Source organism: Streptomyces sp. NPDC058525, assembly GCF_042719495.1.
In the GTDB taxonomy this organism is placed as follows: domain Bacteria; phylum Actinomycetota; class Actinomycetes; order Streptomycetales; family Streptomycetaceae; genus Streptomyces.
The window spans coordinates 1-54,751 of the sequence record NZ_JBHXNP010000051.1 but is presented as its reverse complement, the minus strand read 5'-3'; the positions used below and the strand labels follow the sequence as shown (position 1 = coordinate 54,751).

The following is a 54,751-nucleotide window of genomic DNA, read 5'->3' as shown; positions in this document are numbered from 1 at the left end:
CCAGGGGCGCGGGCAGCCAGCCCGGGGTGAGCAGGGCCCCGTCCAGGGCCTGCGCGATCTCCTGCGGGGTGGGCCGGTCGGCGGCCGTCTTGGCCAGGCAGGCCTCGATCAGCTCGCGCAGCGGCCCGGCCGGGACCGCGCCGAGCTCGGGCGGCTCGTGGACGACCTTGTAGAGGAGGGTCGCCGAGTTGTCCCCGGTGAAGGGCGGCCGGCCGGTCGCCGCGAAGGCCAGCACCGCGCCCAGCGAGAACACGTCGGAGGCGCCGGTGACGCCCTTGCCGAGGATCTGCTCGGGCGACATGTAGCCCGGCGAGCCGACGGACACCCCGGTGGAGGTGAGCGAGGCGGTCCCGTCCGTGGCCCGGGCGATCCCGAAGTCGATCAGCCGCGGCCCGTCGAGCGTCAGCATCACGTTGGACGGCTTCACGTCCCGGTGTACGAGGCCCAGCCCGTGCACGGCCACCAGGGCGCGGGCCAGCCCGGCGCCGATGGCGCGCACCGAGGTCTCGGGCAGGGGGCCGTGCGCGGCCAGCGCCCGGTCCAGGGAGGGGCCGGCCACGTAGCCGGTGGCCACCCAGGGCACCGGGGCGTCGGGATCGGCGTCGAGCACGGGCGCGGTCCACTCGCCGCCCACCCGCCGGGCGGCCTCGACCTCGCGGCGGAACCGGGCCCGGAACTCCTCGTCGGCGGCGAAGTGCGGGTGCACGATCTTGACGGCCACGGTCCGGCCGCCCGCGCTGCGCCCCAGGTAGACCCGGCCCATGCCGCCCGCGCCGAGCCGGCCCAGCAGCCGGTACGCGCCGATGGTCCGCGGCTCACCGGCTTCCAGCGGCTGCATCGTGTCCCCCCATCCCCCGTGTGCCGGGGCCCTCGTGTCGCCCGGCCAGGCAGCACATTAGGGGGTGCGGGCCCGGGGCGGGTCGGCTTTCCATTCCCGGCGGGTGACGGGAATGGAAAGGGGAACCGAATTCACCGGAAACGGCATATCCGTCATTCCCGGACCTCAAACCCGATCAGTGTTCGGCGACGGCCGCCGTCAGGAGCTCCATGGTCACTTCCGCGGGATACCCCGTCGTCGGTCCGGTACGCCGTGCGAATTCCCTTACGCCGGCGATCTGTTCCGGGCCGAAGCGGAAGTCGAGCGTGGTGAAGTACCGCTCCAGCAGCTCCGCGTCGAAGGCCTCCCAGCGGGCCGCCTGCTCGGCGACCTTGGCGACCTCCTCCAGGGAGACGTCGCGGGAGGCGAGGAAGGCCTCGTGGACCTTCCGCACGACGACGGGCTCGCGGGCGAGGTAGTCCTTGCGGGCGGCCCAGACGGCGAAGACGAACGGCAGCCCGGTCCACTCCTTCCACATCTGCCCCAGGTCGTACACGGTGAGGCCGAGCCGGGGGGCGTCGTGCAGCGAGGCGCGCAGCGCGGCGTCGCCGATCAGCACGGCCGCGTCGGCCTCCTGCATCATCACCCCCAGGTCGGGCGGGCAGGTGTAGTAGTCGGGCCGGACCCCGTACTGCTCGGAAAGCAGCAGCTGGGCGAGGCGTACGGAGGTGCGGGAGGTCGAGCCGAGGGCGACGCGGGCTCCGTCGAGCCGCTCCAGCGGGACCTGCGAAACGATCACGCAGGACATCACGGGACCGTCGCAGCCGACCGCGAGGTCGGGGAAGGCGACGAGCTGGTCGGCGTTGCGGAGGAACTCCACGAGGGTGATCGGGGCGATGTCGAGCTCGCCCGCCACGAGGCGCTCGCTGAGCTTTTCGGGGGTGTCCTTGGTCAGCTCCAGGTCCAGCAGCGTGCCGGTTCTGGCCAGGCCCCAGTAGAGGGGAAGGCAGTTCAGGAACTGGATGTGGCCGACGCGGGGCCGGCTGCGATAGACGTCCACATCGCGAGACTAGCCCCCGGGGTCACGTCAGCCTCGCCGCGGGTCTCAAACGTCCGGGTGACGTGATCTTTCCCTCTGGTCTCCGCCGCAGGGTGCGTGCTAGGCTCGACGCAAGTTGCAGTTTGGTTTCCCTTGCAGTACGAGGCCTGCGGAGAATGTGACCCGCAGGCTTTTGTAGTTTTCAGACTTCTTAGCAGGTTCTGGAGCAGGGCGACCCTTTGGCCCATAGGAGGGCTCATGGCTACCGGAACCGTGAAGTGGTTCAACGCTGAAAAGGGCTTCGGCTTCATCGCCCAGGACGGCGGCGGCCCGGATGTCTTCGTCCACTACTCCGCGATCAACGCCTCTGGCTTCCGCTCCCTCGAGGAGAACCAGACGGTGAACTTCGACGTCACGCAGGGTCCGAAGGGCCCGCAGGCGGAGAACGTCACCCCGGCCTAATCGCCTGGGCCAACCTTAATCGCGGTTGGAAAAGCAGTACCCAAGGAGCCCCGTCCCCTTCTGCGTGTGCAGAGCGGCGGGGCTCCTGCCTTTTCCCTCCCGGGGTGGGTGGCGGTTGTGTGTCCTCGGCTCGCGCGCGAAGCCGTGGCTGCGCCAGTGGAGCCCCGGGTTGCCGCCGGCCCTGGCGGGGTGGGTGGCGGTTGTGTGTCCTCGGCTCGCGCGCGAAGCCGTGGCTGCGCCAGTGGAGCCCCGGGTTGCCGCCGGCCCTGGCGGGGTGTGGGGCGGGGTCCCTCCGGAGTGTCTCCTCGGCTCGCGCACCAAGCCGGGGCTGCGAAGCGCCGGACCAGGGTTGCGCGCTCGTCCTGCGGGGACCCTCCTGCGCGCCCCCACCCCACACCCAGGCTCCGCAAACGACTGCCGCGCCCGCCGGGGTTCGGGAGGCGAGGGGTGTGGGGCCGTGCAGGGGTGTCCCCGCAGGACGAGCGCGCAACCGCGGCTGAGACCTTCGTAGCCACGGCTTCGTGCGCGAGCCGAGGAGACACCCCGGAGGGGCCCCGCGGCCCTCGGCGCCCGAGCCCCGGCACCCACCAGCCCCGCCGGCGATTGAGGCGCGGGGGCCCGGGGGCTACGGCTTCGGGGCCGGGGTCGGGGTCGGGGCCGTGATCTTGAGGTCCAGGAGGAGGGTTACCTTCTGGGGGGTGGTCAGGCGGAGGGTGTACGTGCCCGGGGCCAGCTCCGCGTCCGTGAACAGCTCCGGCAGGACGATCTTGCCGTCGGCGCCCGACTTGAGCAGCGGGAGCCTGAAGATCTTCTCGCCGGCCTCGTCCTTGAAGTACGGGCCCTTCCCGGCCGCCGGGTCCACCGGGACCCACGCTCCGTCCGCGTCCTTCACCACCAGCTCGGCGAAGACCTCGGTGCCCTCCACCGCCTTGCCCGCGGCCGTGGCGAGGACGGTGATGTCCTTGATGCCCGTACCTGCGACGGCCTCCAGCGGCTTCGCCCCGTCCGGGCGGGCCAGCAGGTCGGCGACCGGCTTCGGCTTCGCCGCGACCGTGCCGGCGAAGGTGGTCTGGAGCCGGCCCGTGGTGTCGGTGGCCGAGACCCGCAGGGTGAACGTGCCGCCCTGGGGGCCCGCCGTGAGACCGGGCGCGGCCGCGATGCCCTCGGCGTCGGCCACGACCACCAGCGAGTCGGTCGGGGCCTTCGGGAAGGCGGTGCCGCCGGTGGTGTCGGCCTCGACCGCGAAGACGACCTGCTGTCCGGCGGCGGGCTTGCCGTCGCTGAGGACCACCTTGACCCGCGGGACCTCGGCGAACGCCGCCCCCGCCTCGGCCGTGAGCCCGGCACTGCCGACGACCGACAGCCCGGTCAGGTGCGGGGCCTGCGGCTTCGGCTTCTCGGGCGTCGGCGTCGGAGTCGGGGTGGGAGTCGGGGTCGGGGTCGGGGTCGGCGTGGGGGTCGGCGTCGGCGTCGGGGTGGTCTTGCCCGGGTTCGGCGTCGGCAGGGTGCTGCCCGGCGTCTCGATCGGGAAGTTTCCGGCCGGCGGGTTCGGGACCTCGCCCACGCCGCCGTTCTGGTACTCCCGCATGAAGCCGAGCACGGTGTTCACGTACTCGCGGGAGTTGTTGTAGCTGAGGACCGCCGAGTCGAGCTTGGCCGCCACCGAGAGGTCGCGGTCGCCCGCGCACAGGTAGAGGCCCGCGCCCAGCGCCGCGTCGTAGATGTTGTTCGGGTCGCGCTTGGCGTCGCCGTTGCCGTCCGCGCCCCACGTGGCCCAGGTCGACGGGATGAACTGCATCGGGCCGATGGCCCGGTCGTACTCGGTGTCCGCGTCCCACTCGCCCTTGTCGGTGTCGCGGATCTCCGCGAAGCCGTTGCCGTCGAGGCGGGGACCGCGGATCGGCTTCTCGGTGTAGCCGTCGGCCTTGAGCCCGTAGCCCGAGGCGTGCACGGACTCGACCCGGCCGATGCCGGCGAGCAGCTGCCAGGGCAGGTTGCAGCCGGGGAGCGCCGCGGACACGGCCACTTCGGCCCGCCGGTAGGCGTCGAGGGCGGTCGCGGGTATGCCGCTGGCCCCCTCGGGCACGGTCCCGCCGGCGGCCGGCTGCGGGTTGGCGACGATGTCGGGCAGGTCGAGACGGGCGTCACCGCGGTCGGTGGCCTGCGGACTGTCGGGAGTCGGCTCGGACTCCCCCGCGTCGGCGGTCGACGGGTTGGTCACGACCGCGGCGGTGGTCAGGCTGGCCGCGAGTGCGGCGGTGCACAGGACCTTGCGCGAGGTGTTGACGAGGTGACGGTGAAGCGGCTTCACAGTGCGGCGATCCCCCCAGGAGCCGTCATGGGTGTACGGCCGGTCGGGCCGTGAATATCCACTGTCTATCAGGTATTCGCAGGAGACTCGCCGTCGCCCCGGTAGATGTGACGGACCATTCGTCTCGCCTTCACCGCGGTCTCATGACGGATCGCACGCAGGACCTAAGTCCGTGCCCGTATTGGACATATGACCCCTGATTTGGCCCACTTCCGCTCCTTATCCTGACGTTTATGGCCACCAGCACCAAGAAGGACCAGCGCCGCGAAGCCCGCGAGCGGCTCCACGCGGAACGTCAGGCGCAGGCGCGCCGCGCGAAGCTGCGGGGCCGGCTGCTCGTCGGCGGCTCCCTAACCGCCGTGCTCGCCCTCGCGGTCGGCATCGGCGTCTTCGCGTCGAAGTCCTCCGGTGCGGGCGGCGACAGCGAGGCGGCGGGCAAGCCGTTCGTGCAGCCCGCGAACACCACCGGCAAGGACGGGATCGTGATCCCGTACGGCAAGCCGGACGCGCAGCACGTCCTGACCGTCTGGCTCGACCCCCGCTGCCCCTTCTGCGCCGGAGTCGAGACGGGCCTGGGCGCCACCATCAAGGAGCAGGCCGACGCGGGCGCCTTCCGGGTCGAATACCGCATGGCCTCCTTCCTGGACAAGAGCCTCGGCGGCGGCAAGGGCTCCAAGCGGGCCGTCAACGCCCTGGGCGCGGCGGTGAACGAGAGCCCCGAGAAGTTCATGGAGTACCTCCAGGTCCTCTTCAAGAACCACCCGGAGAAGGAGACGGACGACAAGTTCGGCTCCACCGCCACTCTGCTGGAGCTCGCGGACCAGGTGCCGGGCCTGCGGACGCCCGCGTTCAACCAGGCCGTCAAGGAGCTCACCTACATGCCGTGGGTGGAGAAGGTCGGCCAGGCCTTCTACGACGAGAACATCGACGGCACCCCGACGGTGCGCATCGACGGCAACAAGATCATCTTGAACTCGGGCAAGGGCATCGAGTCGATCACCCCGGACGCCTTCAAGCAGCTGGTCGCGGACAACCAGAAGAAGTGACCCGGGGGCCGCGGCCACCCGTCCGAGCTCCGTTAGGGCATTCAGCCGTCACAGCGAGCGACATCGATCTGACCATATGTAATTTCACAGTGCCGGAATCCCACGCGAGATAGGTAAGCGATGAGGCACGTGAGTCACACCCGACCCCGGGGCTGGCGGCGGCTCGCCGTCCTGGCCATGGCCCCGCTCCTGGCCCTGTCGGCCACCGCCGCGACCGCGCAGGGGGTGTGGGTCACGGCCCCGCCGCTGCCGACCGCCCGCACCGGCGTGACCGGGGCCGCCGCGGACTGCCCGGACGGGCTCCGCGGCACCTGTGTGTACGCAGTCGGCGGAGGCGGCGGCGACATCCTGACGGCGTACAGCCCCTCCGTGGGCACCTGGGTCACGCTGCCCCCGGTGAAGACCCCCCGGGTCGGTCAGACGACCACGACGGCTCCCTGCCCGGAGGGGGTGCGGGGCGACTGCGTGTACACCCTCGGAGGGCTGTTCGCCCTCGCGCTGCTGAACACCGTCGAGGCGTACAGCGTGGAGACGAACGCCTGGCTGACCGTCCGCTCCCTGACGAGCCCGCGCTCGAACGCAGCGTCGGCCACGGCCCCGTGCCCCCACGACCTCGGGCTGCGCGGCACGTGCGTGTACATCTTCGGCGGCAACGACGAAAACGGTCCCGTAACCACCGTGGAGGCGTACAGCCCGGCCACCAACACCTGGGCCACGCTCGCCCCGCTCCAGACCGCCCGCTTCAACCACGCGGGCACGGCCGCCCCCTGCCCCGGCGGCCTGGGCCTCAAGGGCACGTGCGTGTACGCCATCGGCGGCGCGACCACCGGCACCCCGGAGCTCGCTTCGGTCGAGGTCTACAGCCCGATCCTCAACGCGTGGCAGTACATCCCCGACATGCCGACCGCTCGCACCGAAGCGTCCGCAGCCACCGCCCCCTGCCCCGACGGGATGTCCGACGGCTGCGTCTACGTCCTGGGCGGACTCAACGGCACCACGGGCCTGACCACGGCCGAGGCCTACACCCCGGTCAGCAACGCCTGGGTGACCCTGCCGTCGATGCCCACGGTGCACCGGCAGTTCGGTGCGGCCGCGGCGCCGTGCCCGAAGAACACGAAGCAGGACTGCGTGTACGCGTTCGGCGGCCTCGACGCCGCCGGTGTCCCCACGGCGACGACCGAGGCCTTCACGATCGAACGCGCGAAGGGCGGGTCCAAGCCCGAGCCGAAGCCGACGGCCAAGCCGACGGCGCAGCCGACGGCCAAGCCGTCCGAGCCGTCCGCCCATCCGCACCCGAAGCCGTCGACCCACCCGAAGCCGTCCGCCCACCCGAAGCCCTCGACTCAGCCCAGGCCCCCGGTCGACGACCCCTTCGAGGACACCCCCCTCGCCACCTCGCCGAGGACGGGCGCCGACCCCACCTCCTGAGGCACCCGTGACGCCCCGTTCGGGCCGGCGCCTCCCCGGCGCCGGCCCGACGGCGCGTCCCCGACCTCCGCCCACACCGTCTTGCCCGGACCCCGCGCCGCCACACCCCACTCCCGGGCCACGGCGGCCACCACCAGCAGCCCGCGCCCGTCCTCCGCCGACCACGGATCGACGGGCGCGGGCGCGTCCGGCGGCCCCGCCTCGCTCCGGGTGTCGCTGACCATCACCCGCACGTTTCCGCCTCCGTACTCGAGCCGCAGCTCGAAGTCCCGCCCGGGCAGCCGCCCGTGCAGCACGGCGTTCGCGGCGAGCTCCCCGACGACGAGCCCGACGTCGTCGGACAGCGCGCACCCATAGGGGATCCCCCAGATGTCCAACTGCGCCTGCGCGAGCCGCCGGGCGAGGCGGGCGCCTCGCCGCGTGGAGCTGAACCGCTGTGCCATGTCACTCTTTTCAGTCGTCACCTCACCGAGCGTGGCGACCGCGCTCTACGCTTTCCAGTAGTCGCGGCGTGACGCAGATTCGCTGTAGGGACGCCGACGTCTGTGTGTACGGCTTGTACGGACGAAGGCGGTTCAGCCGATGAACGACTTGTCAGACCGCGAGGAACGACCAGAACGCCCGGTGGAGGCGGACGGCACGGCCCACCTGTTCCGGGCCCTGGGCAAACAGATCAAGGCACTACGGGAGGCGGCCGGCCTCCATCAGAAGGAACTGGCCTCGCGACTCAACGTCAGCGAGGACCTGATCGGCGCCATTGAGCGGGGCGTACGGACCCCGCAGCCGGACCTGCTGGAACGGGCCGACAAGGTGCTCGGGGCCCGAGGGGTCCTTCGGGCGGCGATCCCGGAGGTCAAGGAGGCCCTGAAGAAGGCGCGCACCCGGCACCCGGACTGGTTCCGGAGCTACGCGGAGGCCGAGGCCGCCGCCCAAGCAGTCCATGCGTACGCGCATCAGGGCGTACCAGGACTCCTACAGACGGAACGTCACGCACGGGAGGTCTTCACCCAGCGCCGCCCTTTGCGGACGAGGCGACGATCGAGAAGCGGGTCCAGGACCGACTGTCCCGCCAGCAGATCTTTGAGCGCTGGCCCTCTCCTACCTTCAGCTTCATCCTCGACCAGAGCCTCCTGGAACGGCAGGTCGGTGGCCCAGACGTCCATCGTGAGCAGCTCCAACGCTTTCTGCACATTGGGGGGTTGCGTACGGTGGAGCTCCAGGTGATGCCGTACAGCCGCGGCGCACACACCGCCATGGGAGGCTCGTTCACCCTGCTCCACCCCAAGGGCCGCCAGCAGATCGCCTACCACGAGGCCTACGGCCGCCCCCATCTGATCACCGACCCCGATCAGGTACGGATCATGGCCGAACGCTGTGGGATCATCCGGGCACAGGCACTCGCGCCCCACGAGTCCCTCGCCTTGATCGAGAAAACGCTGGGAGACGTCAGATGAAGACCACCGGCCTAGCCTGGTTCAAGAGCAGTTACAGCGACGGCGAGGGCGGCGAGTGCGTCGAGGTCGCGCTCGCCTGGCACAAGTCGAGCCACAGCAGCGGCGAAGGCGGGCAGTGCGTAGAGGTCGCCGCCTGCCCCCACACCGTCCACGTCCGGGACTCCAAGGTCACCGCCGGTCCCGAGCTGGCCGTGGCCCCCGCGAGCTGGGCCGCTTTCCTCGGCGGGGTCACCGCGGTCCGCTGATCCGGTCCGCCGCGCGCGGGGCCGCGTACCCGGCCATCATGGTGGGGTGAGGCGGACTCGTACGGTACTGCTCTGCATCGCCGGGCTGGTGGCGGCCACGCTCCCCGCAGGGGCAGGGGCAGGGGCAGGGGCAGCGGCGGCCGCCGCGCCGCAGGCTTGCGTCCGCACGCCGGGGCCCGCGCAGGGGCAGGCCGGCGAGGTGCTCGGCGTCGCGGAGCGGGCCAAGCGGGAGCTGGGTCTGAACTCCTTGATCCTCCGGGTCTCCGAGGACGGCAAGGAGCTCGTCACGGCCGCGCTCGGCGAGTCCGTGACGGGCGTCCCCGCCGACCCGGCGATGCACTTCCGGTCGGGCTCCGTGGCGATCGCGTACATGACGACCGTGCTGCTCCAGCTCGCCGACGAGGGCAGGGCGAGCCTCGACGACCCGCTCTCCCGCTGGCTGCCGGACGCCCCGCACGCCGAGGAGATCACCCTGCGCCAGCTCGGCAGCTCGACTTCGGGTCTGCACGACTACGTGACGGACCCGAAGTTCCTCGCCGAGCTCGAGGCGGCGCCCTTCCGGCACTGGACGCCCGCGGAGGTCATCGGCATCGCCGCGGCCCATCCGCTCTGGTACGAGCCGGGCACCAACTTCAGCTACTCGCACGCCAACTTCCAGCTGCTGGGCGCCGCGCTGGAGAAGATCAGCGGTGTCTCGCTGGAGCGGCTGCTCGAAGAGCGGGTGATGGAGCCGCTGGGGCTGGGGCAGACCGCCAACGGCGCCACGCCGGAGATACCCGTTCCCGCGCTGCACTCCTTCACCTCGGAACGCGGCATCTACGAGGAGTCCAGCTACTGGAACCCGTCCTGGACCACCGCCCCGGGCGCGGTCCTCACCACCGACATCTGCGACCTGGAACGCTCCGCCCGCGCCATCGGCACCGGCGAGCTGCTGTCCGCGGAGGCGTTCAGGACCCAGCTGAACCCGGGCACGGTGGGGCTGGGCACCCCGACGGGCGGGTGCCCGGCCACCGTGTGCCTGAAGAACACGGAGGCCGCGCACTTCGGCTTCGGGGTGATCGTCGTCAACGGCTGGATCGAGCAGAATCCGTCGTTCTCCGGCTACGCGGCGATCCAGGCCTACCTCCCGGCGGAGAAGCTGGCCATCGCGGTCAGCGCGACCAAGGGGCCCAAGACCCCCGAGGGCAATCAGGCCGAGGTCGTGGCGGAGCGCATCGCCGCGCTCCTCGCCCCGGACCACCCCCTGAAGGCGAAGCGGCCCTCCTGAGCCCCTGAAGGCCGTCCCGGGAGGCCGGTCAGGCGCCCGGGCCCGCCCAGAGGCCGTCCTCGGTCAGCCCCAGCAGGCCGATGGCGTTGCCGCGGACGATGCGGTCGACGACGTCCGGTGCGAGGTGGCCCATCTGGGCCTCGCCGACCTCGCGGGACTTGGGCCAGGTGGAGTCGGAGTGCGGGTAGTCCGTCTCGTAGAGGACGTTGGCCGCGCCGATCGAGTCCAGGTTCTTCAGGCCGAAGGCGTCGTCGAAGAAGCAGCCGAAGACGTGCTCGGCGAAGAGCTCGGACGGCGGGCGGTGGACCTTGTCGGCGACGCCGCCCCAGCCGCGGTTCTCCTCCCAGACCACGTTCGCGCGCTCCAGGATGTACGGGATCCAGCCGATCTGGCCCTCCGCGTACATGATCCTCAGGTTGGGGAAGCGCTCGAACTTGCCGCTCATCAGCCAGTCGACCATCGAGAAGCAGCAGTTGGCGAAGGTGATGGTGGAGCCGACCGCCGGCGGGGCGTCCGCGGAGGTGGACGGCATGCGGCTCGACGAGCCGATGTGCATGGCGATGACCGTGCCGGTCTCGTCGCAGGCCCGGAGGAAGGGGTCCCAGTAGTCCGTGTGGATGGACGGGAGGCCCAGGTGCGGGGGTATCTCCGAGAAGGCGACCGCGCGGACGCCGCGTGCGGCGTTGCGGCGGACCTCGGCGGCCGCGAGGTCGGCGTCCCACAGTGGGATGAGGGTGAGCGGGATGAGCCGGCCGCGGGCGTCGGGGCCGCACCACTCCTCCACCATCCAGTCGTTGTACGCCCGTACGCCGAGCAGCCCCAGCTCGCGGTCGGAGGCCTCGGTGAAGGTCTGGCCGCAGAAACGGGGGAAGGTCGGGAAGCAGAGGGCGGACTGGACGTGGTTGACGTCCATGTCCGCGAGGCGTTCGGGAACCGAGAAGGACCCCGGGCGCATCTGCTCGTAGGTGATGACTTCCAGTTTGATCTCGTCGCGGTCGTACCCGACGGCCGTGTCGAGACGGGTGAGCGGCCGGTGCAGGTCCTCGTACACCCACCAGTCGCCGATCGGGCCGTCGTCGCCCTTGGCCCCCATCACGGGGGCGAACTTGCCGCCCAGGAAGGTCATTTCCTTCAAGGGGGCGCGGACGACGCGGGGGCCGGTGTCCTTGTACTTGGACGGGAGGCGGTCCCGCCAGACATGGGGGGGCTCCACCGTGTGGTCGTCCACCGAGATGATCTTCGGGAAGGTCTCCATACCCGATACGGTAGCGCCGATCTGACGAACCGTCAGCTAGTTGCGCGCCGATCGGGCCTCCATCAGGACCGGATCAGGACCGGATCAGGAACGACTCGGTCCGGGACGGGCTGACGTGTACGCGCAAGACAGGGCAGACTGACCCTTACAACGACGGAAGGCAGGGGGACGACAGATGGACGGCGAACCGGCCATCCCGCAGCCGCGGAAGCACCCCGAGTCCCTTGCGGCCACCACCGCACCCCAACCCATCGCCGGCCACGGCCCCGGCTCCGGCCCCAACTCCGGCTCCGGCTCCGGCCGCGACTCCGGCTCCGGCTCCGGCTCCGGCCGCGACTCCGGCTCCGGCTCCGGCTCCGGCTCCGGCCACGGCCACGGCCACGGCCGCAACTCCGGCCCCGCGCCCGTGAACGGCACCGCGGCCCAGGCCGGCGCGGCCGGCGCGGTCGCCGCGGTCGGCGCGGTCGCCGCGGTCGGCGGCGAGTCCCGGTTCGCCGTGCTCGGGCCCATCCGGGCCTGGCGCGGCGGCGACGTACTGCCCTCCGGCACGCCCCAGCAGCGCGCCCTGCTCGCCACGCTGCTGCTGCGCGACGGGCGGACCGCCACCGCGCCCGAGCTGATCGACGCCATCTGGGGCGAGGACCCGCCGCAGCAGGCCCTCGCCACCATCCGGACCTACGCCTCCCGGCTGCGCAAGGTCCTCGACCCCGGCCTGCTCGTCTCCGACGCCGGCGGATACGCCATCCGGCTGCGCTCCACCGCCACCCTCGACCTCGGCGTCGCCCGCAGCCTGGCCGCCGACGCCGAGACCGCCCGCGAAGCCGGCGACCGGGCCCTGGCCCGTACGCTGCTGGCCCGCGCCCTGGACCTGTGGGACGGCGAACCCCTCGCCGGGGTCCCCGGCCCCGCCGCCGAGACCGAGCGCACCCGGCTCGCCGAATGGCGCCTCCAGCTGGTGGAGACCCGCCTCGACCTCGACCTGGAGGTCGGCCACCACGCCGAGGCCGTCTCCGAGCTGACCGCCCTCACCGCGGCCCACCCGCTGCGCGAACGCCTGCGCGAGCTGCTCATGCTCGCCCTCTACCGCAGCGGCCGTCAGGCCGAGGCCCTCGCCGTCTACGCCGACACCCGCCGGCTCCTCGCCGGCGAACTCGGCGTCGACCCGCGCCCCGAACTCGCCGCCCTCCAGCAGCGCATCCTGAACGCCGACGCCGACCTCGCCCGCGCCGAGGACCCGGCCCCGGCCGCCGCGACCGTTCACGTAAGGCCCGCCCAATTGCCCGCGACCGTCCCCGACTTCACGGGCCGCACCAGCTTCGTCGACGAGCTCGGCAGCATCCTCTCCGGCGGCGCCGAGGGCCAGGTCATGGCCGTGTCCGCGCTCGCAGGGATCGGCGGCGTCGGCAAGACCACCCTCGCCGTGCACGTCGCGCACGCCGCCCGCCGGCACTTCCCGGACGGGCAGCTGTACGTGGACCTCCAGGGCACCGAGCCGCGCCCCGCCGAACCCGAGGCCGTCCTCGGCTCCTTCCTGCGGGCGCTGGGCACCCCCGACACCCTCATCCCCGACTCCCCCGCCGACCGGGCCGCGCTCTACCGCTCCACCCTCGACGGCCGCCGCGTCCTGGTCCTGCTCGACAACGCCCGCGACGCCGCCCAGGTCCGGCCGCTGCTGCCGGGCACCGCGGGCTGCGCCGCCCTGGTCACCAGCCGGGTCCGCATGGCGGGCCTCGCCGGGGCCCATCTCGTCGACCTCGACGTGATGAGCCCCGAGGAGGCCCTCCAGCTCTTCACCCGGATCGTCGGCGAGGAGCGGGTGCGCGCCGAACGCCAGGCCGCCCTCGACGTGGTCGGCGCCTGCGGCTTCCTGCCGCTCGCCATCCGCATCGCCGCCTCCCGGCTCGCGGCCCGCCGCACCTGGACCGTCTCCGTCCTCGCCGCCAAGCTGGCCGACGAGCGCCGGCGACTCGACGAGCTCCAGGCGGGCGACCTCGCCGTCAAGGCCACCTTCGAGCTGGGCTACGGCCAGCTCGAGCCGGCCCAGCAGCGCGCGTTCCGCCTCCTCGGCCTCGCCGACGGCCCCGACATCTCCCTGTCGGCGGCGGCCGCCGTGCTGGACCTGCCCGAGCACGACACCGAGGACCTCCTCGAAGCCTTAGTGGACTGCTCGCTCCTCGAATCGGCCGCCCCCGGCCGCTACCGCTTCCACGACCTCGTACGCCTCTACGCGCGCGCCTGCGCCGAACGCGACGAGCAGCCGCCGAGCAGTCGCGAAGCCGCCCTGGACCGGCTCCTGGACTTCTACCTGGCCACCGCGTCCGGGGTCTACGCCCTGGAACGCCCCGGCGACCGGCTCCCGGCCCACCTGTCCGACACCCACTACCCCGGGCTCGTCTTCGGCGAGCCGCGCGCCGCCCTGGACTGGCTCTACGCCGAGGCCGACCCGCTGCTGGCGTGCGTACGGCAGGCGTCCGTACGGGGCGGCGAGACGCTCGTCCTGCGGCGGGCCGTGGACCTGCTGTGGGCGGCGAAGGACCTCGCCGAGTCGGGGGCCAACTCCAAGCAGTACGAGTCGGCCGCCGTGGCGCTGCGCGACGCCGCCCAGGCCGCCAAGGACCCGTACGCGGAGGGCCGGGCGCGGACCACGCTCACCAATGTGCACCTGGTCGCGGGCCGGTTCGCCGAGGCGGACGACGAGGCCCGGCAGGCCACGGCGCTGGCCCGCGAGGCCGGCGACCCGCTGCCCAGCTGCTGGGCGCCCAACGACCGCGGGATCATCGCCCTCTACCAGGGCCGGCACGCGGACGGCGAGCGCTACCTGCTGGAGGCCATCGAGGGCTTCCGGGCCGACGCCAACAACGTGGGCGAGGCGAGCGCCCTGTGCAACCTCTCCCGCATCCACGTGGAGCTGGGCCGCCTCACCAGCGCCATAGACCTCGCCCAGCAGGGCATCGCCATCTACGACCGGATGGGCCTGACCCTGCGGCTGGCCAACGGCCGCTACGCGCTGGGCATCGCGCTCACCCAGGCGGGGCGGCTCGGCGAGGCCCTGACCCAGCTCACGGAGGCGCTGTCGCTGTTCCACGTCAACCGCCAGCCGCTGTGGGAGGGCGTGACCCACTACCGGCTCGCCGAGGCCCATCTGGCGGCGCGCCGGCCGACCTTGGCCGCCTCGCACGCCGAACAGGCGATCGCGCTGCGCGGGATCGGCGGCGAGTGGCGGCGGGCGACGGTGCTGACGGTGCTGGGCAAGGCGCTGCGGCGGCTGGGCCAGACGGACCGGGCGCGGGCGTGCTGGCGGGACGCGGAGGCGGTGTTCGCACAGCTGGGTTCGGCCGAACTGGCCGAGGTGCGGGCGCTGCTGGCGTCCGAGATCGCGGCATGACGGCGGTGACCTGCAGTGACGTCCGATGAACGAGGCGTTCATCGTTCGTTTATCGCCTCGCGCCACTATTAGTGCATCGACCCGGCGCGTCGGGGGGCAACCGGGTCGGTTGGAGGACCACCCGTTCGGCGGTCCGCGGGGGAATCGCCGAGCGGGCCCTACCCATCCATCAGGAGATTCGATGACGACGAACGAGAACATCCTGCCGAACGACGGCGACATCAAGCCGCTCGACAACCACGCCTCGGGCGTCGAAATCGAGACTCTCGACAACCACGCTTCGGGGATCGAGGTCAAGCCCCTCGACAACCACGCGTCGGGCGAGGAGCTCCAGACGATGGACAACCACGCGTCCGGTCCGCGCCCGTAGCAAGCAAGCACGCACGGCCGCACGCAGCACCACGAACGTACGGGGGAAACGTACGGGGGGACGTACGGGGGGACGTACGGGGGAGCACGGGGGAGCACGGGGGGACGGCGGTCGCGGTGGCCCGGAGGGGGAGCCACCGCGACCGCCGTCGCATGCCCGCGTCCGGATGCGGTCACGGCACTACCCTGGGGGCGTGTTCACCAGCCACGGGCCGAGCGTCCGCGAACTCGCCGTGCAGGGCCTCTCCTCGGTCGAGCGGGGCTACGACCTGCTCGCGCCGAAGTTCGACCACACGCCCTTCCGCACCCCGGACCGGATGCTCGACGCCGTCGAGGAGACCCTGGCCCAGCGGGAGGGCTCCTTCGGTGCCGGGCTGGACGTCTGCTGCGGCACGGGGGCCGGGACGGGCATGCTGCGGCGGCTGTGCCGGGACCGCGTGACGGGGGTGGACCTGAGCGCGGGCATGCTGGCCGGGGCCCGGCGGGCGCATCCGGACCCGCGCGTGGACTTCGTACGGGCCGACGCGCGGGCCCTGCCGCCCGCACTCGCGGACTCCTACGACCTGGCCGTCAGCTTCGGAGCCTTCGGCCACTTCCTGCCGTCGGAACGCCCCGCCCTCTTCGCCGGGGTGCACGCGGCGCTGCGCGGGGGCGGCCTCTTCGCCTTCCCGATCGGCGCGCCGATCCCGCCGAGCCACCCGCTGTGGTGGGCGGTGGCGGGCTTCGACGCGGTGATGCGGGTGCGCAACGCGGTGTGGCGCCCGCCCTTCGTCATGTACTACCGGACCTTCCCCCTGAGCGGCGTCCGCGCCGACCTCCGGGCGGCCGGCTTCACGGTGGAGACGGTCCCGCTGGCCCACTTCGGCCGGCAGCCGTCGGGCGCCCCGAACTGGCGGCTGGTCCTGGCCCGGCGATGACTCATGCCGCCGAGTGACGTCCGTCCGGCATTTCATCCGACGGCCGGCGATCGTGCGGAGTGAAGACGAAAGCCGACCTGTCACCATCGAGGTCGATCGTCAGGGAGGCGTCGAGAGCCTTGGCAAGGCGGGTGAGCAGCGGCAGCGTCGGCACGGAATCACCGCCCTCGATGTTGGAGATCTGCGGCTGGGTCATTCCGGCATGGCGCGCCAGGTCGGCCTGGGACAGCCCCAGCGAAGTGCGCCGGTCGTAGACCGCCTGCCCCAGCGCGAAGGCGTATCCGGCTTCGACGTAGGCGGGGGATTCCTCGACTGCCTCGCCCAGCAGTTTCCTGGTCCGGCGCGTCTTCCAGTCGGCGTGGTTCACAGGTTCTCCCCTCTCCTGTCGTAGTTGTGCTCAGCCGGGCCGTGGCCCGCCTCGCAAGCCTTCTGCGCCTGCTGGGCCCGCTCGACTTCGGCGTCCTCGCGCTGCCGGGTCTTGCGAAACACCGTGAGCAGCACGATGCGCCTTCCGGGAGCAAGCCAGTACGTGATGCGGACGGCATTGCCGTCCATGGTGAACCGCAGCTCCCGAACCTTGCCGCCAAGGTGACGGGAGTACGGCTCTCCCAACGTCGTGGGCTGGGCCGCGAGCATGTCAGCAGCGCGTTCGGCTTTGTCGTAGTGCGCGTCCGTCAGGAGCTCCAGCCACTGCTGGACCTCTGGTTCGATTTCAATCCACCACGGATCACCCACCCGCCAAGTATACAGAAATCCATATAGGGCCGACGGCTAGCGGGCCCGCAGTTCGCGTTTGAGGATCTTGCCGCTCGCGTTGCGGGGGAGTTCCGTCACGAACTCCACGGCGCGCGGGACCTTGTAGTTGGCCATCTCGCGGCGGGACCAGGCGATCAGGTCGTCGGCGGTGAGGGTGGAGCCGGGGCGGCGGACCGCGTACGCCTTGCCGACCTCGCCGAGCCGCGGGTCCGGGACGCCGACCACCGCGACGTCGGCGACGTCCGGGTGCAGGCCGAGGAGCTGCTCGATCTCGGCGGGGTAGGCGTTGAAGCCGCCGACGATGAACATGTCCTTGATCCGGTCGGTGATGCGCAGGTTGCCGTCCTCGTCCGTGAACCCGACGTCGCCGGTGAGCAGCCAGCCCTCCGGGGTGATGGCCTTGGCCGTCTCGTGGGGGTCCTCGAAGTACCCCCGCATGACGTGGTGGCCGCGCACCGCGATCTCGCCGACCTGGCCGGCGGGCAGGGCCCGCCCCTCCGCGTCCCGGATCATCACCTCGGTGTCCGGGATGGCCCGGCCCGAGGTCTCGGCGATGGTCCGGGCCGGGTCGCCGCGGCGGCACATGGTGACGATGCCGCTGGACTCGGAGAGGCCGTAGGCGGTGAGGACCGTGCCGATGTGCAGTTCGCCGCGGAGCCGCTCGACCAGCTGGAGCGGGACGACGGCCGCGCCGGTGACGACCAGGCGCAGGGCGGACAGGTCGTGGTGGGCGCGCTGGGGGTGGTCGAGGAGGGACTGGTAGAGGGTGGGCGGGCCGGGGAGCACGGAGATCCGCTCGGCGGCGATGTTGGCGAGGACGGTGTCCACGTTGAAGACGGGCTGCGGGACCATCGTGGCCCCGCGCATCAGGCAGGCGATGATGCCGGCCTTGTAGCCGAAGGTGTGGAAGAAGGGGTTCACGATCAGGTAGCGGTCGCCCTCGCGCAGTCCGGCGAGCTCGCTCCACACGGCGTAGCAGCGCAGGGACTGGGCGTGGGTGATGACGGCGCCCTTGGGGCTGCCGGTGGTGCCGGAGGTGTAGATGATGTCGGAGGGGGCGTCCGCGGGGATGGCCTCGGCGCGCTCGCGGACGGCGCCGGCCGGTACGGAGTCCCCGCCCGCCAGGAAGTCCTTCCAGGTGCGGAACGATTCGGGGGCGTCCTCGGCGAGCACGACGACCTGCTCCAGGTGCGGCAGCCCGGGCAGCGGGCCCGTGCCGGGGCCGTCGGCCGCCGCGCGGCGCAGGGAGGCGACGTACGAGGTGCCGAGGAAGGTGCCGGTGACGAAGAGCAGCCGGGCGCGGCTGCGCCGCAGGACGTACGCGGCCTCGTTGCCCTTGAAGCGGGTGTTGAGGGGGACGAGCACCGCGCCCGCGGAGACGGCGCCGAGCGCGGAGACGATCCACTCCAGGGTGTTGGGGGCCCAGACGGCGACCCGGTCGCCCGGTTCGACCCCGGCGGCGATACAGGCGGCCGCGGCCCGTTCGACGCGCTCGCCGAGCTGGGCGTAGTCGACGCGGACCCGGCCGTCGACGACGGCCTCCCGGTCGGCGTACCGCACGGCGGAGTCGCGCACGAGGCCGGCGATGCTCCCCCACCGCAGGTCCCCGCGCGGGTCGGTGTCCGCCTCCCGCGCCTCCCCCGCCGCCCGCGCCGCCCGCTCCTGGCCGTCCGCCGATCCGCTCGCGCCCACGCCCTCGTACACGCCCTCGTACATCGCACGCCCCTCCCTGCGATCCCAGTAGCTGACTATCCGTCAGATTAGCTGTAGCCTTCGCGGCTGTCAGTACTGATACACCTCCGGAGGTGGCGATGGCGGCAACGCTCAAGGACGCGACGGCGATAGTCGGCATCGGTCAGACCGCATTTGCCAGACAACTGCCCCAGTCCGAGAAGGAATTGGCATGCCGGGCCATTCTGGCAGCCCTGTCCGACGCGGGCATAGATCCCGCCGAGGTGGACGCCTTCGCCTCGTACACCATGGAGGAGACCGACGAGGTCGAGGTCGCCAAGGCCATCGGCGCCGGCGACGTCACCTTCTTCTCCAAGGTCGGCTACGGCGGCGGCGGTTCCTGCGCCACCGTCGGCCACCTGGCCTCCGCCGTGGCCACCGGCCAGGCCACCGTCGGGGTCGCCTGGCGCTCGCGCAAACGCGGCTCCGGCCCCCGGCCCTGGAAGAACACCGCGGTCCAGCTGCCCACCCCCGGCCAGTGGACCCGCCCCTTCGGGCTGCTGCGCCCGGCCGACGAGATCGGCATGCTGGCCCGCCGCTACATGCACGAGTACGGCGCCACCCGCGACCACCTCTTCAACGTCGCGATGGCCTGCCGCAACCGGGCCAACGAGAACCCGGCCGCGATGATGTACGAGCGCCCGCTGACCCGCGAGATGTACATGACCTCCCGCATGATCAGCGACCCGCTCTGCCTCTTCGACAACTGCCTGGAGACCGACGGCGCGCTGGCCTGCGTGATCGTCTCCGCCGAACGGGCCCGGGACTGCCGCCAGAAGCCCGTCTACGTGCACTCCGTCGCCCAGGGCCTGCCCGCCCAGCACCACGGCATGGTCAACTACTGGAACGACGACCCGCTGTCCGGACCGGCCTGGACGGCCGCCCGGCACCTGTGGAAGCAGGCCGACTTCGGGCCCGAGGACGTGGACGTCGCCCAGATCTACGACGCCTTCACCCCGCTGATCCCGCTCTCGCTGGAGGGCTACGGCTTCTGCGGACGCGGCGAGGGCGCCGCCTTCACCGAGGGCGGGGCCCTGGAGATGGGCGGCCGGCTCCCGATCAACACCGGGGGCGGCGGGCTCAGCGAGGCCTACGTGCACGGCTTCAACCTGATCAACGAGGGCGTCAAGCAGCTGCGCGGCATCTCCACCGCCCAGGTGCCGGACGCCGCGACCTGCCTGGTGACGGCGGGCGAGGGCGTCCCGACGTCCGCGATCCTGCTGCGCGCCTGAGCTCCGAGGAGGGCCACGCCATGACCACCACCGAGGAATCGCTCCTGCTCCCCGTCCCCGACGCGGACGGCGCCCCCTTCTGGGAGTACGCCGCCCGCGGCGAACTGCGCGTCCAGGCCTGCACGGCCTGCGGCAGACTCCGCTTCCCGCCGCGCCCCTGCTGCCCGCACTGCCAGTCCTTCGACTCCGAGTGGCGCCTGACGAGCGGCCGCGGCCGCATCTGGTCCTACGTCCAGCCGCATCCGCCGCTGCTGCCCGCCTACGCCGAGCAGGCCCCGTACAACGTGATCCTCGTGGAGCTCGCCGACGCCCCGCACATCCGGCTGGCCGGAAACCTGGTGACCTCCGCCGACGCCCCGCTGAACTCGATGGACCCGGCCCGGCTGCGGATCGGCGCTCGGGTACAGGTGGTGTTCACCGAGACGGGCGGCATGGCGGTGCCGCGCTGGATCCTGGAGAAGTCGTGACGCTGCGGGTGGAGCGGGACAAGGCGGCCGGGGTCGCGGTCGTCACCCTGGACCGGGAGCGCCGGCACAACGCCGTCGACCTGGAGACGGCCGCGGCGCTGGCCGAGGTGTGGCGGCAGTTCCGCTTCGAGGACGAGGTGCGGGCCGTCGTCCTGACGGGCGCCGGGACGGCCGCCTTCTGCACGGGCATCGACCGGGCGGCGCGGGTGCCGCAGCCGGGGTCCCCGTACTCGGTCGACGATCCGCTGGTCTCCATCGGCCCGAAGGCGAACGACCTGTGGAAGCCGGTGATCGCCGCGGTCAACGGCATGGCCTGCGGCGGGGCGTTCTACCTGCTGGGCGAGGCGGAGTTCATCATCTCCTCGACCACGGCCGCCTACTTCGACCCGCACACCTCCTACGGCATGGTCAGCGCCTACGAGGCCGTGTACATGGCACAGCGGATGCCCTTCGGGGAGGCCGCCCGGATGTCCCTGATGGGCACGGCGGAACGGCTCTCCGCACAACGGGCGTACGAGATCGGCCTGGTCTCCGAGCTGGCCGAGCCCGACGGGCTGCTCCCGGCGGCCCTGCGCGCGGCCGGGACCCTGGCCGGCTTCCCGACGGAGGCCGTGCAGGGCACCGTACGGGCCCTGTGGTCGGCGAAGCAGGCCGCCCTCCAGCAGGCCCTGGCGCAGGCCCCGGCGCTGATCGCCCTGGGGAACCTGCCGGCGCAGCGGCAGGCGGACCTGTTCTCGGCCCGGCCGCCGGGGACGGAGTTCAGGCTGCGCTGACGCGCCCCGTCAGCGGGGCTTGCGGGACTTGCTCGACTTGGGCGCGGGCGTGCTCTTGGAGCTGCCGGAGGTCGGACCGGACGTCGGTCCGGAGGTCGTGCCGGACGTCGGTCCGGTGGTGGCCTTCGGTGTCGCGCTCGCGGTGGAGCCGCTGGTGGCGGGCTTGCCGAGGCGGCAGTTTTTGACCTCGGCGGCGCGCGAGGGGTCGTCGAGGGCGACATCGACCGTACGGGTCTCGCGCGCCCCCAGGTCCACCCGGACGACCGTGGACTCGACGCGGGCTCCGGCCGCGCCCTCCCGGTGGAGGTCGACCTCGAAGGTCGCCCTGCGGTCGAGTCGCGAGGTGAACCGGAGGGTGGTGACCGGCGTGGCGGAACCGGTGCAGGTGACCACCACGACGGTGGCCGGGTCGCCGGTCGCGCTCGCGGACGGCGCGGCCGACGCGGACGCCGTACTGCCGCTCGAGCCGCTGCTCTTCTTCTTGCTCTTGGAGCTGGAGCAGCCGCCGCCGCTGCTGCTGCTCTTGCTCTTGCCCGAGCTCTTCCCGCCGCTGCTGCCGCCGCTGCCGCCGCTGGACGAGAAGCCCGTCAGCGCGAACACCACCGTCACCAGCACCGCGGTCAACCTGATGTGACGCCCAGCCACCATGGCCCGCACCCTCCCCCTTGGACAGACGGCCGGTCACGCTACCAGGCGGCCCGCAAACGGCGGCGGCCCCGGCCCCCGGGAGGGGGCGGGGCCGACCGGCCGTACAGGCGGGTGGGAATCAGGCGGCGTCGACGACGCCCGAGGCCGCGATCTCGACCTTGCCCTTGGGGGCGCCGGACTGGGAGCCCAGGGCCTCGATCTGGTCGACGAGCTCCTGGCCCGAGACGACCTCGCCGAAGACGACGTGCTTGCCGTCGAGCCACGGGGTCAGGACGGTGGTGATGAAGAACTGCGAGCCGTTGGTGTTGCGGCCGGCGTTCGCCATCGACAGGAGGTACTTGCGGTCGTGCTTCAGCTGGAAGTTCTCGTCCTCGAACTTCTCGCCGTAGATGCTCTTGCCGCCGGTGCCGTTGTGGTTGGTGAAGTCACCGCCCTGGAGCATGAACTGGGGGATGACGCGGTGGAAGCCCGAGCCCGCGTAGCCGTAGCCGTTCTGGCCGGTGGCCAGCTCGCGGAAGTTGCGCGCCGTCTTCGGGACGACCTCGTCGAAGAGGCTGAAGACGATGCGGCCCGCGGGGGAGCCGTTGATGGTGATGTCGAAGTAGACGTTGTCGCTCATGGGGTCCATCCTGTCACTCCCGGTGCGTTCCGCTACCGGGAGGGGGGCCGAGTCACTCAGCCGCTCGTACGGGTACCGGTGCCCTTCGCCGCGTCCAGGGCGTACACGCAGCGGTCCTTGCTGCACGCGTAGACCACGCCCGCCTCCGCCACCGGGGCGCCCGTGATCTCGCCGCCCGTGGCCAGCTTCCAGCGCAGCTGGCCGCCCGCGGCGTCCAGCGTGTACAGGCAGTGGTCGGCCGAACCGAAGTGCACGCGGCCGTCCGCGACCGCCGGCAGGCCGGTGATCTCGCCGCCCGCCGCGAACCGCCACTTCGGGGTGCCGGTGACCGCGTCGAGCGTGTACAGCGCGCTGCCCGCGCCCAGGTGGACGTTGCCGTGCGCGACGACCACCGGGTCCGGGGAGGTGCGCGACTCGGTCGCGATGCGCCAGCGGTCCTGGCCGGTGGCCGCGTCCAGGGCGTAGACGGTGCCCAGGTAGTCGGCGAGGTAGACCCCGCCGCCGGTGACCGCGGCGCCCGGCGCGAAGGCCGGGGGCGCCAGGAAGACCGCGGGGGCCTCGAAGTGCCAGCGGACCCGGCCCGAGGCCCGGTCCACGGACAGCACACGGGTGCCGGCGGCGACGTAGACGTTGCCGTCCGGGGCCGGGGTGACCCGTACGGGGACGTTCCCGCAGGAGCCCGCGTCACCGACCGGGTAGGACCAGGACTCGCGGCCGCTGCGGGCGTCGAGCGCGCGCAGCCGGGCGTCCTGCCACACGTACACCGTGCCGTCGTGGAGGACGGGGGCCGCCTCCGGGGTCTCGAAGTCGGTCTGCGCGCCGGTCAGCTCCCACAGCTTCTGGCCGCTGGACGCCTCCCAGCCCTGTACGCCGCCGCCGCGGGTGGCGGTGACCACCGTGCCGCGCTCGGCGCGCAGCGCGTACACCCAGGCGTCGGCGGACGTCCGCCACCGCTCGGAGCCGTCGGAGGCGTCGAGGGCGAAGAGGGACGGGCCGTCAGAGGCGTGGATGCGTCCGTCGGCGACGGCCATGGACCAGGCGACGTCGCGGGTCTTGAACTGGCGGCGGCCGCTCGCCACGTCCAGGGCGTGCACCTCGAAGGAGGTGACGTAGAGCAGGTCGCCGGCGACGGTGGGGGTGCCCCAGACGTCGTTGGACATGCGGAAGCGCCACGGGCGCCAGCGGCCGCTGTCCGGGGCCGGGCCGGGGGCCGGTACGGCGGCCACCGCGGCCGGAGCGGCCGCCGAGCCGCCGGGCGGGCGGATCCAGCCGGTCGCCGAGTCGGCGGCGGCGTGCGCCGCGGGCGCCGAGGCCGTCGCGCGCGGCCCGGGCCCGATCGGCACCGGCGAGCCGGCCAGCAGGACGGGCTCGCCCGAGGGCGCCGGGGACATCGGCGGGTGGTGCGGGCGCTGCGGGACGGCATGCCCGGTGCGCGGGTCCACCCACGCCTCGGAGCCGCGCTGGCGGCGGTGCGTGGCGGGGCCCGAGATCGGGCCGCGGGGGGCCGGTGCGGAGCCGGCTCCGCCGTCCCGGCCGGGGCCGGGGACCGGCACGGCGGCGGGCGTGCGGTTGCCCGCGCGGCGGGCCTCGATCATCGCGACGGCCCGCGCGGGCAGCCATGCCGAGGCCGTGCCGCTGTCGTCGCCGCCGTCGAAGAGGTGCGGGGCGAGCTGCGCCTGGAGGTCGGCCGGGGTCGGCCGCAGGGTGGCGTCCATCTGCATGCAGGACTCGATGAGCGGCCGCAGCTCGGCGGGCAGGCCCTCCAGGTTGGGGCCCTCGCGCAGCAGCATGAAGACCGTCTCCACCGGGTTGGCCCCGTGGTACGGCGGGTGTCCGGTCGCGGCGAAGACGAGGGTGGAGCCGAGCGAGAAGACGTCGCTGGCGCCCTTGACGCTGCGCGAGTCCTTCGCCTGCTCCGGCGACATGTAGGCGGGGGTGCCGACGGCGACGTTCGTCATGGTCAGGCGGGTGTTGGAGACCCCGCTCGCGATGCCGAAGTCGATCACGCGCGGCCCGTCCTCGACGACGAGGACGTTGGACGGCTTCAGGTCGCGGTGGACCAGGCCGGCGCCGTGGATGGACTGGAGGGCCTCGGCGATGCCGGCCGCGAGCCACCGTACGGCCTGGGCGGGCATCGGCCCGCACTCGTTGACGATCTCCTCGAGGGAGGGCGCCGGCACGTAGGCGGTGGCCAGCCACGGCACGGCGGCGCGCGGGTCGGCGTCGACCACGGCCGCGGTGTAGAAGCCGGACACGGCGCGGGCCGCCTCCACCTCGCGGGTGAAACGGACCCGGAACAGCTGGTCCTCGGCGAGCTCCGTGCGCACCGTCTTGATCGCGACCCGCCGTCCGGACGCGGACCGCGCGAGATAGACCAGCCCCATGCCGCCGGCGCCGAGCCGTCCCAGCACCTCGAAGGGGCCGATCCGTCTCGGGTCGTGCTGCGTCAGCTGCTCCACCACTCGCCTCCACACCTCCCCGTACGGGCCCTCGCCGGGCCCGCTCCACCAGCACGCGCCGACTGCGGGGCCCCTGCCCCGTGCAGCGTCTCACCCCGGGCGCGGCCCGGGTCGTGCAACCCCGATTCTGTCAGGCCCGCGTCCGGTCCGGCCCCGGCACGGCGGAGGGCCGCGGCAGGGTCTTGGATCGCGGAACCGCGGAGCCCCGGACCGCCGGGGTCCGGATCCCGGGCCTCACGCGTCAGGCTTGGTCCTCGGTTCCGACAGCAGCCCGAAGACCGCCCCCTGATTGTCGGCGACGACCGCGATCCTCCCGTACGGGGTGTCGAAGGGATCGGCGGTGACCCGGCCGCCGAGCCGCTGCACCATGGCGACGGACTGGTCGCAGTCGGGTACGGCGAAGTAGGCGAGGAAGTGCGCCGGCATGATCTCCGGGAAGGCGTCGGTGATCAGGCTGCGGCCCATGACGGCGGTGCCGGTGCCGGGCGCGGCGCCGGGCGGGGACCAGACGCGGTACTCGACGCCCGCGTCGTCCTGGTCCTCCGGGACGTAGCCGAAGACCTTGGCGTAGAAGGCGTCCACGGCGTCGCGGGCCCGGGTGTAGACCTCGCTCCAGCAGTACGTGTAGGGCTCCATCTGGGCCTCGAAGCCGTGGTGGGTGCCGGGCTGCCAGAGGCCGAAGACGGCGCCGCCGGGGTCGGCGGCCATCGCGGCGGTCCCGTACGGGCCGACGGGCTGCGGGTCCATCACCATCTGGCCGCCGGCGGCGCGGATGCGCTGGGCGCAGGCGTAGGCGTCGGTGGTGTAGAGGTAGATCCCCCATACGGTGGGCATCCGGCCGTCGGGCTTGGGGGCGAGGGCGGCGACGTTGCGGCCGCGGCTGTAGGCCTGGGTGTAGTGGCCGTACGCGGCGCCCGCGCTGTCCCCGAAGGTCCACCCGAAGAGCTCGCCGTAGAAGCGCTTGCCCGCCTCGACGTCCGGAAGTGAGGCGTCCACCCAGCAGGGTGCGCCTTCCGCGAATGCGGCCATGAGCCCGGTTCCTTCCGTTGTGCGGGGGTTTGTGCCGTTTCACCGCTCCCACGCATCCCACCTCTCCCAGCCATGGTCCGCCCGAAAACTTGTCCACAGCCTGTTGATAAGACTATTCGGGGGAAACGCTGAGGAAGCGGGCGACCCGCCCATAAGGGGGCGCGCGGCCGGATTCCGCCGCCGAAGCCCTGCGGAGACCGGCTCCAGCCCAGGCCAGGTACCCCGTAACCCCATTTGCAGGCGGCCGAATAGCGCGCCGATCACCCCTCGGTAAGCTGACGGCATGACAGGACAAGTACGCACCGTCGACGGGCGTGTCGCCGGCCGGCGCGGCCAGGCGACGCGGCAGAAGCTGCTCGACTGCCTCAGCGAGATGCTCAGCTCCTCGCCGTACCGCGACGTCAAGGTGATCGACGTCGCGCGCAAGGCCGGTACCTCCCCCGCGACCTTCTACCAGTACTTCCCGGACGTCGAGGGCGCCGTCCTGGAGATCGCCGAGGAAATGGCCACCGAGGGCGCGCAGTTGACGCAGCTCGTCGAGGGCCGCACCTGGGTCGGCAAGTCCGGCTGGACCGCTGCCGAGGAACTCGTCGAAGGGTTCCTGGACTTCTGGCGGCGCAACGACGCGATCCTGCGGGTCGTCGACCTCGGCGCGGCCGAGGGCGACAAGCGGTTCTACAAGATCCGCATGAAGATCCTGAACTCGGTCACCAACTCCCTCACGGAGTCGATGAAGGAGCTCCAGGCCAAGGGCAAGGTCGACAAGGACGTCAGCCCCGCGGCGATGGCCGGTTCGCTGGTCGCGATGCTGGCCGCGGTCGCCTCGCACCAGAAGGGGTTCCAGACCTGGGGCGTCAAGCAGGCCGAGCTGAAGCCGAATCTGGCGCTGCTCGTCCACCTCGGCATCACGGGCAAGAAGCCGACGAAGTGACGGCGGGCCCTGGAGAGGGTCCGCCGCCCCGGCAACGGTCCGGGATCCGGCGCCGCTTCGGCCGCCGCTTCCGGTTCCGCGCCCGTACGCCTGCGATCAGCGACGTTCCAGGCGGAACAGCCGGATCTCGCGCTCGATGCGCGCCTGGTACGCCGCGTACGGCGGCCAGAACCCCAGCACCGCCTGCCACGCCGCCGCACGTTCCTCACCGGCCAGCAGCCGGGCCCGTACGGCGATGTCCTGGCCCTTCCAACTCACGGACGCGTCAGGGTGCTTGAGCAGGTTCCCGGTCCATGCCGGGTGCCCGGGCCGGCCGAAGTTCGAGCCGATCAGCAGCCAGCTCACCCCGCCCTCCTCCGGCATGCAGGCGAGCGGGGTGGTGCGCGGCTCGCCGGTCTTGGCGCCCTTGGCGGTGAGGATCACGCCCGGCAGCATCTGGGCGCTGAGCATGACCTTGCCGCGGGTCAGCTTGTGCACCGCCTTGTCCATCGCGGGGATGAAGTGCGGTGCGATCTTGGCGAAGAGCATGGTCGAGGAGACCTTCTGCATCAGCTTGACGCCGGGTGCCACGCGAGCCATCAGACGGCCACCTTCTCTGGTGTGGCGGACGGGGTGAACAGGCCCGCGCGGTCCGCGGCGTACGCCCGCAGCCGGTGGACCGGGCCGAACAGCAGCTCGTCGGCCGCCGCCCGCTTGAAGTAGAGGTGCGCGTCGTGCTCCCAGGTGAAGCCGATGCCGCCGTGCAGCTGGATCGCCTCGCCGGCGGTCATCCGCAGGGCCTCCAGGCCCTGGGCGAGGGCCAGGGCGCCCTGTCTCGGGTCCCAGGCGGCGTAGTAGGCCGCCGAGCGGGCCGCCTCCACCTGCACGTACAGGTCGGCTAGGCGGTGTTTGACCGCCTGGAAGGAGCCGATCGCCCGGCCGAACTGCTCGCGCTGGCGTACGTACTCCACGGTGCGGGCCAGGGCCTGGCCCGCCGCGCCGACCGCTTCGGCCGCGAGCACGGCGGCGGCGGTGCGGCCGGTGGCGGCGAGGGCCTCGAGGACGTCGGCGTCCTCCCCGCCGAGCAACTCGGCCGGTACGTCGCGCAGTTGGATCCGGGCCTGGGGGCGGGTCTCGTCCAGGGCGGTCTGCCGCGACCGGACGAGGCCGGGCGCGTCCTCCCGTACGAGGAAGAGGAGCGTGCGGCTGCGGGCGAAGCCGCCGGTGTGCGCGGCGACCAGCAGCAGCGAGGCGCTGTGCCCGTCGAGCACCTGGGCGGCCTCCCCGTACAGCCGCCAGCCGCCCTCCGCGGCGGCCGCGCGGGCCTGGACCCCGCCCGCGCGGCCGCCGCCGGACCACGGGCCGGCGGCGTTGTCGCCGGTCAGCGCGAGGGCGGTGGCCAGGGCCGGGCCGGGAACGGCGAGGGCCGCGGTGAGCCCGCCGGCGGCCAGCGGCGGGAGCAGGGCGTCACGCTGGGCGGCGGTGCCGAGGGCGGTGATCAGCGGCACGCAGAGCGCGGCCGTGGCGAGCAGCGGCGAGGGCAGCAGCGCCCGCCCGGTCTCCTCGCAGGCCAGCGCGAGGTCGGCGGGGGCGCAGCCGACGCCCCCGTACTCCTCGGCGACGGCGAGGCCGGACAGCCCCAGCCGCTCGGCGAGCTGCTGCCACAGCTCGCGGTCGTGTCCGGCGGCGGTACGGACGGCGGCCTTGACCTCGTCGGGGCCGCAGCGTTTGCCCAGGATCTCGCGCAGGGTACGGCGAATCTCGTCCTGCTCCGCGGTGAAGGCGGCATCCATCGTCTGGCTCCTCCTGGGGGCACCTCCCAGCGTTGGCTGGGGGAGTATCTGACGGGGCGTCATGTTAGGGCGGGAGGGCGCAGATGCCCAGGGGGCGGACGCACGGGGGCTAGAAACTGACACACCGTCAGCTGTACGGTCGTGCCATGCCTGGACTCACACCCGGACCCGTCCCCGCACACCCCCGCCGGAGGGTCGCGGTGGTCGGCGTCGCGCTCTCCGACTGCGGCCGGGTCGACGGCCCCACCCCGTACGCGCTGCACGCGCAGGCCGCCCGCCGCGCGCTCGCCGACTCCGGCCTCGACCGCTCCGTCATCGACGGCTTCGCCTCGGCCGGCCTCGGCACGCTCGCGCCGGTCGAGGTGGCCGAGTACCTGGGCCTGCGCCCCACCTGGGTCGACTCCACCTCGGTGGGCGGCTCGACCTGGGAGGTCATGGCGGCCCACGCGGCGGACGCGATCGCGGCCGGGCACGCCAACGCCGTGCTGCTGGTCTACGGATCCACGGCCCGCGCCGACATCAAGGCGCGGCGGCGCACCTCGAACCTCTCCTTCGGGGCGCGGGGGCCGCTGCAGTTCGAGGTCCCGTACGGCCACACGCTGATCTCCAAGTACGCGATGGCCGCCCGCCGCCACATGCACGAGTACGGCACGACGCTGGAGCAGCTCGCCTCGGTGGCCGTGCAGGCCCGGGCGAACGCGGCCACGAACCCGGACGCGATGTTCCGCGACCCCCTCACGATCGACGAGGTCCTGGCCTCCGACATGATCGCGGACCCCTTCACGAAGCTGCACTGCTGCATCCGCTCGGACGGCGGCTGCGCGGTGCTGCTCGCGGCGGAGGACTACGTACCGGACACGGCCAAGGCCCCGGTATGGGTCCTGGGCTCCGGCACGTCCGTCTCCCACACCACGATGTCGGAGTGGGAGGACTTCACGGTCTCCCCGGCGGCCGTCTCGGGCCGCATCGCCTTCGAACGGGCGGGCCTGACCCCGGCGGACGTGGACCTCGCCGAGATCTACGACGCCTTCACGTATATGACCCTGGTGACCCTGGAAGACCTCGGCTTCTGCGCGAAGGGCGAGGGCGGCGCGTTCGTCGAGAAGGGGCGGCTGCTGCGCGACGGCGAACTCCCGGTCAACACGGACGGCGGCGGCCTCTCGGCCTGCCACCCGGGCATGCGCGGCCTCTTCCTCCTGGTCGAGGCGGTCCGCCAGCTGCGCGGCGAGGCCGGCGCGGGCCAGGTCGCCAAACCCGGCGGCCACCTGCCCCGGGTCGCCCTGGCCTCGGGCACGGGCGGCTGGTTCTGCTCGTCGGGCACGGTCATCCTCGGCCGCGACTGACGCGACTGACGCGACCGACGCGACTGACGCGACTGACGCGACTGACGCGACTGAGCGGCCGCCGGCGGCGGGCCCTTGGTGTTCCATGGGCGGCATGAGCCGTGAGATCAGCAGTGACGAGTTCCACGAGGCCCTGCACTCCCTGCGCGTGTGGGACGTCCCGCTTCCCGTCTTCGAGCCCGGGCAGGCACCGGAGGAGCCCGTCGGGCTGTTCCGGGAGTGGTTCGTGGGGGCCGTCGGGGCGGGGCAGGCAGAGCCGCACACCATGAGCCTGGCGACCGTCGACGCCGAGGGGCGGCCCGATGTGCGGACGCTGATGCTGCACGACGCCGACGAGCGCGGCTGGCACTTCGCCTCGCACGCCACCAGCACCAAGGGGGTGCAGCTGGCCGGGCAGCCGGCGGCCGCGCTCGGCTTCTACTGGCCCGCCGTGGGACGCCAGGTGCGCGTGCGGGGCCGGGTCGGCGCGTGCGGGCCGCGGGAGAGCCGGGCCGACCTGGCGGTCCGCTCGCGCGGGGCGCTCGCCGCCGCGCTCACGGGCCGCCAGAGCGAGGTGCTCGGCTCGCGGGAGGAGCTCGTACGGGCGTCGGCGGCGGCCTGGGAGCGGGCCGGGGCCGAGCCGGACGCACCGGCGCCGACCTGGACGCGGTATGTACTGGAGGCGGACGAGGTCGAGTTCTTCCAGGGCGACGCGGAGCGCAGGCACGTACGCCTGCGCTACCGCCGCGACCCGGCGACCGGGGGCTGGGCCCGCGAACTGCTCTGGCCCTGAGCAGCGACGCCGCATCCGGCCCCAGCCCCGCGCCCGGGACGGCCGGTGCGTCGGAGCCCGGGCCGGGAGGGCCGGGGGTCCCCGCAGCGGCCGGGGGCCCCGGCCGGGGCCGGTGCCAGGGCCGGGGCCGCCGGGGCCGGGGCCGGGGCCGGGGCCGCCGGGGCCGGTGCCAGAGCCAGGGCCCGTGCCGCGGCCAGGGCCGGGGCCGCCGGGGCCGGTGCCAGAGCCAGGGCCCGTGCCGCGGCCAGGGGCGGGGCCGCCGGGGCCGGTGCCAGAGCCAGGGCCCGTGCCGCGGCCAGGGGCGGGGCCGCCGGGGCCGGGGCCGGGGCCGCCGGGGCCGGCCGGTCGCGGGCTACGGCCCGGTCGGTTCGAAGACCGGGATCGCGAGGCCTTCCACGGCCTCGCGGAAGGCGACCTTCAGGGGCATGCCGACGCGGAGGTCCGCGGGGGCGCAGGCGACGACCTCGGTCATCATCCGCGGACCCTCGGCCAGGTCGACCACCGCCGCCGTGTACGGGACGCGCGTCCCGAACGGCGGGAGGTCGTTGCGGTGGATCACCGACCAGGTGTAGAGCGTGGCGCGGCCGCTCGCCGCCTCCCACGCCACCCGGTCCTCGCCCGCCCAGCAGAACGGGCAGAACTCCCGCGGGTAGTGGTGCGCCCGCCCGCACTCCGCGCAGCGGCGCAGCAGGAGCCGGCCCTCGGCCGCCGCGTCCCAGTAGGGCCGGGTGAACTCGTCGGCCTCGGGGAGGTCGTACCGTATGTCGTTCACAGGAACAGTCCGATCGCCGCGTCGAGGGACCAGGTCTGCCAGGACATGGCCAGGAGGGCGACCAGCGAGATGAGCGCCATCATGGCGTTCTGGCCCTGCTCGGCCCAGTCGTGGATCATCAGCACCAGGTAGAGCAGGTTCAGCAGCAGTCCGCCGACCAGCGCGACCGGGGTGAGGAAGCCGAGTACGAGGCCCAGCCCGAGGGCGAGTTCCGCATAGACGACGATGTACGCCATCACCTTGGGCCGCGGCTTCACGACCAGCTCGAAGCCGCCCTTGACGAAGGTCCAGCGGTGCTTGGCCGCGACGTCGGCGGCCCAGGCGATGCCGGTGCCGCGTTCGAACCAGCCCTTCTTGTCCTTGTGCCGCCAGCTCTCCAGCCACCACAGGCCGAGGCCTATCCGGAGCACGGCGAGCCATTCGGCCCCACTGAGCCAGAGGGTCTGCATCGGCGGCCCCCACCCCTCTCGCGATCGACACGCACTATCTGACGGAACGTCAGTTCAGCGGATGCGGGGCGATCACGCAAGGCCTCCGTCGGCAACGGCCCCCTTCCCCCCGCACCGGGCTCCCGCGCGCCCGTGATCGATCCGCAATCGATTCCCCGCTTGACCGAGACCCATCAACTCAGCGTGGCGATACGATCACACCTCATGCCAGGAGTCCCCGCAGCACCCGACATGACCACCCAGCCCCGCCCCGTGTACGTCATCGGCGGCGGCCCCGGCGGCCTCGCCGCCGCCGCGGCGCTGCGCGCCCGCGGGGTGCGCGCGGTGGTCGTCGAGAAGTCCGACGAGGTCGGCGCGTCCTGGCGGCGGCACTACGACCGGCTCCGCCTGCACACCACGCGCCGGCTCTCGGCGCTCCCGGGCCTGCCCATGCCGCGCCGCTTCGGCCGGTGGGTCGCGCGCGCGGACGTGGTGCGGTACCTGGAGAAGTACGCCGAGTTCCACGAGCTGGAGATCGTCACCGGTGTCGAGGTCACGCGCCTCGAGAGCGACGGGAACGGCGGCTGGACGCTGCACGCCACCGGCGGGCGCGTGCTCACCGCCGCGGCCGTGGTCGTCGCCACCGGCTACAACCACACGCCCCGGCTCCCCGACTGGCCCGGCCGCGAGGCGTACACCGGGCGGCTGCTGCACGCGGCCGACTACCGCGACCCCGCGCCGTACGCGGGCCTCGACGTCCTGGTCGTCGGCGTCGGCAACACCGGCGCCGAGATAGCCGTCGACCTCGCCGAGGGCGGCGCGGCCCGGGTGCGGCTCGCCGTGCGCACGGCCCCGCACATCGTGCGCCGCTCCACGGCAGGCTGGCCGGCCCAGCGCACGGGGATCCTCGTACGCCGGCTGCCCGTGCGGCTCGTGGACCGGCTGGGCGCGCTCGTCGCCAGGGCATCGGTGCCCGACCTGTCGGCGTACGGGCTCCCGCGGCCCTCGACGGGGCTGTACAGCAGGGTCCGGGACGGGGCGATCCCGGTCCAGGACGTCGGCCTGATCGAGGCGGTCCGCACCGGGCGGGTGGAGCCGGTGGCCGCCGTCGAGGGCTTCGAGGGCCCGGAGGTGCTGCTCGCGGACGGTTCGCGGATCACCCCGGACGCGGTGGTCGCGGCGACCGGATACCGCCGCGCCCTGGAGGGTCTGGTGGGCGGGCTGGACGGCGTGCTCGACGAGCGCGGGCGACCCCGTACGCACGGCGCCCGCACCCCGGCGCAGGCTCCCGGCCTGTACTTCACCGGCTTCTCCAACCCCATCAGCGGGATGTTCCGGGAGATGGCCCGGGACGCCGAGAAGATCGCGCGGGCGGTGCAGCGGCAGCTGCGCGCACCGCGGAGCTGAGGCCCGGTTCCGGCCGGAATGGCACTCTGGACCGCCGCGGAGGGGATCTGACACCGTTCCACACACCACCTCCACCACCTTTCCTGCGCAGCCCTGTTCCTGACGGCACGTCAGTTCAGTAATCTGACTACACGTCAGTTATTGAGTTCCATCGAGGTTCATCGAGCAGGAGCGGGCGGAACGATGCTTGGATCTACTCACGGCACCCTCACCACCGACTTCCGCGCACGTGTCGAGGCCTGCGGCGAGTCCCCCAGAACGGCCGTCCACTCCTCGGCGCCGCCGTCCCCCGAGGACACGGCCGCCCTGGACGTCAGCGGACGGCCCCTGCACGCCGACGTCCCCGACCTGGACCGGTTCTTCCGGCCCGAGTCGGTCGCCGTCGTCGGCGCCTCCGACGCCGACGGCAGACCGAACACCGGCATCACCCGCCAGCTGATCGCCTGGGCGCAGCGCGTCGGCGCACGCATCCACCCGGTGCACCCGACCCGCGAGAGCGTCTTCGGGCTGCCGTGCGTGCCCTCGGTCACGGACCTGCCGGAACAGGTGGACCTCGCCGTCCTCCTGGTCGGCGACCCGCTGCCCGTCATCGAGGAACTCGCCGAGACCAAGGTGAAGTTCGCCGTCGCCTTCGCGTCCGGCTTCGCCGAGACCGGGGACGCCGGGGCCGCCGCCCAGGCCCGGCTCACGGCCGCCGTCGGCCGCTCGGGCCTGCGCCTGCTGGGCCCCAACACGAACCTCAACGCCTTCGAGGAGTTCCGCGACGACCTGACCGGGCCGGCCATCGCGCTGATCACCCAGTCCGGCCACCAGGGGCGGCCCGTCTACACCCTCCAGGAGCTGGGCATCCGCCTCTCCCACTGGGCGCCGACCGGCAACGAGGCCGACCTGGAGACCTCCGACTTCATCTCCTACTTCGCCGAGCAGCCCGAGGTCGGGGCCATCGCCTGCTACGTGGAGGGCCTCAAGGACGGCCGGTCCTTCCTGCTCGCCGCCGACCGGGCGGCGCGGGGCGGGGTCCCGGTCGTCGCCGTCAAGGTCGGCCGCACCGAGACCGGCGCCCGGATGGCGGCCTCCCACACCGGGAAGCTGACCGGCGCGGACACCGTCGTGGACGCCGCCATGCGCCAGTTCGGCGTGATACGGGTGGACGGGCTGGACGAGCTCCAGGACACGGCCGCCCTGCTGGCCCGGGCCCGCAGGCCGCAGGCCGAAGGCGTCGTCGTGTACTCCATCTCCGGCGGCACCGGAGCCCACTTCTCCGACCTCGCGACGGAGGCCGGGCTCAGCCTCCCGACCCTCGACCGGGCCAAGCAGGACGAGCTGCACCAGTGGATCCCGGAGTACCTGAACGTCGCCAACCCCGTCGACAACGGCGGCCACCCGGTCGGCGACTGGCGCGGCCGCAAGATCATCGACGCGATCCTCGCCGACCCGTCCGTGGGCGTGCTGATCTGCCCCATCACCGGGCCCTTCCCGCCCATGAGCGACAAGCTCGCCCAGGACCTGGTGGACGCGGCCGAGCAGAGCGACAAGCTGATCTGCGTGATCTGGGGCTCGCCGGTCGGCACCGAGGACGCCTACCGCAAGGTGCTGCTCGGCTCCTCCCGCGTGGCCACCTTCCGCACCTTCGGCAACTGCATCACCGCCGTCCGCGCCTACCTCGGCCACCACCGCTTCACCACCGGCTACCGCTCCCCCTTCGACGAGGCCCCGCGCACGCCCTCGCCCTCCTACCGCAAGGCGCAGGCCCTGATGCGGCCCGGGCAGCAGCTCAGCGAGCACGCGGCGAAGCAGCTGCTGCGCGCGTACGGGATCCGGGTGCCGCGCGAGCAGCTCGTCACGAGCGCGGCGGCCGCCGTGCGCGCGGCCGGCCTGGTCGGCTACCCGGTGGTCATGAAGGCCTCGGGCCCGCAGCTGGGGCACAAGACGGAGCTGGGCCTGGTCAAGATCGGGCTCACCTCCGCGAGCCAGATCCGCGACGCGTACCGCGAGCTCACGGACATCGCGCGCTACGAGAACGTCCCGCTGGACGGCATCCTCGTGTGCCAGATGGTCGAGCGCGGGGTGGAGATGGTCGTCGGCGTCACCCAGGACGACCTGTTCGGGCCCACCGTCACGGTGGGGCTGGGCGGGGTCCTGGTGGAGGTCCTCAACGACGCGGCGGTCCGCGTGCCGCCCTTCGGGGAGAACCAGGCCCGCGCGATGCTGACCGAACTGCGGGGGCACGCGCTGCTGGAGGGCGTACGAGGGGCTCCGCCGGCCGATGTCGACGCCCTGGTGGAGGTCATCCTGCGGATCCAGCGGATGGCGCTGGAACTGGGCGACGAGCTCTCCGAGCTGGACATCAACCCGCTGATGGTTCTCCCTAGGGGGCAGGGGGCCGTGGCGCTGGACGCGCTGGCCATCTGCCGCTGACGCTGCGCTGGCCCGGCCGCCTCTCCCTTGGACCTAGCCCCCCTGTCAGGGGCTCCGCCCCCGAACCCCCGCGCCTCAAACGCCGGCGGGGCTGGATGTGGCTGGTGCCGTCCGCCATGTGCCGGCATGAGCCGGGGACAACCCAGCCCCGCCGGCGTTTGAGGCGCGGGGTCTGGGGCGGAGCCCCGGGACGCGGGGCCGCACCTGCCCATCCACATCGACCCCGAACGGGAGTTCCGCCCCATGACAGAGGCTTCGGACACGGTTCTGCACCGCACCGCCGGCAACGTCTCCTGGATCACGCTCAACCGGCCGGAGGCCATGAACGCCCTCACCTGGGACCAGCGCGACCGCGTCATCGCCCTGCTCGCCGACGCCTCCGCCGACCCCGACGTCCGGGCCGTCGTCGTCACCGCCACCGGCAAGGGCTTCTGCGCGGGCGCCGACCTCCGCGGCGGCCCCGCGGCCGCGCAGCCGGCCGAGCGCGTCGCCGGGGACGTGGCCCGGATGATCCGGCTCGGCGCGCAGCGCCTGATCACCGCGGTCCTCGACTGCGAGAAGCCGGTCATCGCCGCCGTCAACGGCACCGCCGCCGGCATCGGCGCCCATCTCGCCCTCGCCTGCGACCTGGTGATCGCCGCCGAAGAGGCCCGGTTCATCGAGGTGTTCGTCCGCCGCGGCCTGGTCCCCGACGGCGGGGGCGCGTACCTGCTGCCCCGGCTGATCGGCCCGCAGAAGGCCAAGGAGCTGATCTTCTTCGGCGACGCCGTCCCCGCCGCCGAGGCCGAGCGGCTCGGCCTGGTCAACAAGGTGGTGCCCGCCCCGGAGCTGGAGGCCGCCGCCCGGGAGTGGGCGGAGCGCCTCGCGCAGGGCCCGACCCGGGCGCTCGCCCTGGCGAAGCAGCTGGTCAACGCCTCCCTGGACGGCGACCGGGCGGCCGCGCTGGCCGCCGAGGCCACCGCCCAGGAGATCAACATGGGTACGGCCGACGCGAACGAGGGCGTGGCGAGCTTCGTGGAGCGCCGCACGCCCAAGTACACCGGCCGCTGAGGCCGGCTACATCCGCGGGTCGGGCTTCAGCAGCGCGAACACGGCGCCCGCCGGGTCGGTGGCCCAGGCGATCCGGCCGACGCCGGGCACGTTCGCCGCCGGCATCATCACCGCGCCGCCGCTCCCCTCGATCGTGGACACGGTGGTGTCCACGTCGGCCACGTGGAAGTACGGCACCCAGCGCGGCACCATCGCCGAGGCGCCGCCCGCGCCCTCGCCCTGTTCCGCGACCCCGCCGAAGGAGGTGTCCTGCTGGTCGCCCTCGGCGGTGCTCAGCACCCGGTACGTCATCCCGGGCGCGGTCATGTCCGCGTCCCGCCATCCGAACACCCCGCGGTAGAAGGCGATGGCCGCGAGCGGGTCGGGTGCGTGGAGCTCCACCCACACCAGGGTGTTCTCGGCGGAGGCCAGTCCCAGCCCCCGGGTCCTGCCCGGCTGCCAGCTCGCGAACTGCGCGCCCTGCGGGTCGGTGAACTGCGCCAGCCAGCCCTCCCCCATGACATCCATGGGCTCCATGCGCACCTGCCCGCCGCCGGCCCGGACGGCCTCGGCGGTGGCCCGGATGTCACGGGTGTCGAAGTGGACCATCCACGCCGAGCTGGCCCCTTCCTCGGTGAGCGGGCCCAGTGCCGCGACGGTCTTCCCGTCCACCTGCCAGAAGCCGTACCCGCCCGCCTCGGGCCCGGCGGAGACGAAGGTCCAGCCGAGGACGGCACCGTAGAACGCGGCGGCCGCGTCGGTGTCGGGGCTTCCGAGGTCGATCCAGTTGGGTGATCCGGTACGGAAGTCGGTGCCGAGCATCAAGTGCCTCCTACGGGTCCGGCGGGACGGGTCCGCCGGCCACGATGCCGATCCCCCGCGCGCCGGCGGGCGTACGGCCCCCGGCCGGGCCCGGGATTCACCCGTCCGGGTGCAGAAGGCCGTACGGCCGGTTCCGGCGGCCCCGCCTCAGCCGCCGGTCCGCGTCCCCACGCGCTCCAGTGCGGGCAGGAACTGGTCGTAGAAGCCCACCTTGATCGCGAGGGAGCGTTCCTCCGTCTCCCTGAAGGAGTCGGCCGCCCGCTCGCCCCCGGTGCCGAGGTACGCCCGCACCCGGGTGGCCAGCCGGTCGGCGTGCGTCACGGCCAGCAGGTCGGCGGTGGCGAGCGACTCGCTCTTGGCGTCGTGCTGGTGGTGCGGGTAGTAGAAGCGCGAGACGTTCTCCCCGTCCTGCACGAGCAGCGGTTCCATGCGCTCCCACAGCCGCCCGTACTCGACGGAGACCAGGATCTCGCCCCAGAAGCGCAGGATGGTCAGCACCCGCAGGTCGGAGTCCTCGCGGGTGCCGGCGTCGGCGATCAGGTCGAAGGTGGCGTCGATGGCCCGCCTGGTCGCCGGCGTCGGCCTCGTGTGGACGAGCGCCTCCCGGGAGACGCCGAGCCGGTACATGTCCGCCGTCATGTCCTCGCGGTGGGAGCGCATCCCGCGGCTGTCCGGGTACTCCTCGCGCAGGATGACCCGGGCGATCCGCAGGCCCTCCTCGTCGCGCAGGAGATCGATCGCCAGGTCGTAGGCCGGGGTGAACGCGAGCGAGAGGAACCGCCGTTGGAGGAGGACCGCGGCGAAGTCCTCGTCCGGGAGCCCCGCGATGTCCGCCAGTACCGGGTGCTGCGCGTACCGCCCGATGAGTTCGTCCTCGAACCGGTCCAGTTCTTCCACGGCCGTTACCTCTAATTCATGGTGTCGATTGATCTCTGCCAGTCGCGGAGGTCGACGTCGCGGCCGATGCCCCACAACTTGTCCAGTTCCTCTTGGACTTCCCGGCCCATCGCCGTCTCGCACCCGTCGATCTCCAGCTGGGTGGACTGGATGGCGAGCCGCCCGTGCAGGAACGAGCTGACCAGGTAGCGCTCGTCGGCCTTGTACACGGCGATCGACGGGAGGGAGTTGTACACGCGGACCTGGAGCCTGTGCCGGAGCTCCGCCGGGACGGCGTCGTAGACCGACTTGAGGAGCTCCAGGCTCCCGCGCACGTCCACCCGGCCGGCCTCTCCGGTCTGCAAGGCCCGGTCGCGCAGGTCCGCCACCAGGGAGGAGGGGTGCAGCAGCAGGATGCGCACCTCGGCCCGCCGTTCCGTGACGGCCTTGGTGAGCTCGGTCTTCAGCTGCTCGAGGTTGGGTATCCAGGTCTGCAGGATGGCCACCTCCCACCGGGCGTTCTTCAGCAGCTCGATGAAGGCCGCCTCGGGGAAACTCGGGTGCACCCTGGTCACCCCGTCGTAGCGCTCGCGCCGCAGCTGCCCCTCGATGCCGTCGATGTCGAGGCGGGAGACCTGCGCGTTCATGGTGTCGAGCACCTTCAGGCGGTCGAACTCCATAAGGAGGAAGAGGGTGACCGTGCTCAGGATCAGCAGCGTGATCTTGGGGAGGGTGCCGCCGGGGGCCATCTTGTCGAGCCAGCCGAGCAGGTCGGCGAGCAGGACCCCGACGCCCGCGGTCGCCATCGCACCCAGTGCGATCCGCTCGGCCCGGTTGCGAAAGCCGTTCGCCATGCCCACCCCAGCCCCCGACGTCGCTGTCGTTGCCGACGACTGTACACACGGCCTCCCGATCTCATGACGGAGGGTCATGTCTCATTCATCACAAGGAAGTTCGGAACCGAATCAGACTTTTCTCAGCAGCCACAGGTCTCCCAGGTCAGGGTCTCCGTACAGCCAAGGCGAGCACTCCGGTGGCCAGGCGGACCGCGCACCTCCCTTCCCATCTGACGAACCGTCAGGTTCAATCGTGGGTGTGATGGGACACGCAGGGATGGCGGCCACCGTCGTCCGATACCTCAGGTCAGTCGGCTCCCCCACCTCCGCCTCGCCGGAGCAGGGGCCCGAGCCCGTCGACGCCCTGCCGCGTCCCGATCTGCGCGCCGTCGGCGAGGACGAGCGCGCGCCGGTCTCCCCCGCCGAGTTCCGGGCCGTGCTCGGGAACTTCGCCAGCGGGGTCACCGTCATCACCGCGCCGCCCGGCGAGGACGGGGCGGGCCCGGCCGGCTTCGCCTGCCAGTCCTTCGCCTCGCTGTCCCTGGACCCGCCGCTGGTCACCTTCATGGTGGCCCGTACGTCGACCACCTGGCCGCGCATCGCCCGCGCCGGGGTGTTCTGCGTGAACGTCCTCGGGGCCGAGCAGGGCGAGCTGTGCCGGTCCTTCGCGGTCAGCGGCGCGGACAAGTTCGCCGGGGTGACCCACAGGCCGGCCCCCGTCACCGGCTCCCCGCAGCTCGACGCCGTGCCCGCCTGGATCGACTGCCGGATCCACGCCGTCCACACCGGCGGCGACCACCTCATCGTGGTCGGCCGGGTCGTGGCCATGGGCGCGGCGGGCGAGGACGGCCCGCTGCTCTTCCACAAGGGCCGCTTCGGACGGCTGGCGGACTGAGCCGGGCCCGTCCCCCCACCTCAGGCGGGCTCGACGTTGCCGACGGCCGTCGAGACCTCCCGGCCCGACGGGCCGCGGATGTACGCGAGCTCGATCCAGTGCTCGACACCGGTCTGCGAGACATTCTCGTTGATGACCGCCATCAGCTCGCCTTCGACGCCGGAGGCGATGTCCCGGACACGGGTGCGGAGCAGCGGATGCGGCACGTACGCGTACTCCTCACTCATCGGGCTGGGCCTCGACGGCCGCGGCGAACCGTTCGAAGCCGACCAGCGCACGGTCGAGGAGATCAGCGCTGGGCGGACACACCGCGACCATCCCGGCAGACATGCCGTCGGGGGTGTCGAGGCTCAATACGCCGCGGGGCGCGGGACTGGTCACGGGGTGCTCCATACCGTTGTCAGCGGGTGGTTTCCGAGCGTCTCGCGACCGGCGCGAGCCGGCGAGGCAGCGAAGGGGAAGTTCAGCGGCACTTCGGCGGCACTGATGCGACGAGTCCTCGCGAGATCCCCGCACGACGCGCGTTGAACAGCAGTCGGCCCTTACGTTGTGCGGGAGCCCTACGTACGACAGGAGCGATGTCATGCGAACCCCCGCCAACGAGCGGCTCTTCGCGGCCAGAACCGCCAAGGGCTGGTTCTCGCAGGAGAAGGCCGCCGAGGAAATCTCAAGGGCCGGGACCGCAGCGCTTGGCCGCCCCGGGTATTCGATCAGCGTGCGCACGTACCGTTCGTGGGAATCGAGGAACCCCCCGTGGCCGCGACCCGATCAGGCAACGGCGCTGCGGAGCGCATTCGGCCGTGGCCCGGAGGCTCTCGGTTTCACCGGCGTCCGGACAGACTTGACTGACCTCGTGCAGGGGTCAGGGGAGATGATTCCGCCCGTGGACCGCCGAACAGTCCTCGGGGCCGGTGCAGCCGTGATCGGGCTGCCCTGGCACAGCCCGTCATCTGCTCGCGCCACCACCGAACTACGTGTCGGCCGCGAAGAGATCGACCTGCTGGCGGCGACGGCCGCTGACCTTGATGCCATCGACCAGCGCTTCGGCGGTGACCGACTTTGGCGCACCGCCAGAATGCATCTGTCATGGGTGCACCACGTCATAGACCACGGCGCCTACAGCGATGACATCGGCCAGGAGCTGCACAGCATCGCCGGGCAGCTCACCACCAGCCTCGGATGGTTCTGCTACGACGCCGACCAGCAGACCCAGGCTCGTGTCTTCTTCTCCGAGGCACTCAACACCGCAATGATCTCCACTGACTATCCGCTGGCCACCCGGACACTGTCGAACATGGCCCGTCAGTCCGTCGACCTCGGCAAGCCTCGGGAATCGGTACGCTTCGCGCGCACCGCCGAGCAGTACGCCCCCAAATGGGATGCTCCGCCCCGCGTCACCGCTCTCCTGGCCATCCGTGCCGCTCAGGGCTACGCACGGCTCGGCGACGAGATGAACACCTCCCACTCCATCAAGCGGGCCTGGCGCGCATTCGATCAAGGCACGAGCGGCCGTGACCCGAAGTGGACCGGCTTTCTCAACGAACCCGAACTCCTCTGCCTGGAAGGCATGTGCCGCTCCGACCTCGGACAGCACAAGCGCGCCGTCCGACTCCTGGAGCGCTCAGCCGGCCTCCAGGCCATCGAACACTCCCGCAACCGGGGCATGTGCCTGGCCCGGCTGGCCCACACGGCTGTCCAGGCCCATGACCTCGACCGCACCGCAGACGCCGCAAAGGAGTCCTTGCGGCTCATCGAAGGCGGGCAGTCCTCCAGCCGCAACCGCCGCCAGCTGGCCCTGGTACGCGATAGCCTCCACCACCACCCGAGCCCGACTGCCCGGGACACGGCTGACCTGATCGCCGCGCACATCGCGTAGCGAGACCACGGAAGGAAGCTCATGACCAAAACCACCCCGCAGCTCACCTTCACCCGGCACGTCCCCGACTCTGCGCGGAAGATCACGGACGAGCTGACCGCCGTCTATGCCGAGGTCTACAACGTTCCCCCCTATGTCAGCGACCCGTTCTTCTCCGTGGAGACGTTCACCCACCGGCTCACCGCCGCCTACACCATGACGGGCTTCGAAGTGGTCACCGCCCACCTCGCCGACGGCACGTTCGTGGGCTACGTGCACGGCGTCACCCTCACACCCGACCGTGCCTGGTGGGCCTCCCTGGACGAGAAACTCCCCGCCGGCGCCAAGGAGGCCGCTCAGGCCGGCGGTGTCTTCTGGCTGCGGGAGCTGATGGTTCTGCCCCAGCACACCGCCCAAGGCATCGGGCGGGCCCTGCACGACGAGATGGTCCGCGGCCGTGCCGAACCGTGGACCACCCTCACCTGCATCGTCGACAACGAGCCGGCGAGGTCCGCGTACCCGCGCTGGGGGTACGAGGTCATCGGCCGCATCAAGCACGCACCCGAATCCCCGGTCTACGACGCCATGCTGCTGCCGGCCTTGTCATAGCGACGAAGAGGACCCGGCCCGGTCCCGGGGCTGTCAGAACGTGAGGACCCCGCGCGCCACCCGCCCGTGGTGGGCGTCGTCCGCGGCCTTGGCGAAGTCCTCCACCGGGTAGACCTCCGTCACCAGCTCGTCCAGCAGCAGCCGGCCCTGCCGGTAGAGCTCGGCGTACAGCGCGATGTCCCGCTGCGGCCGCGAGGACCCGTACCGGCAGCCCATGATCGTCTTGTCCAGGTACATCGACGAGACGAGGAACGAGGCCTCCTCCGTGAAGCCGGGCACGCCCAGCAGGACCGCCTGCCCGTGCCGGTCGAGGAGGTCGATGGCCTGGCGGATCAGCTTCACGCTGCCCACGCACTCGAAGGCGTGGTCCGCGCCGGTGGGCAGGATCTCCTTCACCGCCGCCGAGGAGTCCGGGACCGCCGAGGCGTCGATGAAGTGGGTGGCCCCGAACTGCCGGGCCACCGCCTCCTTCGCCGGGTTCGCGTCGACCGCCACGATCGTCGTGGCCCCCGCGATCCGCGCCCCCTGGAGCACGTTCAGCCCGATCCCCCCGGTGCCGATCACCACCACCGACTCGCCGCGGTCCACCTTGGCCCGGTTCAGCACCGCGCCCACGCCCGTCAGCACCCCGCAGCCGATCAGGGCCGCCGAGGTCAGCGGTATGTCCGCCGGGATCTTCACCGCCTGCACGGCCTTGACGATCGTCCGCTCCGCGAAGGCCGAGTTGGAGGCGAACTGGAAGAGCGGCTTCCCGCCCCGCGAGAACGGCTGCCCCGGCATCCCGATCGCCTTGCGGCACATCGTCGGCCGGCCCCGGTCGCAGTCCGCGCACGCACCGCAGTTGGCCAGCGTGGACAGCGCCACGTGATCGCCGGGCGACACGTGCGCGACCCCCGCGCCGACCGCCTCGACCACCCCCGCGCCCTCGTGCCCGAGCACCACCGGCGGCGGGAACGGAATCGTCCCGTCGATCACCGACAGGTCGCTGTGGCACAGCCCGGCCGCCCCGATCGCGACCAGCACCTCGCCCGGCCCCGGATCGCGGATCTCCAGGTCGTCGACCACCTGGGCCTGCTTGCCGTCGAATACGACGCCTCTCACCTGGACTCCTTAGGCAGGCCGAGCACGCGCTCGGCGATGATGTTGCGCTGGATCTCGTCCGAACCGCCGTAGATCGTGTCGGCCCGGGTGAACAGGAAGAGCCGCTGCGCCTCGTCGAGCCCCAGCTCGTACGCCAGCCCCGGCTCCCACAGCTCCGGGCCGGCCGCGGCCGCCGCGCCGCGGACCTCCACCGCCAGCTCGCCGAGCCGCCGGTGCCACCCGCCCCACAGCAGCTTGGCCACGCTCGGCGCGCCCGCGTCGCCGGCCGCGCCGCCGCCCAGCGTGCGCAGCGCGTTCCACCGCATGGTGCGCAGCTCGGCCCACTGCCGTACGAGGCGTTCGCGCAGGACCGGATCCGCGGCGTCCGAGGCCGCGTACGCCGCCAGCACCCGCTCCAGTTCCGCCGCGAAGCCGATCTGCTGGACCAGGGTCGAGACCCCCCGCTCCAGGGCGAGCAGCCCCATGGCCACGCCCCAGCCGCCGCCCTCGGCGCCGACGACCTCGGCGGCCACCGCCCCGTCGAAGAACACCTCGTTGAACTCCGAGGTCCCCGACATCTGCCGGATCGGCCGCACGTCGATCCGGCCGGGCTGGTCCATCCGCACGAGCAGGAACGACAGCCCCCGGTGCCGCCGCGACCCCGGCTCGGTGCGGGCCAGTACGAAGCACCAGTCGGCGTCTTGGGCGAGCGAGGTCCAGATCTTCTGGCCGGTGACCCGGAAGAGCCCGTCGGCGGCGTCCCGTACCGCCGCCGTACGGATCCCCGCGAGGTCGGACCCGGCGCCCGGCTCGCTGTACCCCTGGCACCACAGCTCCTCGCCGCGCGCGATGGCGGGCAGGAAGCGCTCGCGCTGCTCCCGCGTGCCGTACGCGAGGAGCGTGGGCGCGAGGAGGTTCTCCCCGATGTGGCCGACCCGGCCGGGCGCGCGCAGCGCCGCGTACTCCTCGGCCCACACCACCTGCCCGGTCAGCGAGAGCCGCCGGTTCCCGTACCCCTCGGCCTCCCAGCCCTGCCCGATCCAGCCGCCCCGGCCCAGCTCGCGCTCCCACGCCCGCCGCGCCCCGACCCCCTCGTGCTCGCTGCCCGGCCCGCCGAGGCCCCGCGCCTGCGCGTACGGGCCCACGAGGTGCTCCGTCAGCCAGGCGCGGGCACGCCCGCGCAGCTCCTCGTCCTGCGCCCCGAAGCCGAAATCCACGCCGCTCTCCCCCGGTCCTACGCGTTGGGGCGGTCCTTGGCGGCCGCCGCCTTGGCCATGGCCTCCAGCTGCGCGAGCAGCGGCATCGGGTCCTTGCCCACCGTCCCGGGCAGGAAGTCGGCGATCTTCTCGGGGGTCCAGGAGCCTTCGGCGTACCCGGCGCGCAGTTCGCGCGGCTGGGCCCAGACGGCGATCTTCGGGCCGGCGATCGTGTAGACCTGCCCGGTGATGTCCTCGGCCCTGGCCCGGTCGCTGAGGAGGTAGGTGACGAGGGCCGCGACGTCCTCGGGCTCGCCGATCTCCTTGAGCTCCATGGGGACGTTCGCGGACATGCGGGTGCGGGCCACGGGTGCGACGGCGTTGGCCGTGACCCCGTACTTGGCCAGGCCCAGCGCGGCGGAGCGGACGAGGGAGATGATCCCGCCCTTGGCCGCGCTGTAGTTGGCCTGGGCGACGGAGCCCTGGTGGTTGCCGCTGGTGAAGCCGATGAGGGTGCCCGAGCCCTGCCGGCGCATGACGGCGGAGGCGGCGCGGAAGACCGTGAAGGTGCCCTTGAGGTGGGTGGCGACCACCGGGTCCCACTCCTCCTCGGACATGTTGAAGAGCATCCGCTCGCGCAGGATGCCCGCCACGCACACGACGCCGTCGATGCGCCCGTACCGGGCGAGCGCGGTGTCGACGATGCGCTGGCCGCCCGCCATGGTGGAGATGTCGTCGGCGACGGCGACGGCTTCGCCGCCCGCCGCGAGGATCTCCTTCACCACGGACTCGGCGACCTCGCTGGTGGGCTCCCCGCCCTCGATGCCCACTCCGTAGTCGTTGACGACGACCTTGGCGCCCTCGGCGGCCGCGGCGAGTGCCACGGCCCGCCCGATGCCCCGGCCGGCGCCGGTGACGGCGACGACCTTGCCTGCCAAGAAGTTCCCCACGTCCGGCCCCTTCCCGCGTTTTCTGACGGACCGTTAGATTCTATGGGGAGTCAGACGCACCTGCACAAGACCTCGTTGCCGTTTCCACACAAGGAGCTGTTGAGGCCCATGTCACTGCCCGCCGAGTTCCACGACATCGCCAAGCGCGTCAACAACTGGGGGCGCTGGGGCGCCGAGGACGAGATCGGCACCCTGAACCTGGTGACCGACGAGGTGGTCCGGGAGGCCGCGGCGGCGATCCGTACGGGCCGCCGCATCCCGCTGGCCCTGCCCCTCAAGGAGGACGGGGTGCAGGCCGGGATGATCCCCGGCCGGATCAACCCGCTGCACACGATGGTGCAGATCAACCAGGAGCTCTTCGGGCCGGGCACGGTGGCGTGCAGCGACGACGCGGTGACCATGGGCCTCCAGGCGGGCACCCACTGGGACGCCCTGACGCACGTCTCGCACTCGGGGCGGATCTACAACGGCCGCCCGGCCTCCTCGATCACCGCGCACTCCCGGTCGGAGTTCAGCGGCATCGACAAGGCCGGGCACATCGTCTCGCGCGGGGTCCTGCTGGACGTGGCACGCGCCAAGGGCCTGGACCGGCTGCCCGGCGGACACGCCGTGACGCCCGAAGACCTGGCCGAGGCGGAGGAGTTCGGCGGGGTCGCGGTGCGCGCCGGCGACATCGTCCTGGTCCGCACGGGACAGATCCAGGTCTACCTGGCGGGCGACAAGCACGGCTACGGCTTCCCGTCCCCTGGGCTGTCCGTCCGCACTCCCGAGTGGTTCCACGCGCGGGACGTGGCGGCCGTCGCGAACGACACGCTCACCTTCGAGATCTTCCCGCCGGAGATCGACAACCTGTGGCTGCCGGTGCACGCCCTCGACCTGGTCGAGATGGGCATGCTCCAGGGCCAGAACTGGAATCTCGAAAAGTTGTCCACAGCCTGTGCGGAAGAGAACCGGTACGCCTTCCTCCTGTCGGCCATGCCCGAACCCTTCGTCGGCGGCACGGGCACCCCGGTGGCCCCGGTGGCCGTCCTCTGAGGTCAGGGCGCCGCCGTCCTCTGAGGTCGGGGCGCCGCCGTCCTCTGAGGTCGGGGCGCCGCCGTCCTCTGAGGTCAGGGCGCCGCGGCGGCCCGGCGGCGGGCGCGTACGACGGTCCGCACGGTGACCGCGACGGTGAGCAGCAGCACCCCGCCCGCGGCGGCGAGCGTCGCGCCGTCCGGGTGGACCAGCGACTGGCCGCGGCCGGCCTGCCAGGTGACGACCGCGACCAGGCCCGAGTAGCCGACCGCGGCGCGACGACGACACAGCAGAACCCCCATACGAGGTGCGACGGCGTGCGGTTGACCGGGCGGACATCCGGCTAGAGCGGGGCCTCGTCGCCCGCCGGGAACGGCCGCCCGTGCCCCGGGACGATCACGTCGGCCGCCCCCAGGACCCGGCGGCGCGAGCTGCGCAGCAGGTCCCGGTCGGGCGCCACCGGGTCTTCGGCGGGGCCGTCCGGACGCCACCAGAGGTCGCCGACGAAGGCGACCACGCCGTCGGCGGTGCCGGCGAGCAGGGTGATGTCCTCGGGGCTGTGACCGGGGGTGCGGATCAGGCGCAGGGAGCCGGTGAGCTCGTACCCCTCGGCGTCCCGGTCGGTCCACTGGTCGTCCTGGTACTCCGCCTTGTGGTCGTGGACCCGGGCGCGGGCGAAGAGCCCCACGTTCATGGTGTTGTCGGGGTGGTGGTGGCTGAGCACGACATCGGTGATGTCGTCGGGCCCGAGGCCCAGTTCGGCGAGCGGGCCGAGGATCCGGTCGCGGTGGGCCACCATGCCGGGGTCGACGATCACGTGCCGGTCGCCGTCGGCGACGTACGAGACGGTGGCGGCGACGCCCGGCCCGGTGGAGGTGGTGTAGCCGGTGGTCAGGACGGTGAACTCGGCGCTGCGGCCGGTGGGCTGGTCTGTCATGCCCCTACCTTCGCGCCCGGCCGGGTCCCCCCACGAGTGGCTCTTCTGCCCGTGATCGCGGGTTTCGTGCCATGCCCGGCCGCCGAGCCTGCGGCCGGAACGCCGACCTGAACGACGAGGGGCCTCCACAGGGTGGAACCATGAGGTGTCCATGACGCGTCACCGTTCGCGCGCCCGTCTCCGCACACCACCCACCCACCCACCACTGCCACCCACCCTCACCACTGAAGGACACTCATGGCCAACCCGTACGCGGCAGCCCCACCGCCGCCGCCCCAGCCCCCCAGACGCCGCTCGAACGGCGGCCTCGCCGGCTTCCTGGCCGTCGCCCTGGTCATCGCCGGCATCTACGGCGCCTCCCAGTGGCTCGGCAACGACGACGGCAAGTCCGGCACGTCGACGGGGGCGGCCTCCGCCACCGCATCCCCGTCCGCCAAGTCCTCCTCGAAGCCCTCGGACCCCGGCAACCCCGAGTCCTCCTCCGACACGTCCAGCTCGTGGAAGGTCGGCGACTGCGGCGGCCCCGACCCGGACAACAAGCCCGACGGCTACCGCCCCCAGAAGTGCTCGGCCTCCGGCGCCACCTTCAAGGCGATCGACATCAAGGACGCGAGCATCCTCCCGGGCGCGATCCAGTGCCCGCCCGGCACCGACCTGATGATCCAGGTGAGCATCTCCTACGGCAGCAGCAAGAAGGGCGGCATCCCGACCAACACCGTCTGCGGCCGCAACCTCTCCGACGACCACCCCGGCGACGCGGGCGCAGGCGGCGGCCAGCTGGTCCAGGGCGACTGCGTGACCGACCAGGCCCAGGAGGTCCCCTGCACCACGGCCGGCTCGTACAAGGTCCTCGGCCTGGTCAAGACAAAGACCGAATGCCCGTCGGGCACCACCGAACCAATGGAACTGACCATGGCGATCGGCCGCCCGTACGACGTGATCTGCGCGGACGGCAAGTAGGTCCGGCACGTCGGGAAGAGGTCCTGCGGGTGGCGGCGGTGCGCATGCACGCCCCGAGCGCGGCACGGCAGCCGCCACCCCGCGACCCGCACTCGTCAAGGCGTGTCCTTGGCGTCCCCTCGCGTCGAATCGCTCCACACCAGGGTGATCAAGATGTGACGGATCGTCAACACCTCGTTAGAGGTACACGCGCGGTTCCCTCATCGAGGGGTGAATTTCCGGCGGGCCGTCCGTGGCCCCGTCCGACGTCGACTTCTGTGCGCGGTCGATCTCGCACCAGATCCGCTTGCCCGCGCCCTCCCGCTGCCAGCCCCAGCGGTCCGCCAGGCCGTCCACCAGTTCCAGGCCCCGGCCGTTGGTGTCCTCGCCGCCCGCCTGGCGGCGGGCCGGCGCGCGGTCGCTGGCGTCCGCGACCTCGACCCGTACCCCCGGCCCCCCGAACAGCATGCGCAGCACGGCCGGACAGCCCGTGTGCACGACCGCGTTCGTGACCAGCTCGGAGATCAGCAGGATCAGCGTCTCCGCGAGCGGTTCGTCATCCCCTATGCCCGAGCCCGCCAGCCGCGACCGGGCCCACCGGCGTGCCCGGCCGACCTCGGCGGGGTCCGGTCCTACCTCCAGCTGAACCTGAAGCACCTGCACCGCTCACACCATCCGAACCGGCGGACACTTCGCCTCGCGACAGGATGGGATCACCCGCTGTGATCCCCTTGCGGAGCAGCATGGTTGACATACAGTCACCACAACAAGCGCTTCGGGCATATTCCCGCGCGAAGGAGTGGGCGTGGTGCATACTGTGCGACGCCTGCGCCGCTCAACCGCTCGCATTCGTGGGAGCGTACCGGAGCGACCCCACGGCTCCGGTCCGTAAGGAGGGGGGCGAAGGACACAAACCGATATCAACTCTCCGTAATCGGACATGCGTCCCGCGCCTTCGCTCCCGTAACAGTCGGCTACGGTGCCGAACCCAGCAGTTCCGCCGCCAGCAGCTCCTCCGCCTCCGCCGCGGTCCGCCACTGCTCCGCCCGCACCCACGCCCGCTTCAGGTGCAGATGCACGTCCGCCTCCCACGTGAAGCCCATCCCGCCGTGCACCTGGAGGCAGTCCCGGGCGCCCGCCACCGCGGCCTCGTCCGCGAGGAGCTTGGCCGCCGCGATCTCGGCGCCGTCACCCGTCACCGCCGCCGCGTAGACCGCCGTACGGGCCACCTCCGCCCGCACCAGCATCCCCGCGCACAGGTGCTTGACCGCCTGGAACGCCCCGATCGGCTGCCCGAACTGCTCGCGCTCCCCCGCGTACCGCACCGCCAGCTCCACTGTCCGCAGCGCGCTGCCGACCTGGAGCGCCGCCGTCAGCACCGCCCCCACCGCCGTGTACGAGGCGTCCGGCGAGGCGTACGGCGAGGCGTCCGGCACGGCGCCCGCGGACGACGGCACCCGGTGCAGCGGCGTCAGCGGGTCCGCCGAGCGGACCGGGGAGCCGGACGGCACCGCGGGCGCGCCCAGCACCGCGTCCGCCTCCCCCAGGTGGGAGACCAGGCCCCCGCCCAGGTCGAAGGCCGTGACCACCGTGGTCCCGGACGCCGCGCCCGGGACCACCCCGGCCGCCAGGTGCGTGGCCACCAGCGGACCCGGCAGCAGCGCCCGCCCGGCCTCCTCGAAGACGATCACCGCCTCCGGCAGCCCGAGCCCGACCCCGCCCTCGGACTCCGGCAGCCGCAGCGCGAAGAAGCCCGCCTCGCCCAGCTCCCGCCACAGCCCCCGGTCCACGCACACCCCCGAGTCCACCGACGCCCGCAGGGCCTCGCGCCCGTAGCGGCCCGCCAGCAGGTCCCGTACGCCCGCCCGCAGGTCCCGCTGCTCCTCGGTCGGCTGGAAGTCCATGCCCCTCACCGGCCCTTCGGGAGGCCGAGGATCCGCTCGGCGACGATGTTGTGCTGGATCTGCGAGGTGCCCGCCGCGATCGTGTACGAGAGCGAGGAGAGCCGGTCCAGGGTCCACTCCTCCTCCAGCGACAACGACAGCGGCCCCAGCACCTGCGCCGCCACCTCGTACAGCTCCTGCCGCGCGTGCGAGTAGGCGAGCTTGAAGACGGAGCCGCCGATCCCCGGGACCCCGCCGCCCGACCGCTCCGACTCGCTCACGTTCCACTGCGTGAGCCGCCACAGCGCCCCGAACTCCCCGTACAGCCGCCCCAGCCTGCGCCGCAGCACCGGATCGTCCCAGCGCCCGTTCGCCTTCGCCGTACGGGCCAGCTCGCCCAGGGTCCGGCGGCAGGCGACGACCTCCCCGACGAAGGCCGTGCCCCGCTCGAAGGACAGGGTGACCATGGTGACCCGCCACCCGTCGTTCTCCGCCCCGACCCGGTTGGCGACCGGCACCCGCACCTCGTCCAGGAACACCTCCGCGAACTCCGCCGACCCGGCCAGCGTGCGCAGCGGCCGGACCGTGACCCCCGGCGCGTCCATGGGCATGGCCAGCCAGGAGATCCCGCGGTGCTTCGGGGCCCCCGCGTCCGTCCGTACGAGCAGTTCGCACCAGTCGGCGACCTCCGCGTGCGAGGTCCAGATCTTCGAACCGGTGATCACGTACTCGTCGCCGTCGCGGACCGCGCGCGTGCGCAGCGAGGCCAGGTCGGAGCCGGCGTCCGGCTCGCTGAACCCCTGGCACCACACCTCGTCGCCGCGCAGTACGGGCGGCAGCCAGCGCGCCCGCTGCTCCGCCGTCCCCTCGGCGGCGATGGTCGGGCCGGCGTGCAGCAGCCCGACGAAGTTGGCGCCGACGTACGGGGCCCCCGCGCGCTCGGTCTCCTCCAGGAAGATCAGGTGCTGGGTCGGGGTGGCCCCGCGGCCGCCCGCGTCCACCGGCCAGTGCAGGCCCGCGTACCCGGCCTCGTACAGCCGGCGCTGCCAGCCCAGGTCGTACGCCCGCCGCCCGGGCCAGTCGTCCGGCGAGGGCTTGGCGGGCAGCTCGGGCAGCACCTTGCCGAGCCAGCCGCGCAGCCGCGCCCGGAACTCCTGCTCCTCCTCCGTGTAGGTCAGGTCCATCAGCGGCCCTTGACCCGGTCCCGGTCGAAGTCCAGGCCGAGCATGCGGATGGCGTTGCCGCGCATCAGCTTGTAGACGGTCTCCTCGTCGAGGCCCTGCACGTGGTCGAGGGCGACCTCCTTGGTGTGCGGGAAGGTCGAGTCCACGTGCGGGTAGTCGGTCTCGAAGGTGGCGTTGTCGCGGCCGACCACGTCGAGCGAGGCGATGCCGTGCTTGTCGCGGAAGAAGCAGCAGAACATCTGCCGGTAGTAGTACGTGGAGGGCGGCTCGGGGATCAGGTCGCGGACCCCGCCCCAGGCGCGGTGCTCCTGCCAGACGTCGTCGGCGCGCTCCAGGGCGTACGGGATCCAGCCCATCTGCCCCTCGCTGTAGGCCAGCTTGAGCGTCGGGAACTTCACCAGGACGCCGCTGAACAGGAAGTCCATCATCGAGGCCATCGCGTTGTTGAAGCTGAGCGAGGCCTGCACGGCGGGCGGCGCGTCGGGGGAGGCGGCGGGCATCTGGGAGCTGGACCCGATGTGCATGTTGACCACCGTGCCGGTCTCCTGGCAGACGGCGAAGAAGGGGTCCCAGTAGCCGGAGTGGATCGAGGGCAGTCCGAGGTAGGTCGGGATCTCTGAGAAGGTCACCGCGCGCACCCCGCGGGCCGCGTTGCGCCGGATCTCGGCGACGGCGAGGTCGATGTCCCACAGCGGGATGATGCACAGCGGGATCAGCCGGCCGCCGCTGTCGCCGCACCACTCCTCGACCATCCAGTCGTTGTAGGCGCGCACGCACGCGACCGCCACTTCCTTGTCCCGCGCCTCGGCGAAGGTCTGGCCGCAGAACCGGGGGAAGGTCGGGAAGCACAGCGAGGCCTCGACGTGGTTGAGGTCCATGTCGGCGAGGCGCGCCTTGGGGTCCCAGCAGCCCCGGCGCATCTCCTCGCGCGTGATCCCCTCCAGCGTCATGTCGTCGCGGTCGAAGCCGACGGCGGCGATGTTGCGCTTGTACGGGAACTTCAGGTCCTCGTAGATCCACCAGTCGGTCGGCGGGCCGTCGGGGTCCATGGTGATCACGTACTTGCCGCCGGTGTACTCCAGCTCGCCGATGCCCGCGGTGAGCGCCTTGGGGCCGCGGTCCCGGTACTTGGCCGGGAGCCAGACGTCGAAGAGGTGCGCGGGCTCGATCACGTGGTCGTCGACGCTGATGATCCGTGGCAGTTCCAGTCCCATGCCGTCTCCCCAATCTGATGGATCGTCAGAAACAAGCTAGCCCCGCCACCCCTGGACCGACAAGCGCCGGCGCTCTACGCTCTCCGCTTGATCTGACTATCCGTCAGTTAACTGGGTCAGTTATGGGAGGTCTGGGATGACGGACACGACGCCGGCCGGCACCGCGACGGAACTGAGCCGCTCCGCGACCCTGTGGGAACTGATCGCCCGCCGCGCCGCCCTGACCCCGGACACCACCGTCCTCATCGAGGCCACCGAAACGCCCCGCCCGGACCCGTCAGCCGACCGCCGGCTGACCTTCGGCGAGCTCCACGACCGCTCCGAACGGGCCGCCGCCGGCCTGTACGCGATGGGCGTGCGCCCCGGCACCGTCGTCGCCTGGCAGCTCCCCACCCGCATCGAGACCGTCCTGCTCTCGGCCGCCCTCGCCCGCCTCGGAGCCGTCCAGTCCCCCGTGATCCCCTTCTACCGGGACCGCGAGGTCGGCTTCGCGCTCCGCGAGTCCAAGGCCGAGTTCTTCGCCGTCCCCGGCGTCTGGCGGGGCTTCGACTACCCGGCGATGGCCGCGCGGCTCGGCGCCCGCGGCGTCTTCGACGCGTACGCCGGCCTCCCGGACGGCGACCCTTCCCTGCTGCCCCCGCCGCCCGCCTCCGGCACCGACGTCCGGTGGATCTACTGGACCTCCGGCACCACCTCCGACCCCAAGGGCGTCCTGCACACCGACCGCTCCCTGATCGCGGGCGGCTCCTGCCTCGCGCACGCCCTGCGCCTGACCCCGGCCGACGTCGGCTCGATGGCCTTCCCCTTCGCGCACATAGCCGGGCCCGACTACACCGTGATGCTGCTGCTGTACGGCTTCCCCGCGGTCCTCTTCGAGAAGTTCGCGATGCCCGACGCCCTGGACGGCTACCGCCGCCACGGGGTCACCGTCGCCGGCGGCTCCACGGCCTTCTACTCCATGTTCCTCACCGAACAGCGCAAGACCCCGGACGTCCCGCTCATCCCCACCCTGCGGCTCCTGGCGGGCGGCGGAGCCCCGAAGCCGCCGGAGATCTACCACGCCGTCGTACGGGAGATGGGCTGCCAGCTGACCCACGGCTACGGCATGACCGAGGTCCCCATGATCACCATGGGCTCCCCGGACGACACCGCGCACCACCTGGCCACCACCGAGGGCCGGCCCCCGGCCGGAATGTCCATCCGCATCACCGGCCCGGACGGCGCGACGCTGCCGGCGGGGACGGACGGCGAGGTCCGGCTCCGCGGGGAGGCGGTCTGCCAGGGCTACCTGAACCAGGACCCGGCGGCGGGCGCGCCGGAGGCCTTCGACGCGGACGGCTACCTGATCACCGGGGACCTCGGGCACCTCACGGAGGACGGGTACCTGGTGCTGACCGGGCGCAGCAAGGACGTCATCATCCGCAAGGGCGAGAACATCTCGGCGAAGGAGATCGAGGACCTGCTGCACGAACTGCCGGGGGTCGCGGACGTGGCGGTCATCGGGCTGCCGGACCCCGAGCGGGGCGAGCGGGTGTGCGCGGTGGTCGAACAGCCGGCGGGTTCGGCCGCGGCGCCGCTGACGCTGGCCGAGGTGACGGCGTACCTGCGGGGGGCGGGGCTGGCGCCGCACAAGCTGCCGGAGCAGTTGGAACTGCTGGATGCGCTGCCTCGCAACGAGGCCCTGCGCAAGGTCCTGAAATACCGCCTCCGCGAACGCTTCGCGTAGCCCGGGCGCTCCGCCCCGGCCCCCGCTTCGGGGGCTCCGCCCCCGGACCCCCGCGCCTCAAACGCCGGCGGGGCTGGATGTTGCCTCCAGCCGCACCGAACCGGCGGCAGGAGGCAGATCCAGCCCCGCCTGGGGGTCCCCCCGGACGGAGTCT

At 72.6% G+C, this 54,751-nt stretch carries 53 protein-coding genes and 2 pseudogenes (1 of these 55 cut by a window edge); 25 read left to right on the top strand and 30 right to left on the bottom strand.

The window, feature by feature from the left end:
- Both ACFWP3_RS23440 and ACFWP3_RS23435 read right to left on the bottom strand, forming a co-directional pair.
- A protein-coding gene (locus tag ACFWP3_RS23440; protein WP_384224297.1) for a protein kinase crosses the window boundary here: on the bottom strand, positions 1 to 838 show its 5' portion. The gene continues 980 nt to the left of window position 1, outside the view; the window shows 838 of its 1,818 coding nt (coding positions 1-838); it begins with the start codon at positions 836 to 838; the stop codon falls past the left edge of the window.
- 175 nt (positions 839 to 1,013) lie between these two features.
- Entirely contained in the window at positions 1,014 to 1,877 is an 864-nt protein-coding gene (locus tag ACFWP3_RS23435; RefSeq protein WP_384224295.1) for a menaquinone biosynthetic enzyme MqnA/MqnD family protein, read from the bottom strand.
- 237 nt (positions 1,878 to 2,114) lie between these two features.
- Between ACFWP3_RS23435 and ACFWP3_RS23430 the strand changes: the two genes are divergently transcribed.
- Positions 2,115 to 2,318 (top strand): cold-shock protein, encoded by a 204-nt coding sequence (locus tag ACFWP3_RS23430; RefSeq protein WP_030012116.1) that lies wholly within the window; start codon positions 2,115 to 2,117, stop codon positions 2,316 to 2,318.
- Between the two features lie 625 nt (positions 2,319 to 2,943).
- Here the strand turns inward: ACFWP3_RS23430 and ACFWP3_RS23425 are convergent.
- Entirely contained in the window at positions 2,944 to 4,629 is a 1,686-nt protein-coding gene (locus tag ACFWP3_RS23425; protein ID WP_384224292.1) for a hypothetical protein, read from the bottom strand.
- Positions 4,630 to 4,862: 233 nt separating this feature from the next.
- Here ACFWP3_RS23425 and ACFWP3_RS23420 point away from each other — a divergent pair, with 233 nt between their 5' ends.
- Together ACFWP3_RS23420 and ACFWP3_RS23415 are read left to right on the top strand one after the other, a co-directional pair.
- Positions 4,863 to 5,675, top strand: coding sequence for a thioredoxin domain-containing protein (locus ACFWP3_RS23420; RefSeq protein ID WP_384224289.1), 813 nt, complete (start codon positions 4,863 to 4,865; stop codon positions 5,673 to 5,675).
- 129 nt (positions 5,676 to 5,804) lie between these two features.
- Positions 5,805 to 7,103 (top strand): kelch repeat-containing protein, encoded by a 1,299-nt coding sequence (locus tag ACFWP3_RS23415; protein WP_384224287.1) that lies wholly within the window; start codon positions 5,805 to 5,807, stop codon positions 7,101 to 7,103.
- 65 nt (positions 7,104 to 7,168) lie between these two features.
- On the opposite strand, the pseudogene ACFWP3_RS23410 reads toward ACFWP3_RS23415, so the two are convergent.
- Positions 7,169 to 7,546 (bottom strand): annotated as a pseudogene (locus ACFWP3_RS23410) (ATP-binding protein); the annotation flags it as partial.
- A gap of 139 nt (positions 7,547 to 7,685) precedes the next feature.
- On the opposite strand from ACFWP3_RS23410, the pseudogene ACFWP3_RS23405 reads away from it, so the two are divergent.
- The 3 genes and pseudogenes from ACFWP3_RS23405 to ACFWP3_RS23395 all read left to right on the top strand — a co-directional run bounded on the left by ACFWP3_RS23405 (position 7,686) and on the right by ACFWP3_RS23395 (position 10,069).
- Positions 7,686 to 8,557: pseudogene (locus tag ACFWP3_RS23405) on the top strand (Scr1 family TA system antitoxin-like transcriptional regulator).
- On the top strand, positions 8,554 to 8,802 hold the full coding sequence (locus ACFWP3_RS23400) for a DUF397 domain-containing protein (RefSeq protein WP_384224283.1): 249 nt from the start codon (positions 8,554 to 8,556) through the stop codon (positions 8,800 to 8,802). The pseudogene ACFWP3_RS23405 and the gene ACFWP3_RS23400 overlap by 4 nt, the downstream one beginning before the upstream one ends.
- Positions 8,803 to 8,848: 46 nt before the next feature.
- A complete protein-coding gene (locus ACFWP3_RS23395) occupies positions 8,849 to 10,069 on the top strand; it encodes a serine hydrolase domain-containing protein (RefSeq protein ID WP_384224280.1) in 1,221 nt (406 codons plus the stop codon).
- A gap of 28 nt (positions 10,070 to 10,097) precedes the next feature.
- On the opposite strand, the gene ACFWP3_RS23390 is transcribed toward ACFWP3_RS23395, so the two are convergent.
- Entirely contained in the window at positions 10,098 to 11,324 is a 1,227-nt protein-coding gene (locus ACFWP3_RS23390; protein ID WP_384224277.1) for an amidohydrolase family protein, read from the bottom strand.
- Positions 11,325 to 11,499: 175 nt separating this feature from the next.
- On the opposite strand from ACFWP3_RS23390, the gene ACFWP3_RS23385 reads away from it, so the two are divergent.
- From ACFWP3_RS23385 to ACFWP3_RS23375, 3 genes are all read left to right on the top strand, one after another.
- Positions 11,500 to 14,709: a BTAD domain-containing putative transcriptional regulator gene (locus ACFWP3_RS23385; protein ID WP_384224274.1), complete on the top strand. Its 3,210-nt coding sequence runs from the start codon at positions 11,500 to 11,502 to the stop codon at positions 14,707 to 14,709.
- A 181-nt stretch (positions 14,710 to 14,890) separates the two neighbouring features.
- Complete coding sequence (locus ACFWP3_RS23380) at positions 14,891 to 15,079, top strand: hypothetical protein (RefSeq protein WP_069921437.1); 189 nt, start codon at positions 14,891 to 14,893, stop codon at positions 15,077 to 15,079.
- A 193-nt stretch (positions 15,080 to 15,272) separates the two neighbouring features.
- Complete coding sequence (locus tag ACFWP3_RS23375; RefSeq protein WP_384224270.1) at positions 15,273 to 15,995, top strand: class I SAM-dependent methyltransferase; 723 nt, start codon at positions 15,273 to 15,275, stop codon at positions 15,993 to 15,995.
- 1 nt (position 15,996) lies between these two features.
- Here ACFWP3_RS23375 and ACFWP3_RS23370 read toward each other — a convergent pair whose 3' ends face one another.
- The 3 genes from ACFWP3_RS23370 to ACFWP3_RS23360 are packed head-to-tail and all read right to left on the bottom strand — an operon-like array spanning position 15,997 to position 18,467.
- Positions 15,997 to 16,362, bottom strand: coding sequence for a helix-turn-helix domain-containing protein (locus ACFWP3_RS23370; RefSeq protein WP_384224266.1), 366 nt, complete (start codon positions 16,360 to 16,362; stop codon positions 15,997 to 15,999).
- A complete protein-coding gene (locus tag ACFWP3_RS23365; RefSeq protein ID WP_384224264.1) occupies positions 16,359 to 16,730 on the bottom strand; it encodes a type II toxin-antitoxin system RelE/ParE family toxin in 372 nt (123 codons plus the stop codon). Before ACFWP3_RS23365 ends, ACFWP3_RS23370 begins: the two co-directional genes overlap by 4 nt.
- A gap of 36 nt (positions 16,731 to 16,766) precedes the next feature.
- Positions 16,767 to 18,467 (bottom strand): FadD3 family acyl-CoA ligase, encoded by a 1,701-nt coding sequence (locus ACFWP3_RS23360; RefSeq protein WP_384224261.1) that lies wholly within the window; start codon positions 18,465 to 18,467, stop codon positions 16,767 to 16,769.
- Positions 18,468 to 18,562: 95 nt separating this feature from the next.
- On the opposite strand from ACFWP3_RS23360, the gene ACFWP3_RS23355 reads away from it, so the two are divergent.
- The 3 genes from ACFWP3_RS23355 to ACFWP3_RS23345 are packed head-to-tail and all read left to right on the top strand — an operon-like array spanning position 18,563 to position 20,954.
- A complete protein-coding gene (locus tag ACFWP3_RS23355) occupies positions 18,563 to 19,714 on the top strand; it encodes a lipid-transfer protein (RefSeq protein ID WP_384224258.1) in 1,152 nt (383 codons plus the stop codon).
- Between the two features lie 20 nt (positions 19,715 to 19,734).
- A complete protein-coding gene (locus tag ACFWP3_RS23350; protein ID WP_384224256.1) occupies positions 19,735 to 20,181 on the top strand; it encodes a Zn-ribbon domain-containing OB-fold protein in 447 nt (148 codons plus the stop codon).
- Entirely contained in the window at positions 20,178 to 20,954 is a 777-nt protein-coding gene (locus ACFWP3_RS23345; protein ID WP_384224254.1) for an enoyl-CoA hydratase/isomerase family protein, read from the top strand. The genes ACFWP3_RS23350 and ACFWP3_RS23345 overlap by 4 nt, the downstream gene beginning before the upstream one ends.
- Positions 20,955 to 20,963: 9 nt before the next feature.
- Here ACFWP3_RS23345 and ACFWP3_RS23340 read toward each other — a convergent pair whose 3' ends face one another.
- Complete coding sequence (locus ACFWP3_RS23340; RefSeq protein WP_384224251.1) at positions 20,964 to 21,350, bottom strand: hypothetical protein; 387 nt, start codon at positions 21,348 to 21,350, stop codon at positions 20,964 to 20,966.
- On the opposite strand from ACFWP3_RS23340, the gene ACFWP3_RS23335 reads away from it, so the two are divergent.
- The gene (locus ACFWP3_RS23335; RefSeq protein ID WP_384224249.1) at positions 21,340 to 21,588 is read left to right on the top strand and encodes a hypothetical protein; all 249 of its coding nucleotides are present in this window, start codon (positions 21,340 to 21,342) and stop codon (positions 21,586 to 21,588) included. The two genes, ACFWP3_RS23340 and ACFWP3_RS23335, sit on opposite strands and share 11 nt — an antisense overlap.
- A 132-nt stretch (positions 21,589 to 21,720) precedes the next feature.
- Here ACFWP3_RS23335 and ACFWP3_RS23330 read toward each other — a convergent pair whose 3' ends face one another.
- The 3 genes from ACFWP3_RS23330 to ACFWP3_RS23320 all read right to left on the bottom strand — a co-directional run bounded on the left by ACFWP3_RS23330 (position 21,721) and on the right by ACFWP3_RS23320 (position 25,709).
- Positions 21,721 to 22,221 (bottom strand): peptidylprolyl isomerase, encoded by a 501-nt coding sequence (locus ACFWP3_RS23330; protein ID WP_384224246.1) that lies wholly within the window; start codon positions 22,219 to 22,221, stop codon positions 21,721 to 21,723.
- Positions 22,222 to 22,277: 56 nt separating this feature from the next.
- Positions 22,278 to 24,683, bottom strand: a complete 2,406-nt coding sequence (locus tag ACFWP3_RS23325) for a PQQ-binding-like beta-propeller repeat protein (protein ID WP_384224244.1) — start codon at positions 24,681 to 24,683, stop codon at positions 22,278 to 22,280.
- A 231-nt stretch (positions 24,684 to 24,914) separates the two neighbouring features.
- Complete coding sequence (locus ACFWP3_RS23320) at positions 24,915 to 25,709, bottom strand: VOC family protein (protein WP_384224241.1); 795 nt, start codon at positions 25,707 to 25,709, stop codon at positions 24,915 to 24,917.
- A 283-nt stretch (positions 25,710 to 25,992) separates the two neighbouring features.
- Here ACFWP3_RS23320 and ACFWP3_RS23315 point away from each other — a divergent pair, with 283 nt between their 5' ends.
- Entirely contained in the window at positions 25,993 to 26,640 is a 648-nt protein-coding gene (locus ACFWP3_RS23315) for a TetR family transcriptional regulator (RefSeq protein ID WP_384224238.1), read from the top strand.
- A gap of 96 nt (positions 26,641 to 26,736) precedes the next feature.
- On the opposite strand, the gene ACFWP3_RS23310 is transcribed toward ACFWP3_RS23315, so the two are convergent.
- Entirely contained in the window at positions 26,737 to 27,219 is a 483-nt protein-coding gene (locus tag ACFWP3_RS23310; RefSeq protein WP_384224235.1) for a nitroreductase family deazaflavin-dependent oxidoreductase, read from the bottom strand.
- Positions 27,219 to 28,412, bottom strand: coding sequence for an acyl-CoA dehydrogenase family protein (locus ACFWP3_RS23305; RefSeq protein WP_384224232.1), 1,194 nt, complete (start codon positions 28,410 to 28,412; stop codon positions 27,219 to 27,221). Before ACFWP3_RS23305 ends, ACFWP3_RS23310 begins: the two co-directional genes overlap by 1 nt.
- A gap of 146 nt (positions 28,413 to 28,558) precedes the next feature.
- Between ACFWP3_RS23305 and ACFWP3_RS23300 the strand changes: the two genes are divergently transcribed.
- Both ACFWP3_RS23300 and ACFWP3_RS23295 read left to right on the top strand, forming a co-directional pair.
- A complete protein-coding gene (locus ACFWP3_RS23300) occupies positions 28,559 to 29,755 on the top strand; it encodes an acetyl-CoA acetyltransferase (protein ID WP_384224229.1) in 1,197 nt (398 codons plus the stop codon).
- Between the two features lie 85 nt (positions 29,756 to 29,840).
- Positions 29,841 to 30,527, top strand: coding sequence for a pyridoxal 5'-phosphate synthase (locus tag ACFWP3_RS23295; protein ID WP_384224227.1), 687 nt, complete (start codon positions 29,841 to 29,843; stop codon positions 30,525 to 30,527).
- Positions 30,528 to 30,879: 352 nt separating this feature from the next.
- Here the strand turns inward: ACFWP3_RS23295 and ACFWP3_RS23290 are convergent, their stop codons facing one another.
- Complete coding sequence (locus tag ACFWP3_RS23290) at positions 30,880 to 31,299, bottom strand: Zn-ribbon domain-containing OB-fold protein (protein WP_384224224.1); 420 nt, start codon at positions 31,297 to 31,299, stop codon at positions 30,880 to 30,882.
- Positions 31,296 to 31,748, bottom strand: coding sequence for a DoxX family protein (locus tag ACFWP3_RS23285; protein ID WP_384224222.1), 453 nt, complete (start codon positions 31,746 to 31,748; stop codon positions 31,296 to 31,298). Before ACFWP3_RS23285 ends, ACFWP3_RS23290 begins: the two co-directional genes overlap by 4 nt.
- A 204-nt stretch (positions 31,749 to 31,952) precedes the next feature.
- Here ACFWP3_RS23285 and ACFWP3_RS23280 point away from each other — a divergent pair, with 204 nt between their 5' ends.
- The 3 genes from ACFWP3_RS23280 (at position 31,953) to ACFWP3_RS23270 (ending at position 36,602) form a co-directional block, all read left to right on the top strand.
- Positions 31,953 to 33,134, top strand: coding sequence for a flavin-containing monooxygenase (locus tag ACFWP3_RS23280; protein ID WP_384224219.1), 1,182 nt, complete (start codon positions 31,953 to 31,955; stop codon positions 33,132 to 33,134).
- 183 nt (positions 33,135 to 33,317) lie between these two features.
- Positions 33,318 to 35,552, top strand: a complete 2,235-nt coding sequence (locus ACFWP3_RS23275) for an acetate--CoA ligase family protein (protein WP_384224217.1) — start codon at positions 33,318 to 33,320, stop codon at positions 35,550 to 35,552.
- 243 nt (positions 35,553 to 35,795) lie between these two features.
- Positions 35,796 to 36,602 carry an enoyl-CoA hydratase/isomerase family protein gene (locus ACFWP3_RS23270; RefSeq protein ID WP_384224214.1) on the top strand — a complete coding sequence of 269 codons (807 nt, stop codon included), beginning with the start codon at positions 35,796 to 35,798 and terminating at the stop codon, positions 36,600 to 36,602.
- Positions 36,603 to 36,608: 6 nt separating this feature from the next.
- Here the strand turns inward: ACFWP3_RS23270 and ACFWP3_RS23265 are convergent, their stop codons facing one another.
- The 3 genes from ACFWP3_RS23265 to ACFWP3_RS23255 form a co-directional block, all read right to left on the bottom strand.
- On the bottom strand, positions 36,609 to 37,403 hold the full coding sequence (locus ACFWP3_RS23265; protein ID WP_384224212.1) for a VOC family protein: 795 nt from the start codon (positions 37,401 to 37,403) through the stop codon (positions 36,609 to 36,611).
- A 147-nt stretch (positions 37,404 to 37,550) separates the two neighbouring features.
- Positions 37,551 to 38,300, bottom strand: coding sequence for a hypothetical protein (locus ACFWP3_RS23260; protein WP_384224209.1), 750 nt, complete (start codon positions 38,298 to 38,300; stop codon positions 37,551 to 37,553).
- Positions 38,301 to 38,311: 11 nt separating this feature from the next.
- The gene (locus ACFWP3_RS23255) at positions 38,312 to 39,133 is read right to left on the bottom strand and encodes a hypothetical protein (protein ID WP_384224207.1); all 822 of its coding nucleotides are present in this window, start codon (positions 39,131 to 39,133) and stop codon (positions 38,312 to 38,314) included.
- 259 nt (positions 39,134 to 39,392) lie between these two features.
- On the opposite strand from ACFWP3_RS23255, the gene ACFWP3_RS23250 reads away from it, so the two are divergent.
- Positions 39,393 to 40,010 carry a flavin reductase family protein gene (locus ACFWP3_RS23250; protein ID WP_384224311.1) on the top strand — a complete coding sequence of 206 codons (618 nt, stop codon included), beginning with the start codon at positions 39,393 to 39,395 and terminating at the stop codon, positions 40,008 to 40,010.
- A gap of 20 nt (positions 40,011 to 40,030) precedes the next feature.
- On the opposite strand, the gene ACFWP3_RS23245 is transcribed toward ACFWP3_RS23250, so the two are convergent.
- A complete protein-coding gene (locus tag ACFWP3_RS23245; RefSeq protein WP_384224205.1) occupies positions 40,031 to 40,237 on the bottom strand; it encodes a hypothetical protein in 207 nt (68 codons plus the stop codon).
- Positions 40,230 to 40,391, bottom strand: coding sequence for a hypothetical protein (locus ACFWP3_RS23240; protein WP_384224203.1), 162 nt, complete (start codon positions 40,389 to 40,391; stop codon positions 40,230 to 40,232). The genes ACFWP3_RS23245 and ACFWP3_RS23240 overlap by 8 nt, the downstream gene beginning before the upstream one ends.
- Before the next feature lie 202 nt (positions 40,392 to 40,593).
- Between ACFWP3_RS23240 and ACFWP3_RS23235 the strand changes: the two genes are divergently transcribed.
- Together ACFWP3_RS23235 and ACFWP3_RS23230 are read left to right on the top strand one after the other, a co-directional pair.
- Positions 40,594 to 41,886, top strand: a complete 1,293-nt coding sequence (locus ACFWP3_RS23235) for a hypothetical protein (RefSeq protein ID WP_384224201.1) — start codon at positions 40,594 to 40,596, stop codon at positions 41,884 to 41,886.
- 21 nt (positions 41,887 to 41,907) lie between these two features.
- Positions 41,908 to 42,474, top strand: coding sequence for a GNAT family N-acetyltransferase (locus ACFWP3_RS23230; RefSeq protein ID WP_384224198.1), 567 nt, complete (start codon positions 41,908 to 41,910; stop codon positions 42,472 to 42,474).
- 33 nt (positions 42,475 to 42,507) lie between these two features.
- On the opposite strand, the gene ACFWP3_RS23225 is transcribed toward ACFWP3_RS23230, so the two are convergent.
- Genes ACFWP3_RS23225 through ACFWP3_RS23215 form a run of 3 tightly spaced genes read right to left on the bottom strand, consistent with a single transcriptional unit; the run spans position 42,508 to position 45,700 of the window.
- Positions 42,508 to 43,575: a Zn-dependent alcohol dehydrogenase gene (locus tag ACFWP3_RS23225; protein ID WP_384224195.1), complete on the bottom strand. Its 1,068-nt coding sequence runs from the start codon at positions 43,573 to 43,575 to the stop codon at positions 42,508 to 42,510.
- Positions 43,572 to 44,771, bottom strand: a complete 1,200-nt coding sequence (locus ACFWP3_RS23220) for an acyl-CoA dehydrogenase family protein (RefSeq protein ID WP_384224192.1) — start codon at positions 44,769 to 44,771, stop codon at positions 43,572 to 43,574. The genes ACFWP3_RS23225 and ACFWP3_RS23220 overlap by 4 nt, the downstream gene beginning before the upstream one ends.
- 17 nt (positions 44,772 to 44,788) lie before the next feature.
- The gene (locus ACFWP3_RS23215) at positions 44,789 to 45,700 is read right to left on the bottom strand and encodes an SDR family NAD(P)-dependent oxidoreductase (RefSeq protein WP_384224189.1); all 912 of its coding nucleotides are present in this window, start codon (positions 45,698 to 45,700) and stop codon (positions 44,789 to 44,791) included.
- A gap of 108 nt (positions 45,701 to 45,808) precedes the next feature.
- On the opposite strand from ACFWP3_RS23215, the gene ACFWP3_RS23210 reads away from it, so the two are divergent.
- Positions 45,809 to 46,735, top strand: a complete 927-nt coding sequence (locus tag ACFWP3_RS23210; RefSeq protein ID WP_384224186.1) for a cyclase family protein — start codon at positions 45,809 to 45,811, stop codon at positions 46,733 to 46,735.
- Positions 46,736 to 46,809: 74 nt separating this feature from the next.
- On the opposite strand, the gene ACFWP3_RS23205 is transcribed toward ACFWP3_RS23210, so the two are convergent.
- On the bottom strand, positions 46,810 to 47,016 hold the full coding sequence (locus ACFWP3_RS23205) for a hypothetical protein (protein ID WP_384224183.1): 207 nt from the start codon (positions 47,014 to 47,016) through the stop codon (positions 46,810 to 46,812).
- A 41-nt stretch (positions 47,017 to 47,057) separates the two neighbouring features.
- Entirely contained in the window at positions 47,058 to 47,651 is a 594-nt protein-coding gene (locus ACFWP3_RS23200) for an MBL fold metallo-hydrolase (RefSeq protein WP_384224179.1), read from the bottom strand.
- A 237-nt stretch (positions 47,652 to 47,888) separates the two neighbouring features.
- Here ACFWP3_RS23200 and ACFWP3_RS23195 point away from each other — a divergent pair, with 237 nt between their 5' ends.
- Positions 47,889 to 48,611, top strand: a complete 723-nt coding sequence (locus ACFWP3_RS23195) for a hypothetical protein (RefSeq protein WP_384224176.1) — start codon at positions 47,889 to 47,891, stop codon at positions 48,609 to 48,611.
- 177 nt (positions 48,612 to 48,788) lie between these two features.
- Here ACFWP3_RS23195 and ACFWP3_RS23190 read toward each other — a convergent pair whose 3' ends face one another.
- The 4 genes from ACFWP3_RS23190 to ACFWP3_RS23175 all read right to left on the bottom strand — a co-directional run bounded on the left by ACFWP3_RS23190 (position 48,789) and on the right by ACFWP3_RS23175 (position 52,871).
- A complete protein-coding gene (locus ACFWP3_RS23190; protein WP_384224173.1) occupies positions 48,789 to 49,253 on the bottom strand; it encodes an ATP-binding protein in 465 nt (154 codons plus the stop codon).
- Positions 49,254 to 49,564: 311 nt separating this feature from the next.
- A complete protein-coding gene (locus tag ACFWP3_RS23185; protein WP_384224170.1) occupies positions 49,565 to 50,494 on the bottom strand; it encodes an acyl-CoA dehydrogenase family protein in 930 nt (309 codons plus the stop codon).
- A 5-nt stretch (positions 50,495 to 50,499) separates the two neighbouring features.
- Positions 50,500 to 51,657 carry an acyl-CoA dehydrogenase family protein gene (locus ACFWP3_RS23180; RefSeq protein ID WP_384224167.1) on the bottom strand — a complete coding sequence of 386 codons (1,158 nt, stop codon included), beginning with the start codon at positions 51,655 to 51,657 and terminating at the stop codon, positions 50,500 to 50,502.
- Entirely contained in the window at positions 51,657 to 52,871 is a 1,215-nt protein-coding gene (locus tag ACFWP3_RS23175; RefSeq protein WP_384224165.1) for an amidohydrolase family protein, read from the bottom strand. Before ACFWP3_RS23175 ends, ACFWP3_RS23180 begins: the two co-directional genes overlap by 1 nt.
- A gap of 136 nt (positions 52,872 to 53,007) precedes the next feature.
- Here ACFWP3_RS23175 and ACFWP3_RS23170 point away from each other — a divergent pair, with 136 nt between their 5' ends.
- The gene (locus ACFWP3_RS23170) at positions 53,008 to 54,597 is read left to right on the top strand and encodes a class I adenylate-forming enzyme family protein (protein WP_384224162.1); all 1,590 of its coding nucleotides are present in this window, start codon (positions 53,008 to 53,010) and stop codon (positions 54,595 to 54,597) included.
- Positions 54,598 to 54,751: the final 154 nt, after the last annotated feature.

Coding starts and splice junctions, on each gene's coding strand:
- ACFWP3_RS23270 (WP_384224214.1), top strand. CDS start 35,796: ATGACAGAGGCTTCGGACACGGTTCTGCACCGCACCGCCGGCAACGTC.
- ACFWP3_RS23175 (WP_384224165.1), bottom strand. CDS start 52,871: ATGGGACTGGAACTGCCACGGATCATCAGCGTCGACGACCACGTGATC.
- ACFWP3_RS23170 (WP_384224162.1), top strand. CDS start 53,008: ATGACGGACACGACGCCGGCCGGCACCGCGACGGAACTGAGCCGCTCC.
- ACFWP3_RS23275 (WP_384224217.1), top strand. CDS start 33,318: ATGCTTGGATCTACTCACGGCACCCTCACCACCGACTTCCGCGCACGT.
- ACFWP3_RS23310 (WP_384224235.1), bottom strand. CDS start 27,219: ATGGCTCGCGTGGCACCCGGCGTCAAGCTGATGCAGAAGGTCTCCTCG.
- ACFWP3_RS23205 (WP_384224183.1), bottom strand. CDS start 47,016: ATGGGGGTTCTGCTGTGTCGTCGTCGCGCCGCGGTCGGCTACTCGGGC.
- ACFWP3_RS23230 (WP_384224198.1), top strand. CDS start 41,908: ATGACCAAAACCACCCCGCAGCTCACCTTCACCCGGCACGTCCCCGAC.
- ACFWP3_RS23195 (WP_384224176.1), top strand. CDS start 47,889: ATGGCCAACCCGTACGCGGCAGCCCCACCGCCGCCGCCCCAGCCCCCC.
- ACFWP3_RS23300 (WP_384224229.1), top strand. CDS start 28,559: ATGCCTGGACTCACACCCGGACCCGTCCCCGCACACCCCCGCCGGAGG.
- ACFWP3_RS23295 (WP_384224227.1), top strand. CDS start 29,841: ATGGGCGGCATGAGCCGTGAGATCAGCAGTGACGAGTTCCACGAGGCC.
- ACFWP3_RS23360 (WP_384224261.1), bottom strand. CDS start 18,467: ATGTACGAGGGCGTGTACGAGGGCGTGGGCGCGAGCGGATCGGCGGAC.
- ACFWP3_RS23315 (WP_384224238.1), top strand. CDS start 25,993: ATGACAGGACAAGTACGCACCGTCGACGGGCGTGTCGCCGGCCGGCGC.
- ACFWP3_RS23185 (WP_384224170.1), bottom strand. CDS start 50,494: ATGGACTTCCAGCCGACCGAGGAGCAGCGGGACCTGCGGGCGGGCGTA.
- ACFWP3_RS23180 (WP_384224167.1), bottom strand. CDS start 51,657: ATGGACCTGACCTACACGGAGGAGGAGCAGGAGTTCCGGGCGCGGCTG.
- ACFWP3_RS23245 (WP_384224205.1), bottom strand. CDS start 40,237: ATGAGTGAGGAGTACGCGTACGTGCCGCATCCGCTGCTCCGCACCCGT.
- ACFWP3_RS23430 (WP_030012116.1), top strand. CDS start 2,115: ATGGCTACCGGAACCGTGAAGTGGTTCAACGCTGAAAAGGGCTTCGGC.
- ACFWP3_RS23255 (WP_384224207.1), bottom strand. CDS start 39,133: ATGGCGAACGGCTTTCGCAACCGGGCCGAGCGGATCGCACTGGGTGCG.
- ACFWP3_RS23305 (WP_384224232.1), bottom strand. CDS start 28,412: ATGGATGCCGCCTTCACCGCGGAGCAGGACGAGATTCGCCGTACCCTG.
- ACFWP3_RS23285 (WP_384224222.1), bottom strand. CDS start 31,748: ATGCAGACCCTCTGGCTCAGTGGGGCCGAATGGCTCGCCGTGCTCCGG.
- ACFWP3_RS23420 (WP_384224289.1), top strand. CDS start 4,863: ATGGCCACCAGCACCAAGAAGGACCAGCGCCGCGAAGCCCGCGAGCGG.
- ACFWP3_RS23280 (WP_384224219.1), top strand. CDS start 31,953: ATGCCAGGAGTCCCCGCAGCACCCGACATGACCACCCAGCCCCGCCCC.
- ACFWP3_RS23355 (WP_384224258.1), top strand. CDS start 18,563: ATGGCGGCAACGCTCAAGGACGCGACGGCGATAGTCGGCATCGGTCAG.
- ACFWP3_RS23380 (WP_069921437.1), top strand. CDS start 14,891: ATGACGACGAACGAGAACATCCTGCCGAACGACGGCGACATCAAGCCG.
- ACFWP3_RS23350 (WP_384224256.1), top strand. CDS start 19,735: ATGACCACCACCGAGGAATCGCTCCTGCTCCCCGTCCCCGACGCGGAC.
- ACFWP3_RS23235 (WP_384224201.1), top strand. CDS start 40,594: ATGCGAACCCCCGCCAACGAGCGGCTCTTCGCGGCCAGAACCGCCAAG.
- ACFWP3_RS23200 (WP_384224179.1), bottom strand. CDS start 47,651: ATGACAGACCAGCCCACCGGCCGCAGCGCCGAGTTCACCGTCCTGACC.
- ACFWP3_RS23385 (WP_384224274.1), top strand. CDS start 11,500: ATGGACGGCGAACCGGCCATCCCGCAGCCGCGGAAGCACCCCGAGTCC.
- ACFWP3_RS23265 (WP_384224212.1), bottom strand. CDS start 37,403: ATGCTCGGCACCGACTTCCGTACCGGATCACCCAACTGGATCGACCTC.
- ACFWP3_RS23390 (WP_384224277.1), bottom strand. CDS start 11,324: ATGGAGACCTTCCCGAAGATCATCTCGGTGGACGACCACACGGTGGAG.
- ACFWP3_RS23210 (WP_384224186.1), top strand. CDS start 45,809: ATGTCACTGCCCGCCGAGTTCCACGACATCGCCAAGCGCGTCAACAAC.
- ACFWP3_RS23400 (WP_384224283.1), top strand. CDS start 8,554: ATGAAGACCACCGGCCTAGCCTGGTTCAAGAGCAGTTACAGCGACGGC.
- ACFWP3_RS23330 (WP_384224246.1), bottom strand. CDS start 22,221: ATGAGCGACAACGTCTACTTCGACATCACCATCAACGGCTCCCCCGCG.
- ACFWP3_RS23250 (WP_384224311.1), top strand. CDS start 39,393: ATGGCGGCCACCGTCGTCCGATACCTCAGGTCAGTCGGCTCCCCCACC.
- ACFWP3_RS23320 (WP_384224241.1), bottom strand. CDS start 25,709: ATGGCCGCATTCGCGGAAGGCGCACCCTGCTGGGTGGACGCCTCACTT.